This window comes from Congzhengia minquanensis, from assembly GCF_014384785.1.
GTDB classification, from domain to species: domain Bacteria; phylum Bacillota; class Clostridia; order UBA1381; family UBA9506; genus Congzhengia; species Congzhengia minquanensis.
Genome location: NZ_JACRSU010000003.1, coordinates 288,358 through 346,028 on the forward strand (window position 1 = coordinate 288,358; position 57,671 = coordinate 346,028).

General features: G+C 44.4%; 40 protein-coding genes (2 of these 40 only partly in view). 31 read left to right on the forward strand and 9 right to left on the reverse strand.

From position 1 onward, the window contains the following. The 11 genes from H8698_RS09175 to H8698_RS09225 form a co-directional block, all read left to right on the forward strand. Positions 1-125: the 3' portion of a hypothetical protein gene (locus H8698_RS09175; protein ID WP_249313037.1), read on the forward strand. Its footprint begins 2,695 nt before the window's first position; the window shows 125 of its 2,820 coding nt (coding positions 2,696-2,820); the start codon falls outside the window, past its left edge; it ends in the stop codon at positions 123-125. Between the two features lie 25 nt (positions 126-150). Beyond that, positions 151-1,902 (forward strand): S-layer homology domain-containing protein, encoded by a 1,752-nt coding sequence (locus H8698_RS09180; RefSeq protein ID WP_177677776.1) that lies wholly within the window; start codon positions 151-153, stop codon positions 1,900-1,902. Next, entirely contained in the window at positions 1,902-6,122 is a 4,221-nt protein-coding gene (locus tag H8698_RS09185; RefSeq protein WP_249313040.1) for an S-layer homology domain-containing protein, read from the forward strand. Before H8698_RS09180 ends, H8698_RS09185 begins: the two co-directional genes overlap by 1 nt. A 36-nt stretch (positions 6,123-6,158) precedes the next feature. Further along, on the forward strand, positions 6,159-10,013 hold the full coding sequence (locus tag H8698_RS09190) for a carbohydrate binding domain-containing protein (protein WP_249313043.1): 3,855 nt from the start codon (positions 6,159-6,161) through the stop codon (positions 10,011-10,013). Between the two features lie 14 nt (positions 10,014-10,027). Next, positions 10,028-12,475, forward strand: a complete 2,448-nt coding sequence (locus H8698_RS13420) for a carbohydrate binding domain-containing protein (protein ID WP_249313047.1) — start codon at positions 10,028-10,030, stop codon at positions 12,473-12,475. Positions 12,476-12,604: 129 nt separating this feature from the next. Next, a complete protein-coding gene (locus H8698_RS09200; protein WP_177679649.1) occupies positions 12,605-15,031 on the forward strand; it encodes a carbohydrate binding domain-containing protein in 2,427 nt (808 codons plus the stop codon). A 114-nt stretch (positions 15,032-15,145) separates the two neighbouring features. Then, positions 15,146-17,185 (forward strand): SGNH/GDSL hydrolase family protein, encoded by a 2,040-nt coding sequence (locus tag H8698_RS09205; RefSeq protein WP_177679647.1) that lies wholly within the window; start codon positions 15,146-15,148, stop codon positions 17,183-17,185. Between the two features lie 568 nt (positions 17,186-17,753). Continuing rightward, the gene (locus H8698_RS09210; RefSeq protein ID WP_249313049.1) at positions 17,754-18,716 is read left to right on the forward strand and encodes an ABC transporter permease; all 963 of its coding nucleotides are present in this window, start codon (positions 17,754-17,756) and stop codon (positions 18,714-18,716) included. Positions 18,717-18,734: 18 nt separating this feature from the next. Continuing rightward, positions 18,735-19,622: a carbohydrate ABC transporter permease gene (locus H8698_RS09215; RefSeq protein ID WP_249313054.1), complete on the forward strand. Its 888-nt coding sequence runs from the start codon at positions 18,735-18,737 to the stop codon at positions 19,620-19,622. 60 nt (positions 19,623-19,682) lie between these two features. After that, positions 19,683-21,293, forward strand: coding sequence for a type 2 periplasmic-binding domain-containing protein (locus H8698_RS09220; RefSeq protein ID WP_249313057.1), 1,611 nt, complete (start codon positions 19,683-19,685; stop codon positions 21,291-21,293). Positions 21,294-21,360: 67 nt separating this feature from the next. After that, positions 21,361-21,879, forward strand: coding sequence for a DUF4825 domain-containing protein (locus H8698_RS09225; protein ID WP_249313059.1), 519 nt, complete (start codon positions 21,361-21,363; stop codon positions 21,877-21,879). Between the two features lie 43 nt (positions 21,880-21,922). On the opposite strand, the gene H8698_RS09230 is transcribed toward H8698_RS09225, so the two are convergent. Beyond that, a complete protein-coding gene (locus H8698_RS09230) occupies positions 21,923-22,756 on the reverse strand; it encodes an undecaprenyl-diphosphate phosphatase (protein ID WP_249313062.1) in 834 nt (277 codons plus the stop codon). 183 nt (positions 22,757-22,939) lie between these two features. On the opposite strand from H8698_RS09230, the gene serC reads away from it, so the two are divergent. The 3 genes from serC (at position 22,940) to rpmB (ending at position 25,507) form a co-directional block, all read left to right on the forward strand. Next, a complete protein-coding gene (serC, locus tag H8698_RS09235) occupies positions 22,940-24,022 on the forward strand; it encodes a 3-phosphoserine/phosphohydroxythreonine transaminase (protein ID WP_177680038.1) in 1,083 nt (360 codons plus the stop codon). 25 nt (positions 24,023-24,047) lie between these two features. After that, positions 24,048-25,208, forward strand: coding sequence for a phosphoglycerate dehydrogenase (locus H8698_RS09240; protein ID WP_249313063.1), 1,161 nt, complete (start codon positions 24,048-24,050; stop codon positions 25,206-25,208). A gap of 110 nt (positions 25,209-25,318) precedes the next feature. Next, positions 25,319-25,507 carry a 50S ribosomal protein L28 gene (rpmB, locus tag H8698_RS09245; protein ID WP_177680036.1) on the forward strand — a complete coding sequence of 63 codons (189 nt, stop codon included), beginning with the start codon at positions 25,319-25,321 and terminating at the stop codon, positions 25,505-25,507. A gap of 69 nt (positions 25,508-25,576) precedes the next feature. Here rpmB and H8698_RS09250 read toward each other — a convergent pair whose 3' ends face one another. Continuing rightward, positions 25,577-27,313, reverse strand: coding sequence for an ABC transporter ATP-binding protein (locus H8698_RS09250; RefSeq protein ID WP_249313066.1), 1,737 nt, complete (start codon positions 27,311-27,313; stop codon positions 25,577-25,579). Beyond that, on the reverse strand, positions 27,310-29,055 hold the full coding sequence (locus H8698_RS09255; RefSeq protein ID WP_249313069.1) for an ABC transporter ATP-binding protein: 1,746 nt from the start codon (positions 29,053-29,055) through the stop codon (positions 27,310-27,312). The genes H8698_RS09250 and H8698_RS09255 overlap by 4 nt, the downstream gene beginning before the upstream one ends. Positions 29,056-29,269: 214 nt before the next feature. On the opposite strand from H8698_RS09255, the gene H8698_RS09260 reads away from it, so the two are divergent. The 9 genes from H8698_RS09260 (at position 29,270) to H8698_RS09300 (ending at position 41,963) form a co-directional block, all read left to right on the forward strand. Beyond that, positions 29,270-32,482, forward strand: coding sequence for an acetylxylan esterase (locus tag H8698_RS09260; protein ID WP_249313074.1), 3,213 nt, complete (start codon positions 29,270-29,272; stop codon positions 32,480-32,482). Positions 32,483-32,634: 152 nt separating this feature from the next. Next, positions 32,635-33,129: a YceD family protein gene (locus tag H8698_RS09265; RefSeq protein ID WP_177680031.1), complete on the forward strand. Its 495-nt coding sequence runs from the start codon at positions 32,635-32,637 to the stop codon at positions 33,127-33,129. A gap of 21 nt (positions 33,130-33,150) precedes the next feature. Continuing rightward, positions 33,151-33,330, forward strand: a complete 180-nt coding sequence (gene rpmF / locus H8698_RS09270; protein WP_177680030.1) for a 50S ribosomal protein L32 — start codon at positions 33,151-33,153, stop codon at positions 33,328-33,330. Positions 33,331-33,436: 106 nt separating this feature from the next. Continuing rightward, positions 33,437-34,744, forward strand: coding sequence for a DUF512 domain-containing protein (locus H8698_RS09275; protein ID WP_177680029.1), 1,308 nt, complete (start codon positions 33,437-33,439; stop codon positions 34,742-34,744). 17 nt (positions 34,745-34,761) lie between these two features. Next, on the forward strand, positions 34,762-36,111 hold the full coding sequence (gene der, locus H8698_RS09280) for a ribosome biogenesis GTPase Der (protein ID WP_249313082.1): 1,350 nt from the start codon (positions 34,762-34,764) through the stop codon (positions 36,109-36,111). A gap of 15 nt (positions 36,112-36,126) precedes the next feature. After that, positions 36,127-36,768, forward strand: coding sequence for a glycerol-3-phosphate 1-O-acyltransferase PlsY (plsY, locus tag H8698_RS09285; RefSeq protein ID WP_249313086.1), 642 nt, complete (start codon positions 36,127-36,129; stop codon positions 36,766-36,768). A gap of 66 nt (positions 36,769-36,834) precedes the next feature. Continuing rightward, entirely contained in the window at positions 36,835-37,845 is a 1,011-nt protein-coding gene (locus H8698_RS09290; RefSeq protein WP_249313089.1) for an NAD(P)H-dependent glycerol-3-phosphate dehydrogenase, read from the forward strand. Positions 37,846-38,141: 296 nt separating this feature from the next. Further along, on the forward strand, positions 38,142-39,083 hold the full coding sequence (gene ftsY, locus H8698_RS09295; protein WP_346726843.1) for a signal recognition particle-docking protein FtsY: 942 nt from the start codon (positions 38,142-38,144) through the stop codon (positions 39,081-39,083). A gap of 24 nt (positions 39,084-39,107) precedes the next feature. Continuing rightward, a complete protein-coding gene (locus H8698_RS09300; protein ID WP_249313102.1) occupies positions 39,108-41,963 on the forward strand; it encodes a UPF0182 family protein in 2,856 nt (951 codons plus the stop codon). Between the two features lie 274 nt (positions 41,964-42,237). Here H8698_RS09300 and H8698_RS09305 read toward each other — a convergent pair whose 3' ends face one another. After that, on the reverse strand, positions 42,238-43,440 hold the full coding sequence (locus H8698_RS09305; RefSeq protein ID WP_249313105.1) for a hypothetical protein: 1,203 nt from the start codon (positions 43,438-43,440) through the stop codon (positions 42,238-42,240). A 48-nt stretch (positions 43,441-43,488) separates the two neighbouring features. Then, the gene (locus H8698_RS09310) at positions 43,489-44,019 is read right to left on the reverse strand and encodes a cysteine hydrolase family protein (RefSeq protein WP_249313107.1); all 531 of its coding nucleotides are present in this window, start codon (positions 44,017-44,019) and stop codon (positions 43,489-43,491) included. Between the two features lie 113 nt (positions 44,020-44,132). Here H8698_RS09310 and H8698_RS09315 point away from each other — a divergent pair, with 113 nt between their 5' ends. Beyond that, positions 44,133-45,398: a glycoside hydrolase family protein gene (locus tag H8698_RS09315; RefSeq protein ID WP_249313110.1), complete on the forward strand. Its 1,266-nt coding sequence runs from the start codon at positions 44,133-44,135 to the stop codon at positions 45,396-45,398. Between the two features lie 98 nt (positions 45,399-45,496). Beyond that, positions 45,497-47,578 (forward strand): sodium-translocating pyrophosphatase, encoded by a 2,082-nt coding sequence (locus H8698_RS09320; protein WP_249313113.1) that lies wholly within the window; start codon positions 45,497-45,499, stop codon positions 47,576-47,578. Between the two features lie 50 nt (positions 47,579-47,628). On the opposite strand, the gene H8698_RS09325 is transcribed toward H8698_RS09320, so the two are convergent. Genes H8698_RS09325 through H8698_RS09335 form a run of 3 tightly spaced genes read right to left on the reverse strand, consistent with a single transcriptional unit; the run spans position 47,629 to position 49,892 of the window. Then, on the reverse strand, positions 47,629-48,099 hold the full coding sequence (locus H8698_RS09325) for a GNAT family N-acetyltransferase (protein WP_249313115.1): 471 nt from the start codon (positions 48,097-48,099) through the stop codon (positions 47,629-47,631). Positions 48,100-48,125: 26 nt separating this feature from the next. Next, positions 48,126-48,557 (reverse strand): ACT domain-containing protein, encoded by a 432-nt coding sequence (locus tag H8698_RS09330; protein WP_177677239.1) that lies wholly within the window; start codon positions 48,555-48,557, stop codon positions 48,126-48,128. A gap of 27 nt (positions 48,558-48,584) precedes the next feature. Beyond that, a complete protein-coding gene (locus H8698_RS09335) occupies positions 48,585-49,892 on the reverse strand; it encodes a phenylacetate--CoA ligase family protein (RefSeq protein ID WP_177677237.1) in 1,308 nt (435 codons plus the stop codon). Between the two features lie 260 nt (positions 49,893-50,152). Between H8698_RS09335 and H8698_RS09340 the strand changes: the two genes are divergently transcribed. From H8698_RS09340 to H8698_RS09365, 6 genes are all read left to right on the forward strand, one after another. Then, positions 50,153-50,380 (forward strand): FeoA family protein, encoded by a 228-nt coding sequence (locus tag H8698_RS09340; protein WP_249313116.1) that lies wholly within the window; start codon positions 50,153-50,155, stop codon positions 50,378-50,380. 46 nt (positions 50,381-50,426) lie between these two features. Continuing rightward, positions 50,427-52,565 (forward strand): ferrous iron transport protein B, encoded by a 2,139-nt coding sequence (feoB, locus tag H8698_RS09345; protein ID WP_249313118.1) that lies wholly within the window; start codon positions 50,427-50,429, stop codon positions 52,563-52,565. 121 nt (positions 52,566-52,686) lie between these two features. Then, complete coding sequence (locus H8698_RS09350; RefSeq protein ID WP_249313120.1) at positions 52,687-53,145, forward strand: DUF2975 domain-containing protein; 459 nt, start codon at positions 52,687-52,689, stop codon at positions 53,143-53,145. A 4-nt stretch (positions 53,146-53,149) separates the two neighbouring features. After that, the gene (locus H8698_RS09355) at positions 53,150-53,362 is read left to right on the forward strand and encodes a helix-turn-helix domain-containing protein (RefSeq protein ID WP_249313122.1); all 213 of its coding nucleotides are present in this window, start codon (positions 53,150-53,152) and stop codon (positions 53,360-53,362) included. Further along, positions 53,359-54,789 (forward strand): DUF4153 domain-containing protein, encoded by a 1,431-nt coding sequence (locus H8698_RS09360; protein ID WP_249313125.1) that lies wholly within the window; start codon positions 53,359-53,361, stop codon positions 54,787-54,789. The genes H8698_RS09355 and H8698_RS09360 overlap by 4 nt, the downstream gene beginning before the upstream one ends. A 68-nt stretch (positions 54,790-54,857) precedes the next feature. After that, positions 54,858-57,284 (forward strand): GDSL-type esterase/lipase family protein, encoded by a 2,427-nt coding sequence (locus H8698_RS09365; RefSeq protein ID WP_249313127.1) that lies wholly within the window; start codon positions 54,858-54,860, stop codon positions 57,282-57,284. A gap of 56 nt (positions 57,285-57,340) precedes the next feature. Here the strand turns inward: H8698_RS09365 and H8698_RS09370 are convergent, their stop codons facing one another. After that, positions 57,341-57,671, reverse strand: the 3' portion of a protein-coding gene (locus tag H8698_RS09370) for a substrate-binding domain-containing protein (protein WP_249313129.1). The gene runs 641 nt beyond the window's last position; 331 of the gene's 972 nt are visible here — the last part of the coding sequence; its start codon lies off the right edge, out of view — the gene reads right to left on this strand; its stop codon occupies positions 57,341-57,343.

Below are 57,671 nucleotides of genomic sequence, written 5' to 3' on the forward strand. Positions count from 1 at the left end.
ACAGACAGGATTTGGAAAAAGCGGAATCTGCAAACCTTGCAGCACTGATGGAGGGCGATTTGGTCCTTATCAGAAGCTCCACAGGCTTCGCAGCAACTGCTGCTCAGATTTTGGTAATCAGATAAGGCTGCGGCCTGAAAGGAGGACGACATGATTAAAAGAATTACAAGCTTCATTTTATCAATGCTTTTAGTGCTTGTTCCGGCAGCTTTTGTAAGCGCCGAGGATACAGTTGAGACCACTGTTGACATTCAGGTTTATACGCTGAATGTGACAGTGAAAACCTCAATCAACAGCGGCAACCTTACACTGAAAGTGTATCCGCTTGCATATGACGAAACAAGTAAAACCTATTCAATCGTAGACGCAGAACATCCTATTTATGTGGATCAGGCAAGCAATCCTACGGCTGAAGGAGCATTGTATGTATATCAGTTTAACCCGTTCAACTTTAAAGAGTCCCAAGAAACAGGGCAATATAGAGCGGTTATTAACAAGAACTACACCTATGATTTTGAATTTGTAAATAAGCAGGACAAAATTGATTTCTATAACCAGTTGTCTGCCGCATCTGCCGGCGCAATTGAGGGATTGCTCAAGAACGGTTTAGCTGACGGTGTGATTGACTTCGATTTAGGAAACTATTTTGAATATCCAGCAGAGGTAAAAACAAATATCAACGAAGCGCTTGTAAATTTGGATTTGCCAAGCCTCGGTAGCAACCCTTCTGACGACTTGGTAAAAAGCTTTGAAGCTATTTTAAAACCGGAATTTGCACGGCTGTTAAAAGTTGCTGAATTTGTAACCGCAGCAGAGGCAGAATTTGATGAGGCAGTTCAGGCAAATGCAAAAGAATTGGGATTAGACCTGAATTTTTATGGTGATACAAAGCTTGGTCTAGACCCGAAAAATGTTTATAAACGTTTAAAGAGTCTTACCATCGAAAGCTTTGCCGCACAGGACGTTCAGTATGCGTTCGATACAGCTGTTTTGCTTGACATGTTAGATGAGGCAGACTATGGCGCGGTTACAGAAGCACTCGATTATTATGACGGCGGCTGCATTAACCTTGACAAGTCTGTTGTTAAGGGCTTTACAGAATCGCAGCTGAATGAGGTTAGCCGCTTAATGAAACAGCACGCTTCTGAAATTAACAGCGCTGAAGACATTGAAAGCGCATATGAAACGTATGCAGACCAGGTAGCAGGCGAGGATGACGATAACAACAGCTCATCCGGCGGAGGAAGTTCCAGCAGCGGTGGCAGCGGTAGTAACAGAAGACCGTCTACCGGCTCCGGCTCAACGATTACGGATGATAACAAAGACGATAACAACGATGTAACTTATGATACAAACTTCTCTGACTTAGGCGACGCCGCATGGGCTGAAAGCAGCGTGAAATATCTTGCATCTAAAGGTATTATCAGCGGAAAAGGCGACGGCAGGTTCTATCCGAACGATACCGTTACCAGAGAAGAATTTGTAAAAATTATTGTAGAGGCATTTAAAATTTACAGCAATACAGCAACCGTTGAATTTGAAGATGTTGATTCCGGCAGATGGAGCTATGGCTATATCGCTTCTGCTTACAGGGCAGGTATTATAGCTGGAAACAGCGATACCACATTTAATCCCGCAGGCGAAATGACCAGACAGGACATGGCGGTTATTATGTACCGTGTAGCAAATCTTGTTGGTCTGGGCTTAAATAGCGCTGATGTGACATTTGCTGATGGAGCAGACATTGCGGATTATGCAAAAGAAGCTGTTGGTGCACTCTGCAGCGCAGGCATTATCAACGGAACGGGCGATAACTGCTTCTCACCGCTTGAGACGGTTACACGTGCTCAGGCAGCGAAAATTGCTTACGAGTTGATGAATGCAATTGGAGGTGCGAATTAATGAAGAAAAAGTTAACGTGTTTGGTTTTAGCTTTATCCCTTTGCTTAACAGCAATGCAGGCATTTGCTATAAAAAGAGGAGACGGCGTTTCTACAACTGGAACAAACATCATTTCGTTTGGTTCCTTTAATAAAGAAGACGATGTAAAGAAAATGAAGGTTAGCGGTGCAACTGTATCCTTTGTCGATACAGGCGCAACGAACAAGGGCGGCGCTTTGAAAGTAAACGTAACGTCCGCCTGGGGATATGCATATGTTGAGGTTCCCTGTGTAGTTGGAGAAACCTTTGATATTTCGTTCTATGCAAAAATTGATAACGGCTCTGATACCCTTGAAATGATACCGATGTTGGGTGGTGGCTGGGATAACTCGATTTTAAAATCGTCTTATAACAGTCAATGGACAAAATATACCTGTACGTATACCTGCGACGGTCTTGACTACCAGGGAAATTCAAACACATCTGCAATCCGGTTGTTTAACTGCCGGCGTGGCCCCGGTAATGTGTCCACTACCTATTATTTGGACGAATTGACAGTGGTTCCCCACGGCAATGTGGAATATGACTGGAGCGAGATGACCACGGGCGTTTCGAAGGACGTAATTCCTGCAGATACAGGCTTTGCGACACCGCAGCCTGTTGTTGAGGCATCCTTTAACGATACAAAAGGTCACTGGGCTGAAAGCACCATTAACCTGTTGGCTGCAAGCAGCTATGTGCAGGGCATGGGAGATGGTTCCTATTCGCCGGAGAACAATGTAACAAGGGCACAGTTCATTACAATGGCAATGAACATTCTGCGCTTAGATGGTTCTGGCTATAAAGGCATATATAAAGATGTACAGTCTTCTGACTGGTATGCAAAAGACATTCAAACGGCAACTGACATTGGTTTAATCGACCCGCTGATGACAGTGGGGGGGACCTTTAAACCAAACCAACCGATTACCAGGGAAGAAGCAGCATCTGTATTAGTGAAAATTGCAGCGATGCGTGCAGAAAAGCCTGACACACAGGTTGCTTCCTTTGCAGATGACGGTTCCATCACCAACTGGGCAAAAGACGCAGTTTATAATGCTGCTGAGTATGGTCTTATAAAAGGTTATCCGGATGGCTCTTTTGGCCCTCTCAAAGGAATTACGAGAGCAGAAGCAGCATCCATGATCTTCAGACTTGTTGAACTTTCCAGCAGATTTGCAGTTTATGTAGACGGCGAAAACGGCGACGACCAGAACAATGGTACGATTGACGCCCCTGTTGCTACGATTGACGGTGCAAGAAAGCTGGTTCAGCCGTTCCTTAAAAACATGCAGAACCACATCTATGTTTTTGTTAAGGAAGGCAGATATGTATTAAGCACTGACGTACAATGGGGCGTGGAAGATTCAGGCTGCAACGGCTTTAGCGTCATTTACACCTCTTTAGGAGACGAAGAGCCTGTTATTTCAATGGGTAAAGACTATTCCGGCTTCCAGCTTTACGATAGTGATAAAAATATTTACAGAACCTTTATCGGCGTTGGCACAAATACAAGACAGGTATATATCAATGGTGTGCGCGGCGTGCGTGCGAGAAACGAAATTAATGTAAACGGTGCTATCACAAATCCTGTTATGTATGAAGCAGATTCTTACTATATCTGTGATGATGTAGAGTTTGCAGACTTTACGAACCAGGGCGACATTGAGCTGGTATATTTCGAACAGTGGACCAACCCTCGTGTTCGCGTTAAGAATATTGAGAGAACAGCAGACGGCAAAGCGAAAATCAACATGGTTCCCGAATCTTGGAAAAATGGCCGCAGCTCCGGTAATACACCTACTTCCATCCCGGTTTATGTTGAAAATGCTTACGAACTGTTAGATTCTCCCGGCGAATGGTATATGAACAAGGCAGACGGCTACCTTTATTACATGCCGAGAGAATATGAAGACCCGGCAACAATGGTTGCGGCTGTTCCTGTTGGCGAACGTGCCTTTACAATTGCCGGCGACTCGGCAGACAAAAAGGTTCATAACCTGAAATTTAACAACTTGGCATTTGAGTATATCACATGGTTGTGGCCTAGCACGGCGGCAAATGCTTACCGTGACGGTCAGGGCAACCACATGACCGGTTATGCCGGCGACGGAAGGCTGACCGGCGGTAAAGAAGACGCAGCCGTAATTGTTGCAGACGCTGCATATATCGACATTACCAACTGTACGTTCTCTAAGCTTGGTGCGGCAGGTTTAAACTTTAGACAAATCTTCCAGAACTGTAATGTAATCGGAAACCATTTCTATGATATTTCCGGTTCTGGCATGAATATTGGTGTTGCTAATGCCGAAAGCGATTTTGGTAAATACTTTAAACCGACCGAATATAAAAACTACAGAATTTACAACAAGTTTAACAATAACTTTATTCACGACGTCAGCATTGACTACTTGTCCGCTGTTGGCATCAATGCGTCTGTGGGATTAAAAGAAACAGAAATATTCCACAATGAAATTTATAACGTAAACTACTCCGGTATGCACGTTGGCTGGGGTTGGGCAAGCTATGCAGGCAGTGGTACAGGAACCCACAATCTGGATATCAACTACAACTATGTCCATGATACGTCTAACAGTTACGTTTACGACGCGGGCAGCGTATATCTGTTGGGTGCAACAGGCGGTTCAGAGGGTGACTACAACGAACTGAACTACAACTACTTTGAAAACCACAGAAACTCCTATGGTGCGGCGTACCCTGACGAAGGTTCAACCTGGTGGGAAATCACCGGAAACGTAATCGACTTAAAAGAACTCAAAGAGTGGCCCAGAAAGAATAACGCAATGGCGCCGAGATGGCTGCATATTCATATTAACACAATTATTAATAACTATATCCATGATAACTATTCAACCACAGGAGAATATTTGAATAACTCGCCCAACAACAAGTTTGAACAGGCGCAGATTTATGAAGATGCTGAGTGGCCGGAAGAAGCACAGAAGATCATGGACAATGCCGGTCTGGAACCGCAGTATCTTGAGGTATATCCCGACAGCATTCAGCGTTTAAGAATTCTGAACGAGGATAAAAAATATTACATTAAGTCCGGCGACACCCTTCAGATGGATGTTGTTGGATATAAGCGTAAGCTGAACGAGGTTAAGATTCCAAATGATCAGCTGAATTACTATTCAACAAACAACAAGGTTGCAACGGTTGATGAAAACGGTGTAATTAAAGGCGTTGGCGCAGGTAAATGTGCAATTTATGTTGAATACCTTGATAAGGACGTTATTAGAAGACAATATTTTGAAATTGTTTGCGACGATGTTATCACTGAAATTGTATCAAATGTATCGTCATTAAACGTTTTAGAAGGATATGAAGTTTCTTTAGCAGCAGAAGGCAAAACACGGTTTGGAAACACCGTTGCAATTGACGAGGCAGAATATTCTGTTGAAGATTCGTCAGTTGTATCTGTATCGAACGACGGTAAGGTTAAAGGTCTTAAAAAAGGCTCAACAGTTGTGAAAGCAGTTTACACGGCAGATGGAATTTCGCTGGAGAAGGAATATCCGGTTTCTGTAATCTCCTATGTAACAGATGAAACGCTGGATTACCTGAACACCAGCACGAAGTTAGGAACCGGCCACGGATTCTTTGCCCCGAACTCATGGAACCACGGTACAAGCGCAGCAGAAGGCGGCGGTATTAAGGTTTCGTCTGAACAACCTGCTTACTACATGAAACGAATCGGCAATGAGCTGATCAGTTTCGATATGACGATTAATCCCGAAGGTCACACTTGGCCGTCGTTCGCAATCAGAAATGCACGCCCGATGGAGGATTACACAAGCTCCGATACGTACATGATGGGCTTCAAGAAAGACATTGTTGAAGTGCAGAGATTTAACAACGGTAAGCGTACCATGATTTTTGGCGGCGCAGAATTTTCACCAGTAGGTGGTCCTGGTTATCCGAACAAGTTAGAAAATGGCGACACCATGGTTGAGTATGGGAAGCGTTACAGCATTACCGTTGGTGCCCTTGATGAAGAAAACGGTGTAAGACTTGTTCTGATTGTTAATGACAAACCAATTTTCGATTTCGTAGATACAGCAGAAGGATATATTAAAGGAGACGGATTGTTCGGTCTTTATCCTTCAAAAACAGGTAACTTCGTTCTGCAGCCGTATACGGGCTTGAAATTTACAGAAGAACAAAGAACAGGCAAATAATTTAAAGGCGGAATTTAAATATTTAGGAGAGAGCGTATGAAAAGAAGCTTATCCATTCTTATGGCGCTCATATTGACTGTTACGTTGCTGCCGAGCCTGAGCTCGGCAGTGGCGGACACCGCCGCTGAAAAAGCGCCTCAGCATGTGGCGCAGGATTTTGAAAACGGCTGGGATTCATCAGTGGGCACGTTATCATCAAATAGTTCTGCTGAATGGACCGACATGGACACGTGCGGCGAAAGCCAAGGCTCTTTAGAATTTTCGACAACGCAAAATTATGGCGCACTGTCGTTTCCACTGCGCACGGAGACCGGAAATCTATACGAAATTTCGCTCTGGGTCAGGATGAATGAAACGCCAAAAACACAAAATGCCACATTTATCGTTTACAATCCGGCAGTTGACGGGAACGGTAAGCTGTGGAACCAGTTTACGGCCCATCACAATGAAGATTTTGAAGCTGGTAAATGGGTTTTGGTCACTGCTGTTTATGAACCTACAGGCACAGGCACCAGAATGCCGAACGGAATCAAAGAAAATGCTGAAACACTTCCAGATGGAACCGTTGAGTTTCGGCTGGGCAGCGGAATTCCCAGTGAAGTAATGGAAAGCGGCACAATTTCGTTTGCAATGGACGATTTTTTTGTAATGCCGAAAGTTAACAATCAGCGAAACGACGCTGAGCTTATTGAAAACGGCGGATTCGATACAGAAGCAGCTTTTCAAGAGTCTTGGGAAAAAAGCGGCACGGCCAATATTACCTACTTGGAAGAGGGCGCCTGCGGAACCCCGGGTGCAATGCAGATAGATGTAATCAGCACATGGGGCACCATGGGGACAAAGAATCATATTGACCTACAGTTCTGCAGGGATTATAAGCTTTCGTTTTGGGCTAAGGCCATGAATGAAGAAAGTGTCGGCCGGGATATGTGGGCATATTTGGTATACAGCGGCGACCGTGATGTTGGCAACTGGGACCATATTACAAACGGTTCAAATCCAACGCTTTCAGATGAATGGCAATACTTTGAGTATAACATCAGTTTAAATTATATTGTAGAGAAAGTGCCCGACATCAGGCTTTTTTTCCGTGCAGGAACCAATATTGAACTAAACGATGGACTGAGGCCAAGTTATGCGGTGGATCAGGTTTCATTAAAGCAGATTGATGACGCTAATTTTAGCATAAATGCTGAGATTTTTGGTTCAATGACAAGTGAAACGGGTGTTTTAATTCAGCTTTCATTTATAGAAAGCACGAAGGGAAGCTTTGTTTATAGAATTGTAAGGGAAACAGACCGTGGCGACTACTGCTTAAAATCAGGCAATACGAAAGAGACAATTTTGACTTTAGAGCATGACGGCAGCTTAACCGACAGCAAAGTCCGGCTGGACGTAATTGGTATTGATTCATATGGAAATTACAGCAAGTTCTATTCCAGCTATATAGATGAATCTCTCCCGCAGGATACGGTTACGCTGCAGCCGGATCAGTATCTATGGAATGATGATGTGAAGACCTTAAGCGCAACAGTGTCTTATCAGAATAAAACCGATGCAAAGGGAATTAGAACCATCGCGGCCATTTATGCAGCGAATGGCGTATTGCTTCGAACCAATGAGGAAACTGTCCGGATTGACGCTGGTGTAGAAAAGACATGGTCGGTGACGATCAATGCGGAACCTAATGCAGCAAAAGTCCGCTTTTTTGCTTGGTTCGATGAAACAATGGCACCAGCAACATATCAGTGTGAGCTGAAAAAAACTACGACCGGAGCGTTCATTTATGTTGACAGCAACAGTGCGGCAACTGTGGAAGATGGCTCTTTCAATGCTCCTTTTAAAACATTGAATAACGCAAGAGAAACGTTGCAGAGTACACTTCTAAATTCCACTGAGGAAAACATTTATGTTGTCTTTCAACCCGGCGAATATGTTCCGGAAAACCACAATGCTTTTGTGTTCACACCGGAGGACTGCTCAGCGGAAAAAAATGTAATTTTTACATCGCTTAGCGGTGAAAAAGCGAAAATTACCGGTGCAAGACACATTGCTGGATTTTCTGTTTATGACGCTAAAAAGGGCATATACAGAGCAAAGGTTCCTGTTGGAACCAATTCCAGGCAGCTTTATGTAAATGGCATTAAAGCCACGAGGGCACGAAGCGTTGAGGATATAAAAGGGTTTACCAATTTAGACCAGGGGACAAAAGACGATCCATTTAATAATTTAGGACTGATTTCAACGGATACGTCATTTTTAGATTACAAATATCCAAACGAACTAGAACTGGCCTTTATCGAGAATTGGCGTCACCAGTATATTATGGTTGATACAATTTCTCCCACGGAAGACGGCCAGGTGCATTTTGGCTTCACTGACAATGGAAACGCAGCAAAGTGGAAATCAATTACAAGGCTCAACACGCCGGCAAAACTCCCTGTTTACGTTGAAAATGCGCTGGAACTGCTGGACGAGGAAGGCGAATGGTATTTAGATACACATGAAAATTTTGTGTATTACAAACCCAGATATTTTGAAGATATGCAAACCGCAGATGTTGTGATTCCTGCTATGGAAAAGCTTGTTAACATAACAGGAACAGTTGATGCACCTCTGCAAAATATCCGGTTTGAAAATATTGACTTTGAATATTCCACATGGAATTATCCAACGGAAAACCGCGCCTTTTTAAACGGGCAGAACGCAACATATTCAAACGGTACGGGTGGCATGTTGATGGATGGCGCTGTAGAGCTGAAAAATGTAAAAAACATTACCTTTGACAACTGCGATTTTTCCCGTCTCGGTTCCATTGCGTTAAAAATGACCGGGGCAGTTCAAAATTGCAGCGTAATTGGCAATGAGTTTTATGAGCTTTCCGGCACGGCTATCGCGTTGGGGGATGTATCATCAAACGAATGGAATGTTCGTTATCCCACCGAAAAGAAATATTATATTACAGATAACTTGATTGCAAATAACTATATCCATAAGGTGGCAACCGACTATTACTCAGCAGCCGCAGTCAGCGCTGGGTTTCCGAAAAACACCGTGATAAGGAACAACGAGCTGACCGACGGTTCCTACAGCGGAATGCATACCGGCTGGGGCTGGGGAAGTACTGCACCTTCAGGAACAGAAAATTTTGTAGTTGAGAAAAATTATATTCACGATTTTATGAATTGGCGGCTATTTGACGGGGGCGGAATTTATACGCTGGGTAACACCGGGGGAACGGCAGAAAATCCCAACTTAATTCACCGGAATTACTTTAAAGACATAAAAAACCTCAATGGGGATATCTATCCTGATGAGGGCTCCACATTCTGGAAAGTGTCTGAAAATGTAGTCGACCAGAAGAACTATCCGATCCATTATGCCAAGGAAACATCTTCGGCGGCAGTCACTTGGCTGCATATTTGGACGTCAAGCATACATGATATTTATGTAGAAAATAACTTTAGTACGACATCGACACACAGAAACAACGGAACCAATATTTCGTATGAAGAACCACATGTTTTTGCGGATGCGAACTGGCCGGAAGAAGCGCTTTGTATTATTCGCGAGTCTGGGATAGAAAAGCCGTATCAAAACCGGTTTCATTTCGACTTGCAAATGTTGAAACTACCCAGAAAGCTGGAGATTTCAAAAGGTACTACGCAAACAATCGCTTACAGCGCTATTACATCAAAAGATAAGCTGTGCGACCTTTCGGATTTTGAGGTTAGGGTGAAAACCAACAATCCCGACGTGGTAACGGCAACCGCGAACACTGTTACTGGGGTAGCAGAGGGAAAGGGTTGGATTACGCTTGCGCTGTGCAGAAATGTCGATGGAAAGACACAGTATTATGACGAACACACATTTTGTGTGATCGTAAAATAAGGAGGTAAAAACTGGTGAAAAAATTTGTATCTATAACAATTGTACTTACTATGCTACTGTCTGTTTTTTATTGCTTTCCCGCAGAGGCCAGAGTATATGAGGATTACCCATATATTTACCTGGATTTTGAAGATCAGGATGCAACCAACCAGTTGAAAGCAAACGGCGTTATTACAAACTCCGTTCCTAACAGCTGGAAAGCTGGTGGCGCTAACGGTACCAATGGTTGTCTTACGTTTACGGAGGAGGGTGCTTGGGCCAATAACGCATATCCTTTAAAACGGCCTCTTAAGGTTGGGGAACACTACAGGGTTTCCCTTTGGGTAAGGCTGAACAATGTTGAAGATTTAATGGGGGCTAACCCTAAAATTGCTTTAATTTTCTATACAAAGTCAGAAACTGGCGGTACGGCACATAAATTTGTTTACCCTACGGGGGAAATTAAGCCTGGCGGCGAATGGGTTCACTGTACTGGTGATTTCATTTGGGATGGTATTGCAAATGATGAGAGCAAGAATTCTACACCTCAGCCAATTGACCCGGCTGCCCCTGTAGATATGCGTGTGCGAATTATTAATGGCGGCAATACTTTAAGAACGTATTTGGCCGATAAGGACAGATTAGGATCAAGCTTTCAATTAAAATATGACATGGATGACATTGTTCTTGAGCCGGAAGTTAACGGCAAAACCGTAGTGTATGACGACAGCTATCTAGTGGCAGCGGACTTTGAAGATGGCTCCGTAGGGGGATTAAGCGGTATTAAGTCAGTTCAGGACGACCCTGAGCGCGGCGGAAAAGTTGCCCTTGTACAATCACCAATCGGATCGTTCAACAGTCTTGAAGCAAAGAATAATTACCTGAAATTTAACCATTTGTACAAAATTTCCTGCTGGGTTAAGAGAACGGACGACTATTGCGAATTTGGCGGTCAAAAGTCGCAGGTTGCTTGTATCAACATGGCTCAGAACAGGATGGATACAACCAACATTTCGCCAACAACAAAGTATCCAACCTATACGAAAGGCGGCCTTGAGCAAAACAAATGGACATATTATGAGTATTACTTGAAATATGATGTAAAAACATTTGATGGTGCAGGAGCATGGACCGGTATTCGTGTTGGTAACGGTGCAGCGTCGAAGGATGCAGGGCAGACAGGTGAAATTGGGTTAGAAGGCGTAACCTATTATGTAGACGATTTTCTAATTCAGGACCTCGGTTTTGTTCAGAACGGAGATTTTGAACATGATCAGTCGGAAATTTACCGTATTGATGCAAAGGGAGTAACGCAAAAGACAGACACCGTATTTGGCTGGCTGCCGGAGCAGGCAACATCTTCAATTTCCACTGACGTACGCAGCACAGCAGACGACCCGAAAACAGAATCCACGCAGAGCATGTCGGTTAACATTTCGACCGATGGAGGACGTGTATATCAGGGCATTAACTTTGAAAACAACAAAAAGTATAAACTTTCGTTTTGGGCAAAAGGCCTTGACATGGCAGAAGGTGAGGAAAAGCCAATTTCTGTTGTTCTGGACAGAAAGGTTGACACCGTAGGGAAACAGGACGTTTATCAAGTGGAGGATTATGAAACCCTGAGAGACGATAAATGGACGCTGACCGGCGAATGGAAAAAGTATGAATGTGACTTTGAACCGAAATATGTAGCAGGGTCAACACCGGATGCAAACGTAATTCCTAGGACGCCGTTTATGTATATAGATGTAGACGGCAACAAAGCAGGAACAAAGTTCCTGGTAGACGATATCACGTTTGAAGATGCGGACGCCATAATTGTGGAACCGGAAGTGAACCCGTATCCGCGTCTTGAAAACGTTGAATTAGTATCCGGAGATGCAGTGTCCGGCGCGACGGTACAAATTGACTATGAATTTGTATCAGAAGTGGAAGAAATGATGGAGGGCGAATCAGTAGTTCGTGCGCTCATATCAGAAGACGGAAAAAACTGGGGCTGCATTGGGCAGTCGGCAACGTTCGGCAGAGTGTTATACACAATACCGGATATCGCCATAGGCAAACAGCTGAAGTTAGAGATTGCGCCAATGGATGAAGTGTATCAGATGGGCGAAATCGCAACGGTGGAGCTTGGCGAAGTGAAAAAAGCCTTTGAAATCGTTCCGGAGATAAGCAATTGGAACGAAGAAACAGGCGAGGTTGCGGCAAGTGTATTCATAGAAAACAACCTGTCGTCGCTGGGGAACCAGGAGATAGTAGTAATATTGGCGCTGTATGATGACAATAACACATTAATCAGCACGACGGTGAAACCTGAAATCATTACAGAGCAATATTCGGAAACAATCAAGGTAAGCGCAATCAGCACAGCATCGGCAACCAAAGCGAAGTTATATGTCTGGAGCGGAACATCGCTCGCAGACGCTGGTGAAAAAAGCTATTGTGAAGCCATTTCTTTTGATAAAAACGCAGTGGGTTAATCTTAATTTAAAACATATATTTCTTTCCGCCGCAAAAGCGGCGGAAAGAAAACTATGTATTTTGATAAGTACACTTTTTTAAAAGTGTACTTATCAGGGTATATAAATCAAAAAACGGGAGGGGTCAAAATGAAAAGGGTCATTTCACTGTCATTGACGCTGGCTGTAATATTTTCTTTAGTAGGTATTTTGCCGGCGGAAGCAAAGCTTTATGCGGATTATCCATTTGTTTATGAGCCGTTTGAGGAAGATAATCTTGCAAACCAGCAGGTTGAAGGGTTAATATCCAGCGGCGGCGGAACTTCCTTTAAATGGTCGGCAGACGGCGCCGGCGGAAGCAAGGGAAGCATAAGTGTTACAGAAACGGGAAATTATTCCCATATGCACTTTCCGATAAATAGTACCAGCATGATGATAGGGCAGAAAATTCGTTATTCCTGCTGGATTAAACCGGTAGATATTGATTTCAACAATAAAAAAGTTGACTTTTATATCTACGGGAGTAGCGAAAAAGGAACAACAGGCTGGAATACGGCCTCGGTTAGCAACGTTGCTTTAAAACAGGGTGAATGGGCATATGTTCAAACTGAAAAGGTTTGGGACGGCTCTTTGTATAACAACAATGCGGTAGCGACAGAGGGAAGTATGAATTTCAGCTGTGATTTAACAAAAAATATGCACATTGAAATTCGTGTCGGTAGCGGTGAAACTGCAAAAGAGGTGCCGAAGGACTCGGGAAAAACATCTCTGACCTATCTGCTTGACGATGTGATTGTAGAGCCGGTTAATGATAAAAGCGAAAGTGCCTCAACCTCAGAAAATGGGTTATATAAAGGCAGCGCTTTGGATGAACAGGCAGACACTTCTGCATGGCAGAAAGAAGGCACCGGGCCGGTACTGGAAATGGCAAACGAAAAGGGACCAGATGGTTCGCCCAATTATATGATTGTTCGCGGTCCTGACAGCGGAGAAAAAGTCTGGATGGAAATCAAACAGAAGGTTGCTGTAGAAAGTAACCATCTTTATAAAGTAAAGTTTTGGGCAAAAATTAATTCAGCTGATAAAGGCGGTTTTTGGTTCCTGGGCTGGACAGGCGCAAACAAGCTTGATTTTCCGCAATATGCAGGGCGGTCTGATACTTCTGCGCTGACGAAAGAGTGGAAATATTTCGAGTTTTATATGTTTGCCGACCACAAGGCTGTTGAAAAACAGACAGTAAACTGGGGCATCCGTTTCTTTGATACGCCGGCGAATCAGCATATCACGCATGCAAATGCAAGCTATTCTATAGACTCTTTTGACATTGTAGATATGGGTGTTGTTGCAAACGGCGATTTTGAAACCTCCAGTCTTCCTGAGGGAGTTTATTTTAAAGAGGGCAAGGCAAATACAGATTATTATAAGCAATCGGCTGTTCCGTTCTGGTTTGAAAACGGAGCGAAAGTAACACAGTCGAATGAAGTAAGGCCGATCAGCACATATCCGGAAGGTGAAACGGCATATTCTACAAAATCCATGTTGGTTAATACAACATCGCAGGGTGGGTATGCATTTCAGCCAATTAATATAGCAAACCAAGTGCAGTATAAAATTTCGTTTTGGGCAAAGGGAAATAATTTAGCTGAGAATCAGCCCATTCAGCTTCGGCTTGACCGAACGGTTGACAGCAAGGAAGCAATGGATGCCTATGAGGTACCAGACGAAGAAATTTTAGACGAGGGCGCTGTGCTTACCAATGATTGGGAAAAGTATGAATTCATTTATTCGCCTGATTTTACGGCAGATGTAAAGCCGGCATCTAATGTTATACCGAGGCTGCCGTATCTGAATTTGGTTGTGGGAGAAAACGCAGCAGGAATCAGCTACTTTTTAGACGATTTAAAAATTGAGGAATATGATCCGAATTCTGACCCTGATGCTGACAAATATCAATTCCCTTACGCAAAGGACGTTTCGTTTTCCGGCGACGAAGCAGCGGGAACAACAATGACGGTGGATTATGAATTTGTTAGTGACCGAAAGGAATGCATGGAGGGCGGTTCTGTTGTCCGTCTTTTAAAAAAGGCTGGTGACGGCTGGGTTACGCTTGCTATGAATGAAACAAATTGGACAAATGCAGAAATTGACATACCAAATGATGCAGCTGGCTGTGATATTAAAATTGAGTTTGTTCCCATTGATGAAGACGGGTTATTTGGTACCGTTTATTCCTATGAAATTCATAACGTTAAAAAGGCGTTTGACGTAACACCCTCGTTTACAAAATGGGACGAAACAACCGGCGAGATTGCAACGTCGACACATATTGAGAACAACTCGTATTCGCTGGGTGAACAGTACATGGTGTTAATTCTGGCCCAGTATGATAAAAACGGCGCGATGGTTCGGGTTGATTCAAAGCCGGTTAAGGTGAATGTTGGCTTTTCAGAGAACGTTGCGTTCAGCACAGTTGCGGCGGCAGATGCGAAAAGTGCATGCATGTTTGTGTGGAGCGGCACAACAATCGAAGATGCCGGCGAACGGGTATATTCCGACAGTGTAAGCTATACAAAATGATATAAAAATGATAGCTGCAGTTCTACTGCAGCTATCATCAGCTAAGGCACATTGTGTCTAAAAAACTAAATTTTCCGTGTGCGGCATGCACACACTTTAGAGGAGGAACACGAAATGAAAAAACTTTTATCTCTGATATTGACGGTCATGCTGATATCTGTTATGGTGGCGTTTTCCATTCCCGCAAGCGCAGAAGGAATTTTTGAAGACCCGAGCAATATCAATATTGTGTATCTGGGCGGCTCCATCACTGCCGGCGCCGGCGCCGGTGGAGGACAAAACTGGGTGGATATAACAGGAAAATACTTTTCTAAAACATTTGGCGAGAATAATGTGCACAACCACAACGTTGGCGTCGGCGGAACGGGCTCAGAGTATGGACTTTTGAGGCTAAAGCGCGACGTAATTGATAAAAACCCTGATATGGTGTTCATTGAATTTGCTGTAAACGACGGAGGTAGGGATACTACAAGATATTTAGAGAGCATGGTTTTAAGCCTGCAGAAGCTTGAAAAGGTGCCCTATATCTGCTTTGTATATACGACCAACCGGACGCTGAATGTCAACCAGACATATCAGCGCGCAGTTGCAGATTACTATGGTTTGGCGCAGATTGATTTCCAGGCAAGAATGACACAGGAATTGAAGGATAATCCGAAAAACACCATGGAAACTTATCTTGGCGACAGCGTTCACCCCAACGCTACCGGATATGCAGTCTATGGCGACGAGGTTACAAAATGCCTTGCTACCGGCAAGTATTATACGAAGCCAAAAGTCATGGATAAAAAGTATAATTCAAAGAGCTTGTTCGTAAATACCACTTTCACACCGGCAGCCGATTATGTTACAACAAATGGCTGGCAAAAATCGGGTAATTTTGTGACAACCTTTGAGGATGTTGGCGCTGCAGGCCAGAAGCTGCACTTTGACTTCACAGGAAATGTACTTGCAATTGAACACAGACTGCACAAAAACGGCGGTATGTATAAAGTGATTATTGACGGTAAAACAATGGCTACAGTCAGTGACTACTACAAAGACAACGGCGGCCAGTTGGTTCTGGGTTATTCCAATTTTGATTTGGGCCAGGGAAAACATACGCTTGACATTGAAGTGACAGACCAAAAGGATAACGCCAGCGGCGGCTATATGGTTGGACTGTATAACATTATAACAAACGAAAATCCCGATTACGATTCAACGAAAGTCGATGTAAATTTTAACGATGGCGACACCTCTGCAATTGCAGACATTGGCGTGACGCCTTCGCCCGACTGGGAGTGGGACGGCACTGTGGGAGCAGACGGTATCAAAGGCGCATTAAAGGTTACCACTGCCACAGGAACATATGGCTCGTCCACCGGCGTAGCCTTTAATGTCAGCGGACTGGAAAAGGGCAGAAGCTATCATCTGTCCGCTAAAGTTAAGCTGGATTCCATAGAAAAGCTTGTGACAGACAGCGCGACGTTTATTTTCAGACTTGATGGGGTAGATGAATCCGGTAACCCCACCGGGAAAAACGCATTAGTAAAGGTGGATGCCCCCAATGCCGGGCTGAATAACAAAGAGTTTACAGAAGTTCAAGCAGAATTTACGTTTGACGGAACAGGTGTATTAACTTCAAACAAGCCTACGCTTTGCAACAGCGATGGCTCCTTTGAAGTTCGTGTTGGAAGTGACAAGCTTGAGGAAACAACAGGTTCCCGTGACACTGCACTAGTTTATTATATTGACGATATTAAAATGATACCCGGAAAAAAGACCTCCGGCGACCCGTCAAATCCTGATCAGCCGTCAACAGATGAAATTAAAATATTGGTTGACGGTATAGAGGTTCAGGCAGACGTTCCGCCTGTAATTGTTGATGACAGAACGCTGGTTCCATTCCGTGCAATCTTTGAAGCATTGGGCGCAGACGTAGAATGGGAGGCAGAAACCAGAACGGCAAAGGGGGCCAGAGATGGCATTGCCGTTGCAATTCAAATTGATAATAAAATTATGAAAATCAATGGGGAAGATTTTGAACTTGATGTACCTGCTCAAATTATTGACGACCGGACAATGGTTCCCGTTCGGGCGATTTCAGAAAGTTTCAACGCTAAAGTTGAGTGGGTTCCTGAAACAAGAACTGTAATTGTTACAACAAAGTAATATCCTTGTGAAACCATTTTTTCAATTTCAGCGGTAGGGTACATTTTGATAGTCTGCCGCTGATTTTGATTTTGGTAAAGTTGCATAAACCAGAGTGAAAAGGGTATATGGCAAAACAAACCAAATTTTGTGAAGTTGTCAGCAGAAAAAATTAGAATATTTGTATAACTTGTACGTATATATGAATAAAATATAACTTTAAAACGAATAAAATGAAGGAATGATGAACAAAGTACCAGTGAAAAATAACAAATGTAAGAATTTTTCATGGTTAATATTTACACGTATGAGTACATTTTACCAAAAAAAAGAGAAAAAATTATAAAAATAGTACAAAAAAATGAAAAAAACTATTGCACTTTGGGTACAACTTGTGGTAGAATAAGATATGCTTAAAAATGAGCACATAAAGTGTTTCACATGTGTGCAGATTTTTAAGGTTTATAGCAGAAAAACTGTAAAGTTTGCTTTCGTTTAAAGTTAACTGACAACTTTGCAACAGGCAGAACTTTTCTTTTTATTACAGTTTTTCTATTTTTAGAACTTATGGTAGAGGAGTGGGTTTTCTTTGAAAAAGTCAGTAGCAGTAGAAAGCAGTGCTTACTTGCCGAAAAAAACATCATTGTTCAAAGAGTTTAAAAGACACTATGCTTTGCTCATTATGTTGATTCCCGGTGTTATTGCATTGCTCTTGTTTGCCTATAAGCCTATGTACGGTTTGTTAATCGCATTTAAAGATTACAAATTTAAACTTGGCATATGGGGCAGCCCGTGGGCTGATCAGAATGGTATGGCGCATTTTATCAGGATGTTCAGCGGCGGAGATTTTATAAAAGTATTGAGAAATACGGTTGTCATCAGCTTTTTAAAGCTTATATGCGGTTTCCCGGCACCGATCATTTTGGCGCTTCTGCTGAATGAGATGCGCGGAAAGGTTTATAAGCGAATTGTTCAGACACTTACATATTTACCTCACTTTTTCTCATGGGTTGTACTTGGCGGTATTTTAAAGATGGTGTTTGCTACCGTCGGCCCAATCAACATGGTTTTACAGAACCTGGGACTGAACGAACCGATTCCGTTTTTCGGAAACAACACGGCGTTCCTCTGGCTCATTGTCGGAACTGCGGTTTGGCAGGGATTAGGCTGGGGTGCTATCATTTACATGGCGGCACTTTCCGGTGTAGACGAATCGCTCTACGAAGCTGCTTATATCGACGGCGCCAGCAGATGGAAGCAAGTTTGGCATATCAGTCTTCCCACCATTATGGGCACGGTTACAACAGTTTTCATCATGAACCTCGGTCAGGTATTAAATGCCGGATTCGATCAGATATACAACATGTACAATGTTATGGTGTACGAGTCTTCCGATATTCTTGACACATATTCATTGCGTCTTTTGCAGGACGGTCGTTATGAAATTGGTACGGCGCTTGGCTTGTTTAAGTCTTTGGTGGGCATGGCGTTTGTACTTGGCTCAAACTGGATTGTTAAGGTGCTCAGCCATGACGAATACGGTATTTTATAAGGGAGGGTTTATGTTAAGATGATACAACGTACAAGAGGCGAAAAGATATTTAACGTTTTTAACTACATTATACTTACCTTGTTCGCTTTCACAACACTATATCCGTTTTTATACACGCTTTCCATATCGCTTAGTACAAAGGCGGAAGCAGAGTCACTTGGTCTGCATATCCTTCCGAATTTTCAGAAAATCACAATTGACCCATATAAAATGGTGTTCAAAAATGCAGAAATTTGGAATGCATATAAATACACCTTGTTTAGAACAATCGTAGGAACGGTTCTGTCGCTGTTAGTAACCTGCTTTTATGGTTATGCGTTGTCAAGACCACGCCTGCCGATGAAAAGATTTTTTGTAATATTCATTATGTTCACAATGCTTTTCTCTGGCGGTCAGATTCCTACATACTTAAATATTAAATCGTTAGGCCTTATTAACAACATTTGGGTATATGTTCTGCCTTTATTAATTACAGCTTATAACGTAATTGTATCCAGATCGTTCTTTGCCTCGTTGCCAGAGAGCTTAAATGAATCGGCGAAAATAGACGGCGCGGGAGAGTTCCGAATTTTCTTCCAAATTATCGTGCCGCTATCAAAGCCGATTATTATGACGCTTGCTCTGTGGAACGCAGTTGCACACTGGAACGAGTGGTTCAGCGGCATGATGTATATTACAGATTCGCGGAAGATTGTCGTTCAGAATTACATTCAGCGTATTGTCAATGAAGGTAATACAAACTTGATATCGGACGTTAATGCTTCTGCGCAGGATCAAATTGAAGTAACAGGAAAAACCATTCAGTCGGCATCTATCATTGTTTCTATCCTGCCGATTTTGCTGTTCTATCCTTTCGTACAGAAGTACTTTGTAAAGGGTGTAACACTTGGCGCTGTTAAAGGCTAATGTCATGGATAGGCATTAGATTTTACATTTTTATCAAACAAAATTAAGGAGGGCTATTTCATGAAAATGAAAAAACTACTTAGCGTGTCAATTGCAGCTGTTATGACTGTTGGCATGCTGGCAGGCTGCGGCGGCGATAAATCATCGACCAGTTCTGAAAACTATCAGGACAATGATGAAAAACTAACGCTGAAGTGGCTTGGTTATCCCAGAAACCCCGGAGCTGAAGAAGGAACAATTCCGGAAAAGGCAATTGAGGAGAAATTCAACGTAGAAATTCAGCCTTTATTCTACGAAGAAAACAAGTATCAGGATAAAAAGGTTATGCTTATGGCCGGTGGAGAAATTCCTGACCTGATTTATGAACTGGATCCGCTCCATGTTTTTAACGATGTTGATCAGGACTTTGTTGTAGAAGTTCCTTACGACACAATCAAACAGTATGCTCCGCAGTATTTTGATTATATCACCGACTACGCGCCGGCAGCTTGGATTTATTCCAGATATCAGGACAAAAACTGGGGCGTTCCGAACGTAAACCACAGTCATATGCTTTCTAAAACAGCAGCATACCGCAAGGACTGGCTGGACAAATTTAATTTAGACGTTCCGAAAACGTTAGATGATATGCATACCGCACTTTACCAGTTTGCGAACGGCGATCCTGACGGAAACGGCAAGAAGGATACATACGGTATTTCTGTAGGCTCTACGCATTATCAGAGCTATTTCTCCGAAATTTTCGGTGCATATGGCTGCCTTCCTTTCGACTGGCAGGAGGTTGACGGTAAAATCGTTTACGGCGGTTTGACGGACGAATGTAAAGAAGCTCTGAAAACCCTTGCTACATGGTATTCCGAAGGCATCATTCACCCTGACTTTGTTTTAGGCCAGGCTGATGCAGACAAATGGAATTCCGGAACATTGGGTTACATGACGACACAGTACAATGACCCGAATGACAAAAATGCTATTCAGAACACAGTGAAAGAAAACAACCCGAAAGCACAGGTTGCTATTGGCTTCCTGCCCACAGGTCCTGATGGCAAGAGCGGTACACGTGCATGGGGCAGAGCTTGCCACGTAGTGTCTTTTGGTAACACAGAAGGACATGGCGCTAAAGTTCCGCGTATGCTGAAAATCTTCGAAGGTATGTTTACTGATTTTGACTTCTATACCACATTAAAAATTGGTAACGAAGGCGAATCATGGGAGAAAGCACCTGAAGATACAACAAAGGCAAACAACTTTGTTATGCTGCCTGGGTATGGCGCTGAAACAGCGGACGAAACAAGAATTGCCGGCTTAAGCAGTGACTTTGCTGGTCCGGGAATGTTCACACCTGTTGCAACAACCTATGAAAACTATGCATCTACAAGATCTGATGCTTGGAATGCATGGGCAAAAGAATGGACGGATGAGAAATATTCTTTGACAGACTACTTCTTTAAGGTTGACGTTGTTCCGTCTTCTGCTGATTACATCATCGACCTCAGAACAAAGCAGATGTCAATCATGAGCGAAATCATTCAGGGTGTTAAATCAATTGATGCTTACTCTGAATTTGAAAAGATTTGGGAAAGCGGCGGCGGTCAGGTTCTGACCAAAGAAGCAAACGAACTCAAAGACGAATTGCATGATGTTTATGCTGAAATTGGTGTAAAACAGTAAATTAAACTTTTTGCGGCTGTGCTTATATTAAGCACAGCCGTTTCTTTAAATCGCAAAGGGTGAATCTATGAAACATATCAAACAAAAAAAGCGGCCACTCGTTTTCCTTCTCATAGTTGTTTCAGGCCTATTGTTTTCCAGTTGTGGCAAAGAGATGAACAACGGTGAAATTTACAATGCTTCATTTCAGGAGCAAATGGCAACGCTTTATGAAGCTAAAACCCCGTATGTTGGAAATGCATCAGCTGTTGGTGAGGTGATAGAACTGTTGCCATTTGTTAAAAATGGCGAACGAAATGGTATGGAACTTCAAACCGAAGCAGAGCCTTATGGCATTACACTTCAATACAAGGATTTATCAAGAATACCGGAAATGGAACTAAAGGGAAACGCCTATTTAATGTTTTGTGTGATTGAAAATTTAGGGCAGGTAACATTCAACGACCAGACGGGCAAAACCTCTGTTCAGTTCCTGCGCGGTGATGTTTTTGAATATGGAAACACAGCAGAGTTCTTTGCTGAAAATAAGGAGCAATTTATTTCATTTGCAAATCGGTTGAATGATGAGATTTTAAAAACAGAATAATTGAAAAATAAAAAAGCCGACCCATCGGGTCGGCTTTTATGCGTTACATTGGCAAGAAGTTTGTTGCAACTGCAATGATTACGATAATGCCCAATATAATTCTGTATATGCCAAAGGGCTTGAAATCGTGTTTTTTGATATAACCAATTAAAAATTTAATGGCCCAGACCGAAACGAAAAATGTAACGACAAAGCCTGTTATCATAACGGCCCATTCCGTTGTGTTGATTACCGCGCCTTTTGCTAAAAACTTTACCAGCTTTAAGCCGCTTGCGCCGAACATAACCGGCACTGCCATAAAGAATGAAAATTCTGTTCCCACAAACCGGGAGCAGCCAACGATAATTGCGCCTAAAATTGTGGAGCCGGAGCGGGAAGTGCCTGGAACCAAAGACAGCACCTGAAACAGACCGATGAAAAAGGCGGTTTTATAGGTCAATTCTTCCAGCGTGTTCGTTTTTGGTTTTTTCCCCTGACGCTCCACCCAGATAAATGCGATACCATATATAATGAGGGTAGCCGCAATGACTAGGGAACTTGAGAGAACATTGTCCACCAGGTCGTCTAAAAACACCCCTGAAACGCCGGCAGGAATAATTGCCACGATTACCTTGCCCCAAAGGGAATAGGTCTGCTTCTTTTCTACTGGCGTTTTTTTCGGTGAAAACGGATTTAGCTTGTGAAAGTAAATCACAATAACCGCTAAAATGGAAGCAAACTGGATAACGACCTTAAACATATTCCAAAAGTCGGGAGAAACGTTTAAGTTTAAAATTTTTTCTGCCAGAATCATATGCCCGGTGCTGGAAACGGGCAGCCACTCAGTAATGCCCTGAATGATTCCGATGACTGCGGATTTTAATATTTCGAAAAACATGACACAATCCTTTCTGATTTTAAGTTATTTAGATAAAAGGTATTATATCACATTATACGGCTTCATTCAATAAAAATTCTACCCGAAAAGAATTTTCATAAAAAGCTTTGTGAATTTATTGACTAATTCCTGCATTTGGTATATAATATTTATATTTAATAAAACATTTTTGGAGGTTTTACAATGGACAGAGTATATAACTTTTCGGCGGGACCGTCGATGCTTCCTGAAGCTGTTTTGGAAAAGGCAGCCAAACAGATGGTAAACTACGAGGGCTGCGGCATGTCGGTGATGGAAATGAGCCACAGGTCGGCAGACTATGAAGCAATTATCGGAAATGCTGAATCTCTGCTTCGCGAATTGATGCACATTCCGGAAAACTATAAGGTTCTGTTTTTGCAGGGCGGTGCATCCAGCCAGTTTGCAATGGTTCCTCTGAACCTGATGAAAAAATCAAAAAAAGCAGATTACGTCATCACAGGCCAGTGGGCGAAAAAGGCCGCGCAGGAAGCTTCGAAATTCGGTACGGTAAACAAAGTTGCAAGCTCTGACGATAAAACTTTTACATATATCCCGAAACTGGACCCTTCCACCTTTGACAAAGATGCGGACTATTTCCATATCACATTGAATAACACCATTTATGGCACACGTTACACAACTTTGCCGGAAACAGGAGATGTTCCGCTGGTGGCAGACGCCTCGTCGAATATCCTGTCCGAACCCATTGATATTTCGCGTTTTGGCATTTTATATGCCGGCGCACAGAAAAACATGGGCCCTGCCGGCGTTACCGTGACAATTATCCGGGAAGATTTAATTACAGGTGCAATCGATGGCGCACCTACCATGTTTGATTATAAAATTCATGCAGATAACGGCTCTATGTATAACACGCCTCCGACCTATTCCATTTATATCTGCATGTTGGTTTATGAATGGTTAAAGAGCCTGGGCGGTGTTGAGGCGATGTATGCCATCAATAAGGAAAAGGCACAAATTCTTTACGATTATCTTGATAACTCCTCTATGTTTAAAGGAACCGTTGTAAAAGAAGACCGTTCGCTGATGAATGTTCCGTTTGTTACAGGCGATGATGACTTAAATGCAAAATTTATTAAAGAGGCAAAGGCCAAGGGGTTTGTGAACTTAAAAGGCCACCGCACAGTGGGCGGTATGCGCGCCAGCATTTACAATGCAATGCCGGTAGAAGGCGTAAAAGCGTTAGTTGAATTTATGAAAAAATTTGAGACGGACAACAAATAAAGAACCCAGAAAGGACTGTTAAAACATGTTTGACATTCTGACACTTAATAAAATTGCAAAATGCGGCCTTGAAAAGTTTGGTGATAATTATAAGATTTCCGACAACTGTGAAAATCCGGACGGCATTGTTTTAAGAAGCTTTTCCATGCACGACATGGAACTGGGAAGCAACTTAAAGGGTATTGCGAGAGCAGGTGCAGGCACAAACAATATTCCCATTGACAAATGTACGGAAAAAGGCATTGTTGTGTTCAATACGCCGGGGGCAAACGCAAACGCGGTGAAAGAGCTTGTTATTTTGGGATTGCTTATTTCATCAAGAAAAGTTGTTTCCGGAATTGATTGGGCTAAAACCCTGGCCGGCTCCGGCGCAGAGGTTGCAAAAGCGGTTGAAAAGGGTAAAAGCGCATATGTTGGCCCTGAAATCCAGGGTAAGACGCTGGGCGTTATTGGCCTTGGGGCTATCGGTGCTATGGTTGCAAATGCGGCAGATGCGCTGGGCATGAAGGTAATCGGTTTTGACCCATTCATGACTGTTGACGCGGCTTGGAGACTTTCCAGCGCAGTTGTTCATGCGAATTCCATGGACGAAGTGTTTGAAAACAGCGACTATATTACATTGCACATTCCAGCTAACGATGCAACAAACGGCACAATTAATTCTGAAACACTGGCGAAAATGAAAGACGGCGTTCGAATTTTAAACTTTGCCAGAGGTTCTTTGGTGAACGATGCTCATTTGGCGGTTGCACTTGAGGAGGGCAAGGTTGCCTGCTATGTAACCGATTTTCCCAATGATGCAGTTTTGTCAATGGACAATGTAATTGCCATTCCACATTTGGGCGCATCTACACCAGAGTCAGAGGACAACTGTGCAAAAATGGCGGCAGAGGAGCTTCGGGACTTTTTGGAGAACGGAAACATTAAAAATTCTGTGAACTATCCCGACTGTGAAATGCCGAGGTGTGGTGCCAGAATTGCCATTACCCACAAAAATATTCCCTCCATGCTGTCGAACTTTTCAAAAATTGTTGCAGACAAGGGAATTAACATTGTGAATATGTTAAACAAAAGCAAAAAGGAAAATGCTTACACGATTATGGATGTTGAGGGCGATGTGCCGGACAACATTGCAGACGCAATCTCCACAATTTCAGGCGTGAATTCTGTGCGGGTAATTCATTAATTTACAATTAATTTGAAAAAAATGCTTGCAATTCCTGAAAAATTCTGGTATAATGATATTTGCTGTTTCAGAATTGGATTTGATTGTTAAGTTATTGGAGGTGCTTATAGATGGCAAAATGTGAAATTTGCGGAAAAGGTGTTACATTTGGAATTAAAGTGAGCCATTCTCACAGAAGAAGCAACAGAGCTTGGAAACCGAATATCAGAACTGTGAAAGCAATGGTTAACGGAACACCGAAAACATTGCATGTTTGCTCAAGATGTCTTCGTTCGAACAAAGTTGTAAGAAGCGTTTGATTGACAAACACAAATTAAAAATTTATGAATTTACGTATCGGCTGATTTTAGCCGATACGTTTTTTCATTTCAGACCTCAAACTGGCTGTTATAAAGCTTTGCATAAAATCCGTTTTTTTCAATTAGTTCTGTGTGGCTGCCTTGCTCCACAATGTTTCCGTCTTTCATGACCAAAATTTTGTCTGCGTTTTGAATGGTGGAAAGGCGGTGGGCTACGATGAAGCTTGTGCGGCCCTGCATCAGGCGCGCAAATGCGTCCTGAATTTTTAATTCCGTTCTTGTGTCAATAGACGAGGTCGCTTCGTCTAAAATGAGCATAGGAGGCTTATTGAGCATAACGCGGGCAATGCACAAAAGCTGTTTTTGCCCCTGGGACAGGCTCCCCCCATCGTCTGAAATTTCCGTGTCATATCCCTTCGGCAAACGCTTGATAAAGCTGTGTGCGTGGGAAGCCTTTGCCGCTTCCACCATTGCTTCGTCGCTTGCCTCAGGCGCGCCCATTTTAATATTATCCCGAATTGTGCCGCTTTTCAGCCAGGTTTCCTGCAGCACCATTCCATAGCTTTGCCGCAGAGATTTGCGGGTCACGTTTCGAATGTCTTCTCCCTCTAAAACAATACTGCCGCCGGTCACGTCGTAAAACCGCATAAGCAAATTAATCAGCGTGGTTTTCCCGCAGCCTGTGGGGCCGACAATGGCAATCCGCTGGCCCGGCTGAACCGCTAGGTTAAAATGCTCAATTAATTTTCTCTCGGGCACATAAGAAAACGATACATCGCGAAGCGAAAGCCTGCCTTTCACATTCTGCAAAACACATGGGTTTTCCGGCTCTGGAATTTGCGGCGTTTCCTCAATCAGCTCAAAAATTCGCGCAGCGCAGGCTAGCGCATTCTGCAGCTCCGTTACAACACCGGAAATTTCGTTAAACGGTTTGGTATATTGGTTTGCATAGCTCAAAAAACTGGTAAGTCCGCCTACAGACAAATTTCCGTTCAGTGCGGCAAGCGCGCCGAACAGCCCCACGCCGGCATATACTAAGCTGTTCACAAACCGGGTGGAGGGATTGGTGAGGGACGAATAGAAAATAGCTTTCAGCGAGCTTTTTTCTAACCGTTCGTTTATTTCGTCAAACAATTTTAAGGTTTCATCTTCCCTTGAAAATGCCTGCACTACCTTTTGGTTTCCCACCATTTCGTCAATAAACGCTGTTTGCTCAGCGCGGATTTCAGACTGGCTGCGAAACATTTGATAGGTATGTTTTGCCACAAAGTTTGCCACAAATAACGATACGGGCGTAAGCAAAACCACTACCAATGTAATTTTAACATTGATAAAAAGCATAAAGACCAGTGTGACCAGAATGGTAACGATGCCGGAAAAAAGCTGTGTGAACCCCATTAACAATCCATCGGCGAACTGGTCTACATCGGCGATTACCCGGCTGATAATTTCCCCGCTTTGATGGGCGTCTAAAAGTTTCAGCGGCAAAATTTGAATTTTACGAAACGCATCGGCCCGGATGTCGCGGACAACATGGTAGGTTACACGATTGTTTATCATGTTCATAATCCACTGAAACAGCGCGGTCAGCGCGGCCGCAATTGCAATTTGAATCAGCAGATAGCCAAGAATGGAAAAGTTAACCTTTCCCGGGGCGACGATGCAGTCAATGGCCTTTCCAACCAGAATGGGAACATAAAGCGTTAACACCACAGTCAGCGCGGCCAGCAAAATAGACAGAAGCATCAGCCATCGATATTTTTTTATATAGTTTAAAATTTTGCGGATTGTGCTTTTCTTTTTCATGCGTCAACGCCTCCCTGGGACTGGAAAATTTCTTTATATATGCCGCAGGTTTTCAAAAGCTCATCATGTGTTCCAATGGCGGCCATTTTCCCGTCGTCTAACACAACAATTTTATCGGCATGGCGAATGGAGGACACCCGCTGCGACACGATAAACACCGTGGCTTGATAGGGCAGAGCACGCAGCGCCTGCCTAAGACGCGCGTCCGTGGCAAAGTCCAAAGCCGAGGCGCTGTCGTCTAAAATTAAAATTTCAGGGCGGCCCACCAAGGCTCTGGCGATGGTAAGCCGCTGTTTCTGCCCGCCGGAAAGATTTCGCCCGTTTTGTTCAATGAAATAGTCCAGCCCGCCGTCTTTGCCGGCCAATATTTCCGAGGCCTGGGCGGTTTGCATAGCGCACAGTAATTCCTCATCGGTTGCGTCTTCCTTGCGCCACTTTAAATTGTCGCGAATGGTTCCTTTAAACAGTATAGCCTTTTGCATCACCATGCCGATTTTCTCTCTTAAATCGGGCAGATTATAACAATTTACATCAATTCCGTCCACACACACTCTGCCGGAGGAAGCTTCGTAAAACCGAGGAATCATGTTCACCAGGGAGCTTTTCCCAGAGCCGGTTCCGCCAATAATTCCCACAGTTTCTCCCGGTTCACAGGAAAACGTGATGTCTGAAAGCGATTCCTCCCGGGCTCCCTTGTAGGTCAAACAGGCATGTTCAAAAGCCACTTTTGGTTGGCGCCCGCCATTTTGGCGGACACAGCCGTTTTCACTGTCTGCGGCCTTTGCTCCTCCCGTCTGGGTGGGCTTTCTGTCTAACACCGCCTGAATCCGATTGCCGCAGGCGATGGATTTTGTAATAGTAATAATTAAATTTGCAAATTTAATCAGCTCCACCAAAATCTGCGTCATATAGTTATAAAGCGCCACAACTTCGCCCTGGGTAAGAGAACCGTTGTTCACCACCACTGCGCCTGTGTAAATCAGCCAGATCACCGCCAGATTAATTACCACATAGGTTAAGGGATTCATCAATGCGGATATGCGGCCGGTGTATTTTTGAACAGAAGTCAGCGCTTCATTTTCCCCGTCAAATTTTTTTATCTCTTCCCGCTCTTTGCAAAATGCCCTAAGAACGCGCACGCCCGTTAAATTTTCCCGGGTTGTTGACAAAACTGTATCTAAACGTATTTGCACCTTTTTATAAAGAGGAATGCAGACATACATAATGAAAAACACGATGACAGATAACACCGGAATGGCCACAGCAAAAACAAGCGCTGCACGAACGTTAATGGTAAAGGCCATGACCATTGCCCCGAACACCACCAGGGGCGAGCGGAGCAACAGGCGAAGAGCGAGGTTTAACCCTGTCTGCACCTGGTTCATGTCGCTGGTCATTCTGGTAATCAGCGTGGACGTTCCCGCCTCATCAAGATCGGTGAATGAAAAGCTTTGAATGTGAGAAAACACAGCGTGGCGCAGTTTTTTTACAAATCCTACCGAGGCCTTGGCCGCAAAATATTGTGCTGTGACCGAGAACAGCAGGCCGGCAAGCCCTAAACCTATCAAAACCGCAATCATTTTGTAAATGTAGGGTCTGTCGCCGTGCGTAATTCCAATGTCGATAATTTTTGCCATAACAATGGGCACAAACAGCTCGAAAACAGCCTCTAAAAGTTTAAACAGCGGTCCTAAAATGCTTTCCTTTTTATAATATTTTAGATACGTCAGTAGCTTTTTCAATTTCATCACCAATTTTTAGTATTTGTATTAGTTTACCACAATACGGAAACTTATTCAATACAGAGAGCGAAAAGACATAAATAATTGCCAAAAAGAGGTTGTTTTTTGCTTTCATTTTTGTTATAATAATAAAAGCAAAGGGGGTACCCCCTTTGTTGTATGTATTCTATACATACAACAAATATTACATAAACAACAGAAGAGAGGGAGAGAAATGAAACAGTATTTCAAAAAGGCGGCCGGCATATTGCTGTGTGTTGTGATAGCGGCGGCCTCGGCGGTTTTTACCGTTTCAGCGCAGGAGGATATTACAGCTGACCCGATGACGTTTGCAGTGAATAAAGACACCATCACCGCAACAACAGCGGCATCAAATGACCAATATGACTATTGTGTTGTGTTGCGCAAGGGTAAAAATATTGAATATACGGTGAACACAGAAACCGCTGCACGGTATAATTTAACAGTAACCGCTGGAACAATTTCAGACAAAGAACAGGTTAGCGTTTCGGTGAATGATGTTTCGCAGCTTGAAAATGTAACGCTTGCAAACACAGGTGCATATGGCACACGTAATTCTCATGAAATTGGCAGCATAATTTTGGCTCCGGGAAAAAATGTAATTAACTTCAGCTCGCCGGAGGGGCCGAACGGAATTCTAATTGTGTCGTTTACTCTAACAAAAACAGGTAATGTGTATCAGTATCACATTCCCACCACAAAACCGGAAGATGTTGACAAATTTGACATTGGTGCTGGAAGTTCCCCAATCGGCTGGTATCCGGCAGATAATTCTGAATGTATCATTATGAGGGGAAATGCTAACGGCAACTCTTGGGTCGAAAAGGAAATTACTGTGCAGGAAGCCGGTTGGTATGGCGTGACCGTTAAATTGGGAGCAAGTTCGCAGTATGAAACTGGCTTAACATTAAAGGCTTCGGTGGGCGGCAAGTCGACGTCGAGAACCGTAGAGGTTACAAGCTCATATACCTCGTATGAGGACCGATATATTGGAAAATTGTATTTAGAAGAAGGCGCACAAACTGTTCGGCTTGAAGTAACAAGTAAGGCTGCTTTTGTTAAGTCGTTCACTCTGGAAAATAAGCTTGAAGATGATTTTGTTAACGGCGCGCTGAATTATGACATTAGCCCAACAATGGTAAGCTCCATGAATGGATACACCGAAGGCGATGCTGACTGCAGCTATTCCTGGTGTATGAATTTAAGAGGTTCAAAAAGCTTTGGAATCAGTGTTTATACTGAAAAAGCAATCAGCTACCTGATCACTGCAAGATACGGAGCAAATACAGCAGGCCAATCCATTGATGTTGCGGTTAACGGATATAAGCAGGTGGAAAAGGCGCCTGTTGATGTAACTGGGGAAAAATATCCCTGCACAGATGGGCACGTTATTGGCATTGTAAACTTAAACCGCGGCATGAACGAAGTGACGTTTTCTTTAGGAGCAGGCTCCAACAATGCCGTGGTTATGGATTCTGTTCAGTTCGCTCTTGCCGACAGTTTCCAGGAGGGTGTGTTTACAGCGTGGGTGCAGGAAAACCGCGTGCCGGAATATTTCTTCCCGGCTGAGGCAAACTCAGGTTTTTACACAGCAGGCGGACAAAAATGTGCCACCATGCGGGCAACGTCCTGGGTGGAATATGATGTTTATACAGAAGAAGAAAGAACTGTAAATATGTTAATCGACATGGCAAGTTCAGAAAACATTACGTTCTCTGCTTCGGTTAACGGCGAAACACAGATTTCAAAAGAAAATATTGGTGTGCCCAGTTCGGGCTACACGGCTTTTGCAACAGTTGCATCTGCCGGAATGTTAACCATTCCGGCCGGTCATAGCGTGATCCGCTATACCCAGGAAGTAGGCGCGGGTAACCTTAGAAGCCTCACTTTTGAAGAAGCGGACAGAAACGAAGCAGTTATTACGAACTTTGCAATTCGAAATGCAGACGGCAACAGAATGCCTTTTGCAGTAACAGAGGGCCTGAAAGGCTATGCAGTGGCTTCTGTTAAAAAGCTGGGCGAAGCTGACGATAAATTGATGTTGATTATTGCACAGTATGCAAACGACACCTCGCTGGTTGGCGTTTCTCAAACAACTGTGGACGTGTCGCAAATGGCAAACCGCGAAACAAAAGAGTTTCAGACAGAAATTACCCTAAAAGGGGAGGGCGGTTACGTGAAAGCGTTTTTGATGAGAGAGGGAAGTTTCGAACCCTTATCGAAGGCACAATCCTATGTAGAAACGAAGATTTTCCCAGAGAACGCTTTAGAAACAAGCGTTTCCTATGAACTGGCAACGAACGTTTTGAATAACGACGGCGAAAATTATGCGGAATATGGCATACATGACGCTGACTATGATGTTGATGCTATTTTCTATGACGGCTACAAAGACACCAAGGTGTTTGCCTATATCGGAATTCCAAAAGGCGCAACGCCTGAAAATTCTGTTCCTGCCATGGTATTAGTACACGGCGGTATAGGGAAAGCGGAACAATCCTGGGTGAAGAAATGGAACGACTTAGGCTACGCTGCAATTGCAATGGATTTATACGGTTGCGGCCCGGAGGATGATTCTACCTCTTACAGCGGTTCAGGCAAGAAAAAACACCCATACGCAGGTGTGGCTCCCTGGGATTTCTCGGCAGACTTTGAAAACGCAGGGATGTATCAGAGCGTAATCAATGTGATTAATGCACACACGCTGATTCGCGGCAATGATTGTGTTGATGCTTCCAGAATCGGCATTACCGGAATTTCCTGGGGCGGAATTACAACCACAACAGTTTGCGGTGTTGACAACCGGTTTATGTTTGCTGTTCCCGTTTATGGCTGCGGCTACTTAGACCAGTGCAAGACCTATTTCGGTTCTAAGTTTGACAGCGCAAGCCAATCCATTGCTTGGGATCCGGCAAACTTTGCTGCAAAGGCCCAAATGCCTGTTATGTTGGTAAACAGCGATGCCGACCAGCATTTCTCTATCAATTCCTCATCGTTAACCTACGGCGTATTAAAGGACGGATATTTAAGCATTCACCATGGCCTGAGTCACTCCCAAAGTGCCGGTGACAGCATTCAACAGGTTTATGACTTTGCAGACAACATGTTTAAGGGCAACAACCCTTATATCAGAATAAGCAGTGCAACGGCTGAAAACGGCGTTTTAACGGCAGATTGTGAAATCCCGTCGGGCACAACCATTTCGGGCGTGACAATGTATTATATTAATACCACGGAGCTTCCGTCAGACGGCGGCTCGAACATTAATTGGACAGCTGTTACAGACTATTCAGAAAATAACGGAACGGTTACGGTGAACATTCCCGCCGGTGCAACCTATGTTTATGCTTCTATAACAGATAACAACGGCGCGATTATGAGCACAAAATTTTTAAAAGTGAAATAAAAGGATAATATGGCCGCGCAGAAGAATTTGCGCGGCCTTTCTTTTCTAATTTATAAAAAAAGCTTGACATTTTGCAAGATAATTAGTATAATATATAATTGCATTGTGCAATTGATGTTTGGCACAGGGAAACAGAAAGGCGGCAAAGCAGCATGATTTGCGATTTGAGTACCGTTTTGAATAACGACGGCGCATGTCTTACCATCTCCGGAACTGTTGACGCGGGAAATGCGGCGGACGGTTTAGGCGTTACTTTTTCAAACGGCGTCTGCGTGACAGGTGAAATTGTGTGCCGCAGCGATGTGTTAGAACTTTCCGCCCATGTGGAAGGAACGTTTCATACAAACTGTGCACGGTGTTTGAAAGAATTAGAGCTTCCGCTGTCGTTTGATTTTACCGAAACCTTAACGCAGAACAGTGAAGAAATTGACGACAAAGATTCTGTGATTGTCTTTTCCGGCACCACGGTGGATTTGTCTGAAATTGTTTCGAGTAATATTTTACTTAACTTGTCATACAAATATCTTTGCAGTGAGGATTGCCGCGGTCTCTGCCCAAAGTGCGGAGCAGATTTAAACGACGGGCCATGCGGCTGTGAAGATGACGAAATCGATCCAAGATGGGAAAAATTAAAAAATTTTAAGTGATACATTCAGGAGGTGTGAAACATGGCAGTACCTAAGAGAAAAACCTCAAAGGCCAGACGTGATAAAAGAAGAGCAAACTGGAAACTTAGCATTCCCGGTTTTGTAAGCTGCCCGAAATGCGGCGAGCCGATTATGGGCCACAGAGTTTGCAAGGCTTGTGGATATTACAACGGCAAAGAAGTTGTAAAAAAAGAAGCGTAATTGAAACAAAAAGAGGGTAGAGAAGGCGTTTACAGTCTTCTCTATTTTTACTTTTCGTCGATTTTTAGCGGAAAAAGCGCTCATTTACAGTTAACGGAGGAAAGAAATGAAGCACGGAGCATATGTTTTGTCGGTGGACCCAGGCAGCATTGCAGAGGAATTGGAACTTCTCCCCGGCGACCTGATTGTATCTATTGACGGACAGAAAATCACGGATTATCTTGATTATAAATTTTTAGCCACTAACGAGCACATTGTCATGGAGGTTTTAAAGGAAAACGGCGAGCTGTTCGAGTTTGAAATTTATAATGAGGATTTGGAAGATTTGGGAATCAATTTTGAAAATATGCTGTTCGACAGCCCGAAAAGCTGCCAGAACAAGTGTATTTTCTGTTTTATTGACCAAATGCCAAAGGGAATGCGCGATACACTCTATTTTAAAGACGACGACTCCCGGCTTTCGTTTCTTTATGGAAATTATGTGACGCTGACCAACATGAAAACCGAGGATATTATGCGGTTAATCCGCTACCGAATCTCTCCGGTGAACATCTCGGTTCACACCACAAATCCGGATCTGCGCGTATTCATGCTGAAGAATAAGCGGGCAAACCAGATTTTAGACCACATTCAGCTGCTTGCCGACCATGAAATTGAAATGAATATGCAGATTGTGCTTTGTAAGGGCATTAACGACGGGGAGGAGCTGGACCGCACAATCCGCGACCTTGCCCAATTTATGCCACATGCAAAAAGCGTGTCTGTGGTGCCGGTGGGGCTGACAAAGTGCAGAGAAGGTCTTTATCCTTTGTCCCCTTTTGAAAAGGGGGACTGCGCGGCGGTGATCCGACAGATAAAAAACTGGCAGGAACGGTTTTTAAAAGAACATGGCACCCGGTTTGTATATGCTTCGGACGAGTTTTTCATCAATGCCGGAATGGAGCTTCCGGAAGAAAGCGAATATGAGGACTTTCCACAAATTGAAAACGGCGTAGGTATGATTGCTTCGATGGAGGCGGAGTTTATGCGAGCACTTGCGCCGGACTTAAAACCGCAGGGAACGGCTAAAACGGTTGTAGCAACGGGAGAAATTTCCTATGAATTTATAAAAAAGCTGGTAAATATCGTAAAAATGCGATATAATATGAATAATATAGAAGTTGTAGGAATAAAAAATGAATTGTTCGGCGGCAAAGTGACCGTTTCGGGCCTGCTTGGCGGCTCTGATTTAATCCGCGCATTACAGGATAAACAAGCAGACCGCGTTCTGATTACGGAATCGATGCTGAAAGCAGACGAGGACGTGTTTTTAGACGATTACACGCTTTCGGAAACGGAAAAAAGACTGAACATGAAAATAGTGCCGGTGAAAAATGACGGCGAAGCCTTCTTAAAAGCGGTTTTGGGGTATTGAGAGAAAGGAAAAGACCAATGAGAAAAGCGACAGTTGCAATTGTTGGGCGGCCCAATGTAGGGAAGTCCACGCTGTTTAACAAAATTGTGGGAACCAGGGTGTCGATTGTAGACGACACGCCCGGCGTTACCCGCGACAGAATCTATATGGAGGCGGAGTGGACAGGGCGCCGTTTTATGCTGATTGACACGGGCGGCATTGAACCTGCCACAGACGACGAAATTTTAAAGGGAATGCGCACCCAGGCTGAAATAGCAATTGAGCGGGCAGACTGCGTTATTTTAATGACCAATATTCACGAGGGGTTAACCGCGGCCGACGCCGATGTGGCGGCCATGCTGATGAAAGCGGGAAAACCCACGGTTTTAGCGGTGAACAAGGTAGACAGCGGCGGCCAGCCGCCGATGGATTTTTATGAGTTTTATAACCTGGGGCTTGGCGACCCTGTTGCAATCTCCTCCACCCATGGACTTGGGGTAGGCGATTTGCTGGACGAAGTGTTTGCTAAAATTCCCGAGGAATTGTTTCAGGAAAACGAAGATGACAGCGGCTCCCTCCGGGTTGCGATTGTGGGAAAACCCAATGCGGGAAAATCGTCTTTGGTAAATCAAATTTTAGGCGAGGAGCGCGTAATTGTAAGCGACGTTGCCGGAACTACCCGGGACGCGGTAGACACAAGCTTTGAAAAGGACGGAAAGACTTATACCTTAGTGGATACTGCGGGAATGCGCAAACGCGGCAAGGTGGACGAAGGGATTGAACGCTACAGCGTTCTGCGTTCCCTCTCCGCCGTGGACAACTGCGACGTGTGTGTGATTGTGGTAGATGCAAATGAGGGCATTTCCGAGCAGGACTCGAAAATTGCCGGCTATGCCCACGAAAAGGGCAAGGCGTCTATCATTGCGGTGAACAAGTGGGACTTGATTGAAAAAGACACAAACACAATGAAACAGTTCCGCGAAAAGGTGAATTTAGAGCTGGGCTTCATGCTGTATGCACCGCAGATTTACATTTCTGCATTAACGGGCCAGCGCGTGGGCAAGCTGTTTGAACTGATAAACTTTGTGCATGAACAAAATTCCATGCGCATTAAAACCGGCATGCTAAACGACGTGCTGGGCGAGGCCACCATGAAGGTGCAGCCGCCGTCGGATAAAGGGAAACGGCTGAAAATTTATTATATGACTCAGGCTTCTACCTGCCCGCCTACCTTTGTTGTGTTTGTAAACGACAAAGAGTTGATGCACTTTTCCTATCTGCGTTATTTGGAAAATCAAATCCGCGGGGTGTTTGGCCTTGAGGGAACGCCGGTGCGGTTTATTGTTCGGGAACGGAAGAATGAAAAAACAAAAGGAAGCAAGGAATAAATCAGGAGGAGTTTTATGGTTTGGGCACTTTTCATCAGCGCTGTTTTGGGCTATCTCATTGGCAGCGTGAACACATCTATCGTACTTTCCAAACTAAAGAAAAATGATATACGGAAGCACGGAAGCGGCAATGCCGGAGCTACAAACACGCTCCGCGTAATGGGAAAAACTGCGGCGGCGTTCGTGCTGTTGGGCGATGCGTTAAAGGCCGTTGTTTCTATTCTGCTGGCGTGGCTGGTAGCCTATTTGTTCCGCCAGGGGCCGGATATTGTGGCCTACTGCAAGTATATTGCGGCATTAACCACAGTTTTGGGCCACAATTTCCCCGTGTTTTTCGGATTTCGCGGCGGCAAGGGCATTTTAACATCGGTTGCGGTAATGTTTATGTTAGACTGGCGCATTGCGCTAATCGTGCTGTTCGTGGGCGTTATGCTCATTGTGCTCACCCGATATGTGTCGCTGGGCTCGCTGGCCGGCTGTGCGTTATATCCGCTGTTTGCACTGGCGTTTTACAGCAGCGAGCCGCTTTTGTATAAAAAAATGCAGATTGTTTTAGCGCTTCTTTTGGGGCTATTGGGCATTTGGCGTCATAAAAGCAACATTAAAAAACTGTTGGCGGGTACAGAATCGAAAATCGGTGAAAAGGCAAAACAATAACAGAAAGCGCCTTGCGGCCCGCAGGGCGCAGACAGAATGAATTCGGGCAGAAAGGCATTTAGGGGTATGAAAATTGCAGTAATTGGTTCCGGCAGCTGGGGGTGCGCAATATCCGCAGTTTTGGCAAACAAGGGTAACGACGTTTGCCTTTGGTCTTATTTTCAGGAAGAAAGCGATGCATTAAAAACCAACAGAGAAAACAAAAAGAACCTTCCGGGGCTGATTTTGCCGGACAACATTACATTTACCTCCGATTTGGAAGCCGCGGTGCGCGGACGCAGCGTCATTGTTATGGTAACGCCGTCGGCAGCTGTGGGGGACACTGCAAGGAAAATGAGACCGTATGTGGAAAGCGGCGCAGCTATTGTCTGCGCATCTAAGGGATTTGACTCTGAAACGCAGAAAACGTTGACGCAGACCATTGAAGACCATATCCCCAACGCTCTCGTGGCCGCATTGTCCGGCCCGTCGCACGCGGAGGAAGTGGCCAAACAAAAGCCTACAACACTGGTTGCGGCAAGCCGCAATTTAACTGCGGCGAAAATGCTTCAGGACTTGTTCATGACAGATTACTTACGAGTATATACCAGTTCCGACGTTTTGGGCGTGGAGCTGGGCGGGGCGTTAAAAAACGTGATTGCCCTGTGTGCCGGAATTTCAGACGGTCTGGGATTGGGGGACAACGCAAAAGCCGCGCTGATGACCCGCGGTATGACGGAAATTGCCCGATTGGGCACGGCGTTGGGGGCTTCACTTTCCACGTTCAGCGGACTTTCCGGCATGGGCGATTTAATTGTTACCTGCACCAGCATGCATTCCAGAAACCGCAGGGCAGGAATATTGATTGGACAGGGAAAATCCGCAAAAGAAGCCATGGAGGAGGTCAACATGGTGGTTGAGGGCGTTTATGCCGCGAAAGAAGCGTTTAAACTTTCCAAACGGCTTGGCATTGAAATGCCCATAACAGAGCAGGCCTACCGCGTACTGTTTGAAGGGGCCAGTCCGAAAGAGGCGGTAGAGGAGCTAATGACAAGGGATAAAAAACACGAATCCGACAACGGGTTTGTGTCGAAATAGATAGGTTAACGGAGTGAGAAAACATGTTGAAATGGTTTAACAAAAAGAAAAAAACAAGCAAAGATCTGATTGAAAACGTACTAAACGAGGCGGAAAAGTTAAACGCCTTTGACGAACCGGAAGAAGCCCCTGAAGGGTGGGGCAGCGAACCGGTTTTAGAAGAAGTTCAGGAGCAGACAGAGGAAGAGGAGGAAAGCGGCGCTCAGGAAGAAGCAGCCGCGCAGGAGGACTTTTCTGAAACTGTTGCACAACCGGAAGAAGAACCAATTGAAACGGTTGATTATATTGAGGATACCGTGCAGGAAAAGAAGCCGAAAAAGGGCTTTTTTGCTAGACTGAAAGAGGGACTAACCAAAACCCGTGACGCGATTTTCGGACGGCTGGACAGTGTTTTTTCAGCATTTCAGTCTGTAGACGAGGAATTGTTTGAAGAACTGGAGGAAACGCTTATCATGGCGGACATCGGCGTGGATACGTCGGTATATATGATTGAAGAGCTTCGCACCAGGGCAAAGGAGAAGCACATAACAGACCCTGCAGAACTGAAAATTGAGCTGAAAAACGTAATATCTGAAATTTTAATGGGGCAAGACTCTGTTTGCCATTTGGAGGATTCGCCGTCGGTTATTATGGTAATCGGCGTGAACGGCGTGGGCAAAACCACGTCGATTGGAAAAATGGCGCACTATTACCAATCCCAGGGGAAAAAGGTGATTTTGGCGGCGGCGGACACGTTTCGCGCCGCGGCAATCGACCAGCTGCAAATTTGGGCACAGCGGGCAGAGGTTGAAATTGTAAAGCACAAAGAGGGCTCTGACCCGTCGGCAGTGGTGTTCGATGCGATTCAGGCCGCCAAGGCGCGGGGCGCGGACATCGTCATCTGCGACACGGCAGGCAGGCTTCATAACAAAAAAAACCTGATGGAGGAGCTGGCAAAAACCGCCCGTGTCATTGAGCGGGAAACAGGAAAGCCGGCCTCTGAGGTACTTTTGGTGTTAGACGCCTCCACAGGCCAGAATGCGCTGATTCAGGCAAAGGAATTTGCCAATGCGGCGCACATTACAGGCGTAGTTTTAACCAAGCTGGACGGAACGGCAAAGGGCGGCGTTATCATTGCGCTGTCGCGGGAGCAAAATATTGGCGTTAAGTTCATTGGCGTGGGCGAAGGAATTGACGATTTGCAGGAATTTGATCCTAAAGAGTTTGCAAAAGCGCTGTTCCCTGAAAATGAAGAATAGCAGAACATAAGAAGGAGTGATTTCATGGATTTAAAAAACGGTTTTGGCGGCTTCGGAACCTTCGGCGGCTTTGGCGGTAATGACAGCTCAGGCGGCTTTGGCAGTGCGAAAGACATGGCCGAAAAGTTTAAACGGGGAAACGGCAAAATGACAAAGGGAAAAAAGATTTTGCTCATTGTAATTGTCGCGCTGGTTCTGCTGGTTCTGTTTGCCGGACGGATTTTAAACTTTGTAATGGACATTTGGCAGGTAAACGAGGTTGGAAGCGGCTATACAGACATCTTCTGGAAAAACTTTTTCTGCCGTTTGGCGGTGTCTGCATCTGGATTTTTAATTGTCTTTATCGCGGCAACCATCAACCTGTTTGTTTTACGCAGGCTCGCGTTTATTAAGCACACCAACGTTTCATTTTTAGAAAAGAAATGGCCCTATTTTCTGTTTGCCCTGGTATTTTCCGTTGTTTTCGGCGGAATTATGGGAGAAAACGCATATGTTGAGCTATTAACAGCGTTAAATTACACAGATTTTAATACTGTAGATCCGCTTTTTGGGCGCGACATTGGATATTACGTGTTTATTCGGCCGTTTTTTAACACCATAGTTACATCACTTAAGAGTGTGTTTCTGCTCCAAGCCATTTTGGTGGCGGTGGTTTATGTTGCTGTGTTTATGATGAGTGGCATTCGGAACGTGAAAGAAATGGTTATAACCCAGCGGGGAGCGCTGACCCACGTTTTGGCAAACGTGCTTCTTTACTACATCACAATGATTTTCTCCTACCGTTTGGCGGCGGAAGGATTGATGTACGGCAAGTTTGGCGGAAACGGCGACATTGTGGGCGCAGGTTTTATTGAGACGAATATCTGGCTGAAGTATTACCAGTTTGCCCCGTATATTATTTTGGCGGCAGTGTTATTTGCAGTGTTTTTCCTGTGGCGGAAAAAGTATAAAGCGTCTATTGGATTTGTTGCGGCTGTGCCTGTCATTTACTTGGCCGTGCTGCTTGTTTCTGTCTTGACGCAGCAGTTTGTGGTTGCGCCGGACGAGCGGAACCACCAGACGCCGTATATTAAGCATAACATGGAGGCAACACAAAATGCATTTGGCTTAAACGACATTCGCGAAGTGCAGTTCGATTTTAACAAGCAGCTGACAAACGACGTAATCCGCGAAAACAAAGATGAGCTATTAAACACCCGCGTGATTGATTTTGGCGCCAGCTTAACCGCCTATAACCAGCTGCAATATCTAAGAAAATATTATACGTTTAACGACATTGACGTGGTTCCTTATAATATTGACGGGAACTTAACCGGCGTGTTTATGTCCGCCCGCGAGTTAAATAAGGAAAATTTAGAGGAATCCGCCCGGTCTTACACCAACGAAAAATTCCGCTACACCCACGGCTTCGGCGTGGCTGCCAGCCCCTTTAACCAGATTACCGAAGACGGACAGCCTGCTTTTGTAATTAAGGACATTCCGCCGAAATCTACAAACGGTATGCCGGAAATTACCCAGCCGCGGATTTATTACGGCGAGAGCACCAACGACTATGTAATTGTTGGCTCAAACAATAAGGAACTGGACTATTCAGAAGGATACCAGGATATTGAATATACCTACGACGGCGACTCCGGCGTGCAGATGAGCTTCTTTAAAAAGCTGCTTTTTTCCATCTACTACGGCGACTATAAAATGTTCTTTTCCGGAAACATTGACAACAGCAGCAAAATTTTAATTAACCGCAACATCTCAGAGCGTGTGAAAATGGTCGCTCCGTTCTTCAAATATGAGGGTGACCCCTGCATCGTGGTAGATGACGACGGCAAAATAAAATGGGTGGTGGACGGATATACCTACTCCGACCAATATCCTTATTCCCAGAGCTTTAACGGTGTAAACTATATCAGAAACTCCGTTAAGGCCATTGTGGACGCTTACACCGGCGATGTTAAGTTTTACATCATTGACCCGGACGACCCCATTGTGAACACCTATAAAAAGATATACCCGTCGCTTTTTGCAGACGAACCCATTCCGGAAGCAATTAAAAACCATTTGACCGTGCCCGAGGGTTTGTTTACCCTGCAGTCGAAAGTATATCAGAGATACCATTTAGACGATGCAGGACAGTTCTACGACCAGTCGGACGTTTGGCGCGTGTCTACAGAGAAATATCAGAACAATGAAGTGACGGTTACGCCCTATTTCAATATGTTTACCATTGAAGGCGAAACAGAACCGGAGCTGGTTTTGACCATTCCCTACGTACTTGGCGATAAATATAACATGGTGGGAATTTTAATGCTGAGAAGCAGCCCGGAGCACTATGGAGAAATGGTGCTTTACCGCATTCCAAAAAGCAACACGGTTTACGGTCCGATGCAGATTGAAAATAAAATTGACAACGACCCGGACATTTCCCGTGAGATGACGCTGTGGGGTCAGGGCGGCTCAACGGTTATAAGAGGAAACCTTTTGGTAATTCCCTTCGAAAATTCCATTTTCTATGTGGAACCGGTGTATATCACGTCGCAGAACAATGCGTCGCTTCCTGAGGTGAAACGAATTATTGTTGCATATAAAGACGCGGTGGCCATGGCGCCGACGCTGGAGGAAGCGCTTTCAGAGGTTTTAAAAACCTCTGACGGGCTGAACCCCAGCCACCTGACGCAAACCACCGAACCGACGCAGCCCAATGGGGAGGATGTTACCCCTCCGGCTCAGAACAACGCGCCGGACCCGTCAAAAGCGGCGGAAGAAATACAAAAAGTGTTAGATGCTTACGATGCATTTAAGTCTTCCAGCGGCAAAAATGACTGGAATAAAATGGGTCAGGATTTGGATGAATTGGATAAGGCGATTAACGGTTTGCGTTAAATCCTAACCACCTGTCAATGGGGGATTATGATTGCTCTTTGAGCAAAATTGCCTGAAAGCATTAAAACAATTCTCGCGCCCCTAAGGGGGCGCGAGCAAAAATAGCGTGCATACAATATATGTTTCCGTGATAGAGAAATGATATATTGTATGCACTTTTGTTTATTTAACTTATTTTTTATAGGTGTGTCGTTTGTGTGAGTATCAATTAACGGCTATGTATTATTATAAATTTATTGCTGTTACTTACGCAAAATTTCCTGAGATTTTTTTCTCATATCTCCTTTTTTATTTCTTTTAATAACCAAAATGCGTTTATCAAATTTAAAGGAGCGCTGGAGTAATGATTGTCAAAATCAATCCGGTCACACAGATTTGTTACCGAACTTATTACATCATCGGGCGCATCGCCGCACAAAGCACCGATGGCGGCAGCATCACCTACATTCCTCACCGGATAAAATGACTGATTTTCCTCTAAAGAGCACTGGTTTGGATTGTAGTAGGGCATCTGCCCGATATATCCGTCAAATTTTGCAGGCATGTAGCGCCAGTCCCTGTATTGATAGCAAAAATCGTCTTTGTGCTCTGGCTTGCACAGTTCCTTTGAATATAAAACTGCTTGTCTGTGGTAATGCGCAGATGCACGTTTCATAAGATTTCTATATTTACTTTTATAAATTTCATCGTCTTCGGCGTCAAACAGCAATGCAAGGGAATATTGCATTTGAAGCACGGGATAAACACCGCCAATCTTTTCGTAATCAATTTTTTCGGAAAGAACGGTTGCTTCGTCACGATATGATAGGTACATCTTTTTCCAATGGTCGTCACCGCTGATTTTGAAAGCTGCGGCATAAAACATAGGCAGACGCAGATATTCGTGGGCTCCCAGCTGTCCCCACATTTTTTGTACAATACCAATTTTTCCGTCTTCCCGCAAAAGCTGAAAGTCATTTTCCTCTGTTACATCTGCTTCCATTCGTTTCGCAACGGAAACTAAGATGTTTTTCACATCTTCTTTCTGCTCACGGTCTGAAAGTCCCGAATCATAAAAACGATAAGCGCTGTATATCCAATGAGTATATTGGTCCCTTGAGCTGTTTATGTAGTGGGAAACGCCGTCAAAAGGCGACACACTCCTTACAATGAAGCCGCTGCGTTCAGATACCGTTGCACATAGCTTTAATCCTGCAAATAATTTATCGGCATATGGTTTTAATGCCGGGTCTTTCGTAACAAGATATCTTGAAACAACAGTATCCAGCATCATTGCGTTGTTAATTACGGAATCCTCCATGCCAATCCCCCAGCCACAGGGATTGGGAATTTGCCTGCGCACCATCTCAGGGCAGGGGAGAGTGCTGATTAATCCGTCTTTTTCCTGTGATACCCGGTAGTCATAAAACAGACTTGTTTTTTCATAAAACAAATTGCTCCATAAATAGTCCCAAGCTTTTTGAATTGAATCTGTCATTTGGTTTCCTCTTTCGTGTCTGCCTATTTAAAATAGCTCGGCGCAATTTTATTTGTTAATTACATTTACCTGCAGTCCCTGCAAAACGTCTAACGCTGCTTCATGCAGCTTTGGGTCGGCGCTTTTTGTAAGGGAAGCATCCACTGTGATGCCTGCATTCGGATATTTTGTTTGAAACACCACGGCATTGCTGAGGACGCAGATGTTTGAAACCAGCCCAACCAGCTCAATTTCGTCTGCCTCTTTTGGAAGTTTTTTAAACACCTCGTCTGAAATGTCAAGCCCAAAAGAGTTTTTGCAAAATCCGACTGCCTCCACATCCTTTAAAGCCCGGCCGGTTTCGCCGAAAACTTCCCAGCCATGGGTGTTTTTTATGCAATGTACCACGGGCAGGTTTTTGCCCTCGCGCGTGTTCAAATAGGTTTCTTCATGGGTGTCCAGCGTGTAGAATACGTTTCCTTTGCCATATTGCCGAATTTTTTCTGCTATCGGCTGGTCTAACAGTTCCGCGCCTGAAAAACCCAAACTGCCTGTAACAAAATCGTTTTGAAAATCAATTACGATTAATATTTTTTTCATCTTTCACACCTCTTTGTCTTAATTATAGTATCATGGGCTGAAAAAGTCAACGAAACAAGTTGACTTTTCGCTCAAATTTGATAAAATGGTGAAAAGAGAAGGGAGAGATGAAAATGTTTACAGATGCAAACGAGCTGGGTTTTCTGCCTCAAAACAACGGACAGGAGAACCAAAAGGCGCTTCAGGCAGCGCTGGATTCGGGCGGGACAATTGTGGTTTCCTGTCCGGGGGAATATGCCCTTTCCGGAACGGTTTATATTGGGTCTGACACGTCGCTTATCTGCGGAAACGGCGTATATGTTAAAAAGGTGAACGACTGCGGGGGTTTTACCCATGTAATTTTAAACAAAGGCGCGTTGAAAAAGCAATATGACCATCACATTTCAATTGAAAATCTGCAAATTATGGTGAATGGGGTGGACTGCCTGGATTTTGCGGTGTTTGGCCTGCGGGGGCAGCTTGGCTTTTTTTATGTGAAAGATTTAAAAATTACGGGCTTTCGTTGTATGGATTTAGGGGAAAAACAATACGGAATACACATTTGTACCTTTCGGGATGTGTTGGTTGATGATGTGAAAATCCGCGGTGATAAGGACGGCGTGCATTTGGGATGCGGCAAGCGGTTTACCATAAGAAACGGTGTGTTTCAAACCTTTGACGACGCCATTGCGCTAAATGCTCATGACTATGACACAGGAAATCCGGAGCTGGGCTGGATTGAAAACGGCGTTGTGAAAAATTGCCACGACCTAAATGCGGAAAACACCACCGGATATTTTTGCCGGATTTTAGCGGGAGCATGGCGGGACTGGTTTACTGGCATGAAGGTGCAAAAGTCGGACACGGTGGTATCTAACGGACGGCTGTACCGAGTAAAGGCAAAGGCGGACGGAACGGTTTACACATCTTATACACAGCCTGTTCATGAAGCCGGGGAACAAGTGTTAGACGGCATTTGCTGGGTAATGGCGCAAAGCGGCGCCGTTTATGGAGCGGGCGTGAGAAACGTTACATTCCGGGATATTTTTTTAGAAAAGGCCAGAACCGCGCACTTTTCCATTCACTTTGATAATGATAAATACAGCCGTTCTTACTACCCAGACGCAGAAATACCGGTTCAGGAGCATCTTGTGTTTGACAATATTCGTGTGCTCCATAACGAAAACAACGCGTTCCTATCAATTGAAACGCCGGTGGACACCGTGCACATTTTAAACTCGTTCCTGCGTGACAGCCGTGTTGTGTTTTATGACAACGGAGCGTTAAAAGACTATGGAAAGACGGTTCTAACCATTAGCCGGTGTCAATATTTTCAGGACAAAATTGTCGAAAACGGGATAAAAAACAAAAAGATTGAATTGCACGAAGACGAAAATTGAAAAGTGTAATTTTTTCCCAATAAATGTTTACAACAAAGGGAAAAAGTGGTATAATAAATATATTCAAATTATAATAAAAAAAGCGAGGGGTTGACACTATGGAGAATTACGCACCTTTTTTTGTTTTAGGCGCGGCTGTTTTAGCGTTGATTTTTGCAGCATATAAGTTTTTTGCTGTGAAAAAGTTGCCCGAGGGCACAGAACTGATGGCCTCGATTTCATCAAAAATCAGAAGCGGTGCCATGGCATATTTAAAACGACAGTATAAAACTGTGGGCATCTTTTTTGTGGTTATGGTCGTTTTGCTTGCTGTTTTAGCAGGCTTCGGCTTTTTAACGCCATTTGTTCCGTTTGCCTTTTTAACAGGCGGATTCTTTTCCGGCCTGTCCGGCTTTGTTGGAATGAAAATTGCAACCTATGCCAATTCAAGAACTGCCAACGGTGCAAAAGAAGGCCTGAACAAGGGGTTAAAAATTGCCTTTTCCTCAGGAACCGTAATGGGAATGACGGTTGTCGGCCTTGGCCTTTTAGATATCAGCGTGTGGTTTATTCTTTTAAAATTTGTGTTTCGGCTTCCCATTGATGAAATTATGGCGGCCATGCTCACCTTTGGTATGGGCGCAAGCTCTATGGCCCTGTTTGCAAGGGTCGGCGGCGGCATTTTTACAAAGGCTGCCGACGTTGGCGCAGACCTTGTGGGCAAGGTTGAAGCGGGAATTCCGGAAGATGACCCGAGAAATCCTGCTGTTATTGCAGACAACGTGGGTGACAACGTAGGCGATGTTGCCGGAATGGGCGCAGACCTTTACGAGTCTTATGTCGGCTCAATTATTTCCTGCGGCGCGCTGGCTGTTGCGGCAGGTCACGGCATAGGCGGCGTTTTGTTGCCAATGCTGATTGCGGCAATTGGAATTGTTGCATCCATCGTTTCCACCTTTTTTGTTTCCACCAAAGAGAGTGCAACGCAGAAAATGCTCTTAGGCTCCTTGCGCAAAGGAACATATTCCGCGGCAATTATTTCTGCAATTGCAAGTTTTATTTTAATTTGGAAATTAATGCCCGGAGAAAACGGCCTGTTCGGCGCAGTTATCTCAGGACTTGTGGCGGGCGTTTTAATTGGATTTTTTACAGAATATTACACGTCCGACTCGTATAAACCGACGCAAAAGCTCTCAGAATCGTCGGGAACCGGCGCAGCAACCATTATCATTGACGGCATTGCACTGGGAATGCGCTCTACCGCCATTCCGGTTATCATCATTGGAATTTCTGTTATTGCAAGCTATTTCTTTGCGGGCGGAATGGGCTCGTTTGAAAGCGGACTTTATGGCGTGGGTCTTTCCGCTGTGGGAATGCTTTCAACCTTAGGCATCACTCTTGCAACCGACGCATATGGCCCTGTTGCAGACAACGCCGGCGGCATTGCTGAAATGAGCGGGCTGCCCGGCGAGGTTAGAGAGCGGACAGACGCGCTGGACTCTTTGGGCAACACCACCGCGGCAACAGGCAAAGGCTTTGCCATTGGTTCTGCCGCGCTGACGGCCTTGGCGCTGATTGTATCTTATACCGATAAAATTCAAGACCTTGACCCAACAAAGCTTAATTTAACCATCACAAACCCTGCAACGCTCATTGGATTGTTTGTGGGCGCAATGCTGCCGTTTTTGTTCTCGGCCATGACCATGCAGGCAGTGGGGCGGGCAGCACAGAAAATTGTTGTAGAAGTTCGCCGCCAGTTCAGAGAAATTAAGGGTCTGCTTGAGGGAAAAGCCGAAGCAGATTACACAAGCTGTGTGGACATCTGCACAAAATCTTCGTTGAAAGAAATGGTTGCCCCTGCGGCACTGGGCGTTTTGGCGCCGATTGTTGTTGGCCTTGTGCTTGGGTGCAACGGCGTTGTGGGAATGCTGGCAGGCGCTTTGGTGTCTGGCTTTGTTCTGGCTATTATGATGGCAAACTCCGGCGGCTCGTGGGACAATGCAAAAAAATATATTGAAGCCGGAAACTTTAACGGAAAGGGTTCCGAAAACCACAAGGCGGCTGTTGTGGGCGACACGGTGGGCGACCCCTTCAAAGATACCTCCGGCCCCTCTGTTAACATTTTAATTAAACTTTTATCTATGGTTTCCATTGTGTTTGCGTCCATTGTTGTGACCTATGGCGGATTTGGACTGTTTTAAAACAGAATATATAAAACGAGCAAGCCATTTGGTTTGCTCGTTTTTTTTAATTACGTTATTGTTGGTGCGGCATAAACCCGAACCGGCCCGCTGCTGTCGTTAGCCATGGTTAAAAATGACCAGCCGCACTTTTCATAAAATGTTGTGTGATCTGTTATTAAATAAAGCGTTGAAAACCCCGCCTTGCCTGCGTCTTTGCGCGCAAAATCTAAAATAGACCTTGCAATGCCGTTGTTCCGATATTCAGGCTCCACAAACAGGGCGCACAGGTTGGGTGTTAAATCTTTCCGGTCATGAAAATCGTTTTCAATTATGCCCGCCCCTGCAACAATTTCCTGTTTCGTGTTTAAAACAAGATACCACCGGGGAATTTTTGATTTCTGCATGAGGCTTTCTTTCATACTTGTGCGGTATTCCGCTAACGGAACGCCCCATTTGCTGTGAAACCAATGGGAGGCTTTGTCGAGAAGCTCAGGCTGGTCTTTCAGACAAATGAATATGGCGTCTTTACCATTATTCATTTTTTCACCTCCTGCTGAATCCGTTTTTAAAGCTTTTCAATGTCCTGTTTCGTAACGAGCTTAATGCCGTTTTGTTTTAAAATTTCTTCCGCGCGGTCGTTATCCTCCACACGAATCACAGTATAGGCATGCTGTTTGGATATGGTAATAAAGGCATACATATATTCAATATTAATTCCGTTGTTTGCCAAAAGCTTCATAATGTCTGTCAGCGCGCCGGGACGGTCGAAAACAGCGGCGGCAATTACCGGGGTTTCAGAAACCACATAGCCGTTATCTTCAAGAGCCTTTTTTGCCTTCTCAATGTCGTTTACAATGAGGCGCATAATGCCAAAATCCTTGGTGTCGGCAATTGACATTGCCCGAATGTCAACACCGGCATGGCCCAGCGTGTCGGTAATTTCATAAAGTGTTCCGGGTCTGTTTTCCACAAAAATTGATAACTGGCTGATTGTCATGCAAAACACTCCTTTTTCATTTTTTATTTAAACCAATTTCCGCTTGTCAATTACCCTAACAGCCTTGCCCTCGCTGCGGGCAATGGTTTTCGGGGGAACAAGGTGCACAGCAGGGCTGATTCCCAGCATGGTTTTAATTGCCTCTGCAAGCTTTTTCTCCCGGCCTGTTACTGATTTTACGGTGTCTGAGAACATCTCGGGAGAAAGCTCCACGTTGATGTCTAACGTATCGGTGTTGTTTTCGCGGTCAACAACAATTTGGTAGTTGGGCGAATATCCCTCGTTTAGCAACACGGTTTCAATCTGTGACGGGAACACGTTAACGCCGCGGATAATCATCATATCGTCGCTTCTGCCCATTGGCTTTGTCATTTTTACAAAGGTTCTTCCGCAGGAGCATTTCTCACGGGATAATACACAAATGTCGCGGGTGCGGTAGCGAAGCAGCGGGAACGCCTCTTTGGTGATTGAGGTGAACACCAGCTCGCCCTTGCTGCCTTCGGGCAGCACTTCGCCTGTTTCGGGATCGATAATTTCGGCAATGAAATGGTCTTCGTTAATATGCATACCGGTCTGCTCGCTGCACTCAAACGAAACTCCCGGGCCGCTTGTTTCGGTTAAACCATAAATATCATAGGCTTTAATTCCCAATGAGTTTTCAATATCTCTGCGCATTTCTTCCGTCCACGGTTCGGCGCCGAAAATGCCGGCTTTCAGCTTGTTGTCCTCCGGCTTATAGCCCCGCTCCTTTAAGCTTTCGCCGATATAAGCGGCATAAGATGGCGTACAGCACAAAATTGTTGACCCCAAATCCATCATAAACTGAATTTGGCGTTCGGTGTTTCCCGACGACATGGGCAACGTTAAACAGCCCACCTTGTGGGAACCGCCGTTTAAGCCCGGACCGCCGGTAAAGAGACCATAGCCGTAACAAACCTGGCACACGTCTTCGTTGGTTCCGCCTGCTGCCACCACGGCGCGGGCACAGCAGTCCTCCCAAAGGTCAACGTCGTGCTGGGTGTAAAACGCAACAACGCGCTTGCCCGTGGTGCCTGACGTAGACTGAATTCTCACACACTCAGACAGCGGTTTTGCCAACAAGCCGTAAGGATAGGCCTCGCGCAGGTCTGCTTTCGTCAAAAACGGAAGCTTATGTAAATCTTCAATGCCGTGAATGTCTTCCGGTGTAACGCCTTTTTCGTCCATAAGCCTGCGGTAGTAGGGAACATTTTCATAAACATGTTTCACTTGTTTTACCAGTCTTTCCGATTGCAGCGCACGGATTTTCTCCACGGGCATTGTTTCAATTTCCGGCTGGTAGTAGTTCTTTTCCATTTTCTTTCCTCCTGATGCACCATATGTTGCATTTAATTAAAAATTGACATATATTTTTATTATACCATATTGTTGCCGTTTTGCAAAATGGATTTTAGAAATAGCATATAAAATGAAACTTTTTTTTCTTGTGCAGAAAACATGAAATTTTTTGTCGGAAAACTGGGATTACTGCGTCACGAAACACTTTCTGCGGCATATACTGAGATTGAGAAGCAAATTTCAAATTTTAGCTTTACAGGATAAGGAGCTGAATGTGTATGAAGGGTAGTTGCTTATCGGTGCTGCGTCCCGGCGAATATGGCGTGGTGTCGGGCCTTTCCGGAGAAAACGGGATCAAGCGGAGACTGCAGGATTTAGGACTGGTTGAAGGAACAAAAGTGTTGTGCCTGCAAAGAAGCCCGCTGGGGGATCCAACGGCATTTTCAATCCGTGGTGCGGTTATTGCGCTGCGGGAAGAAGATTCATCAAACATATTTATTAAATAGAATCGGCGGCAGATTTGCCGCCTTTACATAATCAGGAGGTGGGTTCATGGGATTAACAAAGGCATCAACCGGGGCTGCTGCTGTTGATTGTTTCGCGTATGATGCGCAGGAGGACGAGGGAACCCGTATTGCACTCGCGGGAAATCCAAATGTTGGAAAAAGCACGGTTTTCAACGAGCTTACGGGCATGCACCAGCACACAGGAAACTGGCCGGGCAAAACGGTTACCGGTGCGAAGGGAGAATGTACATATAAAGACACAAAATTTACGTTCGTTGACTTGCCGGGCTGCTATTCGCTGATGGCACATTCTGCAGAAGAGGAGGTTGCGCGGGATTTTATATGTTTTGGCGAGCCTGATGCAGTTGTTGTAGTGTGCGACGCCACATGCTTGGAGCGAAACTTAAATCTGGTTTTGCAGACCATTGAAATTACCAAAAAGACCATTGTTTGCGTAAATTTGATGGACGAAGCAAGAAAAAAGAAAATCGCTATTGACATTAGAAAATTAGAACAGCTGCTGGGGGTGCCTGTGGTTTGCACTGCGGCAAGAAGCGGAACCGGGCTGGAAGAGCTTTTAGAAAAGCTTGAGGAAAAGGTGAAACAGCCGAATGAAACAAGCATTCCCGTTGTGTATGAGGAAAGCTTAGAAAAAGCAATTCACATGGTAGAAAAGCAAATTTTGAACATCTGTAAAGACAAAATTAGTCCGCGGTGGACGGCCTTAAAGCTCATTGAGGGCGACGTGCAGGCCATTGATTCCGTGACCTGGTATCTTGAAACCGACATCAAAATGGCCGCGGGTGAAAGTGTAGAAAGTGCGCGGGCGCTTTTAAATGAAAACGAAATGAATGACAGCAATCTTCAGGATAAAATTGTTTCATCAATTGTAAAGCGGGCCGAAGAAATTGCCGAGGAAACCGTAACGTTTGAAAACGAGAAATACGATGAGAAGGACAGGAAAATCGACAGGGTTTTAACAGGAAAATGGGGCTTCGGCGTAATGCTGTTTATGCTTTTAATTATTTTCTGGCTCACCATTGCCGGTTCGAACTATCCGTCCCAGCTGCTCAGTGCATTTTTGTTTCAAACAGAGGAATGGATTTACAATGGACTTTCCTACATAGGCTGTCCGGTATTTATCCTTGAAATGGCGGTGCATGGCCTTTACAGAATGCTGATTTGGGTGGTTTCTGTTATGCTGCCGCCAATGGCGATTTTCTTTCCGCTGTTTACCCTGCTGGAGGACTTGGGATATCTGCCCCGGGTGGCGTTTAATTTAGACAAATGCTTTAAAAAGTGTAGCGCCTGCGGCAAACAGGCGTTGACCATGTGTATGGGATTTGGCTGCAATGCGGCGGGAGTTGTGGGGTGCAGAATTATTGATTCACCCCGCGAGCGGCTTATTGCCATGATAACCAACAATTTTGTACCGTGCAACGGCAGGTTCCCCACACTCATTTCCATAATCTCCATGTTTGTCATCACTGCCGCAGCGGGATTCTGGCAGTCGGCTGGGAGTGCGGTGGTTCTGCTTGGCGTAATCATGCTGGGAATATTCATGACGTTTCTCGTGTCGAAACTTCTGTCGGTAACAGTTTTGAAGGGGGTGCCGTCATCGTTTACGCTGGAGCTTCCGCCCTATCGGAAGCCGCAAATCGGAAAAGTTTTAATTCGCTCCATTTTTGACAGAACGTTGTTTGTGCTGGGCAGGGCGGCAGCGGTAGCGGCGCCTGCAGGGCTTATCATCTGGCTGATGGCAAACGTAACAGTGGGGGGGAACACGCTTCTTGCAATATGCTGCGGCGCATTAGACCCCTTTGGCCGGGCAATTGGCATGGACGGCGTTATCATTATGGCATTCATTTTGGGATTTCCGGCAAATGAAACGGTGATTCCGATTATGCTCATGGCATATCTTTCCGGCGGAAGCCTGATGGAGGCTGCGTCTTTAAGCGAACTGCGCCAGGTGCTTGTTTCAAACGGCTGGACTTATGTTACGGCAATCAACGTTATGCTGTTTTCTTTGATGCACTGGCCATGCTCCACCACACTGATGACGATTAAAAAAGAATCCGGCAGCATGAAATGGACGCTTGCAGCAGCGGCAATTCCAACGGCGATGGGCATTGGCTTATGTTTTCTTGTAACGCTGACAGCAAAATTCGTAACCGGTATCATTTAAACTTTATCTTTAAAGTCAATAATTATTTATTGTTTTTCAATAAATAATTATTGACTTTTATATTTTTGTATGCTATAATCCAGTTAAGAATTGGCACAATAAACTTTGGGAGGTAGTTTTTATGTATAAAAACACGGTTACACATTATGTTACAAAGGTCTTGGTGGACATTATGTTTTATGGCGGAATTGTATGTGTGGCGGCTGTTCCTTGGCTGACAAAGTATTTATGCTTCCTTTTGGACAAGCCTGCAGACAGCCAGTTTTATTACATAACGTCGGCAATTTTGTTTGCATCGGGAATTTGTGCTGTTTTCATTCTATTGAATTTAAAACAAATGTTTCAAACATTGCTGGGCGGAAATCCATTTGTGGAAAAAAACATTTCCGCTTTTCGGAGGATGGCTGCGGCATGCGGCGTTATTTCGTTTATTTTCACTATAAAGTGTTTTTTGCTGTTTTCTCTGGCAACGGTGATTATTGTGCTGGTGTTTGCAATTGGCGCGTTGTTTTGCCTGACGTTAAAGGACATTTTCAAACAGGCAATGTACTATAAAGAAGAACATGATTGGACGGTGTAAAAAAATGCCAATAATCGTTAATTTAGATGTTATGATGGCAAAACGGAAAATTGGACTTATGGAGCTTGCAGAAAAAATGAATATTACGCCTGCAAATCTTTCTATACTGAAAAACAACAAGGCCAAAGCAATTCGCTTTTCAACGCTGGAGGAAATTTGCAAGGCGCTTTCCTGCCAACCGGCAGACATCTTAGAATGGAGAGAGGAAGAACAATGATTGGTGAAAGTAAAACTTACGCAACGAAACTTACATTGGAAAACAGAACAAAAATAAAACTACTGATTTATGGTATGTTATCTGCTGCCGGTTTTTCCTATCTGGTTCTTCCGGAATATGCAGGAATCAGCGTGCCGGTGTTTGCCGTGCTGCAATTGATTTGCCTGTGGTTTGTTGTGCCGGATAAAAAACGGCTGTGGCGGTATATTCCTATTTTTATTTTATCTTTAAACGCGGTTTTGAGTGAAAATAATATTTGGCGCGGGTGGAATCTCCTAGTCAGCATCTTTCTTTATGGGTTTATGTTTTCAGACCTTAATGGCCGTTTTTTCCCCAATTTGTTTGGCACAACAATAGCGCCATTCCGCCATTTTTCAAAGCCTTTTCGCTGGATTATAGAGGCAAACAAACAAAAAGCGCCTGTGATTAAAAGGGTGCTTGCTGCACTTTGCATTACGGTTCCTGTGTTAATTTTATTGCTTGTATTGTTATCTTCTGCTGATATGGTTTTTGGAACTGGAATTTCTAACTTTACTCAAAAAGCGTTCCATTCCATAAGTTTTTACGCTGTGTGGAAAATCGCGCTGGGGTTATTGGCCGGGTTTTACCTGTTTGGAATGGTGTGTCATTCCTATTCTGAACGCAATATGGCGGCTTTATCCGCAAAACCGGCGAAACAAGGAGATACGCTCATATTAAATATTTTGCTGTTTGCAATAGCGGCGGTATATACGATCTTTGCAGTTGTCCAGTTTCGGTATCTGTTTGCAGAGCAGACGCTGCCCTATGGACTAACCTACACAGAATATGCGCGAAAAGGTTTTTTTGAACTGCTGTTTTTAACGGGGATTAATATTTTTATCATTTTATTGACTGTTCATTTCACAAAGCATAAAACAGGGCCGGCTGCGAAAACGATAAGGGCGCTGTGCGTTTACCTGTGCGCAATGACTCTGGTTTTATTAGCCTCATCGTTCTACCGCATGTGGCTTTATAACGAGGATGACGGCTTAACACGGCTGCGGTTTTTGGTGTTTGGATTTTTAATTTTCGAGGGTGTGGGGCTTCTTGCAACTTTTTATTATATTATAAAACCCAAATTTGATATCATTGCAGTATATTTAGGGATAGGGCTTGCCTATTATCTTGTGTTAAACCTTGTTCCAATGGATTATTTTGTGGCAAAAAGTCAGGTGGATATGTATTTAGAAGGAAGACGCAAAGGCGTGGAATATGCCTTAACGCTGTCATCTGACGCAGCGCCGCAGATTGCGCGTCTAATTCATACCGATGCGAAAGAACAGGCAGAAACATATTTTGAGCGGCAGAACAAGCGCTATGCTCATCTTCCCAAACGGTGGCAGCGGTTTAATTTCTCCTCAGAGGCGTGTCGTAAAATTGGCTTAAACAACCGGACGGAACAATAAACCATGACTTGAAAGCACGTGGCGCATGTGCTATAATAAAGGTATCAAAATAAGGAGAGGAGATAAAAATGAAAAAGCTTTTATGTGTACTATTAACAACATTGCTCCTTTTGAGCCTGCTTATTCCGTTTGCAGGGGCGCAAGGAGCGGAAAATGTGGCACCGGATGGCGAAACTGTAATTGAACTGGAAGATTATTATGACCAGTATGGAAAAGAAAACGATAACGCCAGCGAAGGCAAGCTGCTTTATACTACTTGGGGCAGCGGCACCATTGAAGAAATTAAATTGGAAATTATAATCAATGTGGAAAGAGAAGGCTATTACAGCACAGAATATTCTGCAAGCAGCAGAAACGGCAACGAATATTTAAGCCTTGTGCAGTTTGCAGTAGACGGCGCTGGGATTGGCGACAACAATGCAAAGGGAACACCGATTGCAGACGGATATATGAACGATTCAGACTTTATCGTGTATCGTTACGGCGGCGCTCCGGTTTATCTCACACCGGGTGAACATACGCTGCAGGCAACTGTGGGTGTTACGAAAGACAGCCGCATAAAATTTGCAATGGATTATGTTAAGTTCATTCCAAATCAAGCGCAAGTAGTCGGTGGCGAAAAGGTTATACTTGAGTTTGAGGACTATGCAGATAAATTTGTGACAGAAAATGAAAACGCCAGCGGAGGCAAGCTGGTTTATACCTCATGGGGAACCGGCGTGCCGACATATACTATTTCAATCCCTGTTAACGTATTGAGCAGCGGATATTACAATTCGGAATTTGCTGTTGCAAAGCACCCGGACAAAGTTGGGACCAGCGACGTCATTTTAAAAATTGACGACACAGAAATTGGAAGCAATAAACACACTTCGCCGGGGGAGGACATTTCAAACAGCAATACATATGTAAATGAAACATGGCCCATGCATCGCTATCAGGGTAAAACGGTTTTTTTAGAAGCCGGAATGCATGTTTTAAAAGCAGAGGTGGGGACCACGGGTGACGGTGTAGTCAAGTTTGCTGCAGATTATATAGCGGTTATGCCCAGCGCCGGCTTTAATGTTTCGGCTTCGGGTGCGCGGTTTGAGTTTGAGGACTTTGACGAAAAGTATGTTACCGAAAATGAAAATGCCAGCAACGGGAAACTGCTCGCAACATCCTGGGGAAAAGATGAAACCTATCAGGTAGAATTTCCTGTTAACCTGCAGGAAAACGGTTTTTACCGCGTGAAATATTCTATGGCCCAGCATCCGAACAATATTGGAGTCAGCGACGTGCAAATGCTGATTGACGGCGCGGCGATTGGAGACAACGCACCTGGCAGCGGCGAAGACATTTCAATGGATAAAACATATTTTAATGACATTTTACCGATGTATGTCTATTCTACTGAACATTATTTTGACAAGGGCTCCCACGTTGTGACACTGGATGTGAAAACCACCGGCAACAATGTGGTAAAATTTGCGGCGGACTATATTTCTTTTGAGAAAAATATGACAGACAAAGCCGTGGTTGGCGACGGTACGGTGGAGGTCATTGCTAACTTCGATAAGGCTGTATCCGGAACCGCCATTGCTGCTTTATATCGCGGCAAACAGCTGGTGGGAGTGGCGCAAAAGCCCGTTTCGGACGAATCTACTGTAATGGTTGATGTTAAATCCAACGAGGCTCCGGAAACGGCAAAGATGTTTATTTGGGAAGATATGCAAAATATTGTTCCGCTTGCTGTCAGTAAGCTTATCACAAATATTGAGAACGCTCCAATCAACATTTTCCTTTTAGGCGATTCTGTTTGTGTTCAATATGCGGAAAGCGAGTTTCCGCAGCAGGGCTGGGGCTATTATATGCAGGAGCAGTTTGAAAGCGGCGCCAATGTTAGCAACAGGGCGGTTGGCGGTACCAGCACAAAAACATATCAAACCTTGGGATATTGGGAAAAGGCGATTGCCCAAATTGAAGAAGGCGACTTTGTGCTGATTAATTTCGGACTGAACGATTTTTATAATATCAGCGAAACAGGAAAAGGCACAACCATTGAACAATATAAAGAGAATTTAACCATGTATTGCAATGAGATTTTCAAAAAGAACGCAACGCCTGTTTTGGTAACGCCGCTGCCCGAATGCAAAACTTCTTCGGTGCCGGCGTTAAAAGAACGCGGAGAAGCAATGAAAGAGGTTGGCGCATCCATTGGCGTTACGGTGATCGACATGAACACCGCGCTGGTAGAACAGTGGCTGACAGACAGCACAGGAACTGTAACAGAGGCCCAATGCACGAAAGCGTTTGAGCAGTATTACTTGTCCGAGGCCGCATTTTTACGGCTGGAAAAGGAATACGGCAAAACAGTGTCTGATGCAAAGTGGGAGTATATTAAAAACACACCCGACCGCACGCATATTAATATTGACGGGGCAACTTTTTTTGCAGAAACACTGTGCGGGTTTTTAAAAGAAACAGATTTAAGAATTGCAGACTATTTAAAATAGTAAAATCTCCTATGGTAATTTCTTTTATTTTACCATAGGAGATTTTTTTATTGCTTTTACTCCATAAACATGAACAAAAACTTTTGGTTTTCTTCATCATACATGTTTTCCCGGGTGATTACCCGGGTATTGGTTAGAATGTTTCCTTTCACCTTTTTATCGTCTAAAATGTCGCATATGGCTGTGAGCGACAAATATCCCATATTAAACGGTTCTTGGCTCACCACAGCGGAAACCGCGCCGCTTTCTAAATATTTAATCTCTGTGAAAGATGAGTCGAACCCCACCACATGAATGTTTTCAAGCAGCCCTAAGTCCCTTGCGGCGTTCACCGCGCCCACGGTAGACGGCTCGTTCAGTCCCACAATGCCCGTCACGTCCGGGTGC

What these genes read in the sequence shown, in the direction of transcription:
- H8698_RS09185 (WP_249313040.1), top strand. Translation starts at nt 1,902, where the DNA reads ATGAAGAAAAAGTTAACGTGTTTGGTTTTAGCTTTATCCCTTTGCTTA.
- H8698_RS09320 (WP_249313113.1), top strand. Translation starts at nt 45,497, where the DNA reads ATGGAGAATTACGCACCTTTTTTTGTTTTAGGCGCGGCTGTTTTAGCG.
- H8698_RS09300 (WP_249313102.1), top strand. Translation starts at nt 39,108, where the DNA reads ATGGATTTAAAAAACGGTTTTGGCGGCTTCGGAACCTTCGGCGGCTTT.
- H8698_RS09260 (WP_249313074.1), top strand. Translation starts at nt 29,270, where the DNA reads ATGAAACAGTATTTCAAAAAGGCGGCCGGCATATTGCTGTGTGTTGTG.
- H8698_RS09305 (WP_249313105.1), bottom strand. Translation starts at nt 43,440, where the DNA reads ATGACAGATTCAATTCAAAAAGCTTGGGACTATTTATGGAGCAATTTG.
- H8698_RS09360 (WP_249313125.1), top strand. Translation starts at nt 53,359, where the DNA reads ATGATTGGTGAAAGTAAAACTTACGCAACGAAACTTACATTGGAAAAC.
- H8698_RS09335 (WP_177677237.1), bottom strand. Translation starts at nt 49,892, where the DNA reads ATGGAAAAGAACTACTACCAGCCGGAAATTGAAACAATGCCCGTGGAG.
- H8698_RS09310 (WP_249313107.1), bottom strand. Translation starts at nt 44,019, where the DNA reads ATGAAAAAAATATTAATCGTAATTGATTTTCAAAACGATTTTGTTACA.
- H8698_RS09220 (WP_249313057.1), top strand. Translation starts at nt 19,683, where the DNA reads ATGAAAATGAAAAAACTACTTAGCGTGTCAATTGCAGCTGTTATGACT.
- serC (WP_177680038.1), top strand. Translation starts at nt 22,940, where the DNA reads ATGGACAGAGTATATAACTTTTCGGCGGGACCGTCGATGCTTCCTGAA.
- H8698_RS09290 (WP_249313089.1), top strand. Translation starts at nt 36,835, where the DNA reads ATGAAAATTGCAGTAATTGGTTCCGGCAGCTGGGGGTGCGCAATATCC.
- H8698_RS09240 (WP_249313063.1), top strand. Translation starts at nt 24,048, where the DNA reads ATGTTTGACATTCTGACACTTAATAAAATTGCAAAATGCGGCCTTGAA.
- H8698_RS09265 (WP_177680031.1), top strand. Translation starts at nt 32,635, where the DNA reads ATGATTTGCGATTTGAGTACCGTTTTGAATAACGACGGCGCATGTCTT.
- H8698_RS09225 (WP_249313059.1), top strand. Translation starts at nt 21,361, where the DNA reads ATGAAACATATCAAACAAAAAAAGCGGCCACTCGTTTTCCTTCTCATA.
- H8698_RS09215 (WP_249313054.1), top strand. Translation starts at nt 18,735, where the DNA reads ATGATACAACGTACAAGAGGCGAAAAGATATTTAACGTTTTTAACTAC.
- H8698_RS09190 (WP_249313043.1), top strand. Translation starts at nt 6,159, where the DNA reads ATGAAAAGAAGCTTATCCATTCTTATGGCGCTCATATTGACTGTTACG.
- H8698_RS09230 (WP_249313062.1), bottom strand. Translation starts at nt 22,756, where the DNA reads ATGTTTTTCGAAATATTAAAATCCGCAGTCATCGGAATCATTCAGGGC.
- H8698_RS09340 (WP_249313116.1), top strand. Translation starts at nt 50,153, where the DNA reads ATGAAGGGTAGTTGCTTATCGGTGCTGCGTCCCGGCGAATATGGCGTG.
- H8698_RS09365 (WP_249313127.1), top strand. Translation starts at nt 54,858, where the DNA reads ATGAAAAAGCTTTTATGTGTACTATTAACAACATTGCTCCTTTTGAGC.
- H8698_RS09205 (WP_177679647.1), top strand. Translation starts at nt 15,146, where the DNA reads ATGAAAAAACTTTTATCTCTGATATTGACGGTCATGCTGATATCTGTT.
- der (WP_249313082.1), top strand. Translation starts at nt 34,762, where the DNA reads ATGAGAAAAGCGACAGTTGCAATTGTTGGGCGGCCCAATGTAGGGAAG.
- plsY (WP_249313086.1), top strand. Translation starts at nt 36,127, where the DNA reads ATGGTTTGGGCACTTTTCATCAGCGCTGTTTTGGGCTATCTCATTGGC.
- H8698_RS09180 (WP_177677776.1), top strand. Translation starts at nt 151, where the DNA reads ATGATTAAAAGAATTACAAGCTTCATTTTATCAATGCTTTTAGTGCTT.
- rpmB (WP_177680036.1), top strand. Translation starts at nt 25,319, where the DNA reads ATGGCAAAATGTGAAATTTGCGGAAAAGGTGTTACATTTGGAATTAAA.
- H8698_RS09355 (WP_249313122.1), top strand. Translation starts at nt 53,150, where the DNA reads ATGCCAATAATCGTTAATTTAGATGTTATGATGGCAAAACGGAAAATT.
- feoB (WP_249313118.1), top strand. Translation starts at nt 50,427, where the DNA reads ATGGGATTAACAAAGGCATCAACCGGGGCTGCTGCTGTTGATTGTTTC.
- H8698_RS09350 (WP_249313120.1), top strand. Translation starts at nt 52,687, where the DNA reads ATGTATAAAAACACGGTTACACATTATGTTACAAAGGTCTTGGTGGAC.
- H8698_RS09200 (WP_177679649.1), top strand. Translation starts at nt 12,605, where the DNA reads ATGAAAAGGGTCATTTCACTGTCATTGACGCTGGCTGTAATATTTTCT.
- H8698_RS09330 (WP_177677239.1), bottom strand. Translation starts at nt 48,557, where the DNA reads ATGACAATCAGCCAGTTATCAATTTTTGTGGAAAACAGACCCGGAACA.
- H8698_RS09275 (WP_177680029.1), top strand. Translation starts at nt 33,437, where the DNA reads ATGAAGCACGGAGCATATGTTTTGTCGGTGGACCCAGGCAGCATTGCA.
- rpmF (WP_177680030.1), top strand. Translation starts at nt 33,151, where the DNA reads ATGGCAGTACCTAAGAGAAAAACCTCAAAGGCCAGACGTGATAAAAGA.
- H8698_RS09315 (WP_249313110.1), top strand. Translation starts at nt 44,133, where the DNA reads ATGTTTACAGATGCAAACGAGCTGGGTTTTCTGCCTCAAAACAACGGA.
- H8698_RS09250 (WP_249313066.1), bottom strand. Translation starts at nt 27,313, where the DNA reads ATGAAAAAGAAAAGCACAATCCGCAAAATTTTAAACTATATAAAAAAA.
- H8698_RS09325 (WP_249313115.1), bottom strand. Translation starts at nt 48,099, where the DNA reads ATGAATAATGGTAAAGACGCCATATTCATTTGTCTGAAAGACCAGCCT.